This is a genomic window from Bradyrhizobium sp. Kon69 (assembly GCF_055807515.1).
This window is the reverse complement of record NZ_JBVVOS010000014.1, coordinates 56085-112199: the sequence shown is the minus strand read 5'-3', so window position 1 is coordinate 112199 and position 56115 is coordinate 56085. Positions and strand designations below refer to the sequence as shown.

The window sequence follows — 56115 nt, the reverse complement described above, 5'->3', positions numbered from 1 at the left end:
GGACGAAATCGCCGAGACCGCGGGCTTCATGGGGGGTGCCAAATACTTCCTGGTGAAGAACTTCATCAACGATACCCAGTTCTTCCAGTGGGATCAGGCGACCTACCAATCGTATTTCAACCGCATCAAGGACGCGACCGAGCTGACCATCCCCAAGCTCAACGAAATGGCCTATGAGCAGGTCGAGGTGTCCTCCGTCCCGTTCCTGAAATTCGTCGCCAACAAGGGCATCAACGACGAGGCAGCGAACTATTCGTTCGTGCTGCGCGGCTATGTCCGGCATTGGCTTGCGAACGTCTGGAGCGAATTCGACCGGATCCGGCTGACCGATATCGTCGGCTCGACGAAATCCGGGAGCCGCAACAGCGAAAAATAGTTGCGCAAGCCGGGCGGATACGGCTGGATTGGTCGCCAAGTTCGACTGATATAGCTATCGATGCCCGCGACGCCCCTCTACATCATTTGCTCGCCCCGCCCGCAGGTCGGCAAGACCCTGCTGGCGCGGCTTTTGAGCGAATTTTTGCTGCTCAAGAACGGCAACGTCGTGGCTTTCGACGTCAACCTGAAGGAGCCGTCGCTGCTCGACTATCTGCCGAAGATCACGGAGACCGCCGACGTGATCGACACCTATGGCAAGATGCAGCTGATGGATCGCGTCATCGTCGATGACGGGGTTGCCAAGGTGATCGACCTCGGCTTCCACGCCTTTGACGAGTTCTTCAAGATGACCGAGGAGATCGGCCTGTTGAAAGAGGCGGCGCGCCGCCACGTCGCGCCGATGATCCTGTTCGTCGCCGACACCGACCGCGTCTCGGCTCGCGCCCACGAGATGCTGCGCGAACAGATCCCGCGGATCAATCTGATCACGGTGGACAACGAGCACATCGTGCGCGGCGAGCTGCCGGAAGCCATGGCCGGCGGCCGGCTGCTGCGCCTGCCGGCGCTGCCCGGCTTCCTGAAGACCTATATCGGCCGCCTGAACTTCTCCTTCACTGGCTATCTGCGCCAGGAGAAGGATGCCTCGACCGAGCTGCACCAGTGGACCCGGCGCAATTATCTCGCCTTCCGCGAGCTCGAGCTCAGCCTGATCCTGCAACGGTCCTAGGCGAGAATTTACCCGGGCGATATTCCTCGGCGTCCTGGCTCAGTGCCCCTCGAACGTCATCAGCGTGCGCACCGGCACGTCCATCGCGCGCAGCTTGGCGGCGCCGCCGAGATCCGGCAGATCGATGATGAAGCAGGCGGCGACCACATTGGCGCCGATCTGGCGCAGCAATTTCACCGCGCCTTCCGCGGTGCCGCCGGTGGCGATGAGGTCGTCGACCAGGATCACGCGCTCGCCCGGCTGGATGGCGTCGACATGCATCTCCATCTCGTCGATGCCGTATTCGAGGGAGTAAGCGATCCGCACGGTGGTGTGCGGCAGCTTGCCTTTTTTCCGGATCGGCACGAAGCCGGCCGAAACCTGGTGCGCCACCGCGCCGCCGATGATGAAGCCGCGCGCTTCCATGCCAGCGACCTTGTCGATCTTGTTGCCGGCCCAGGGATTGACGAGCTCGTCGACCGCGCGGCGGAACGCACGCGCATCCGCGAGCAGCGTGGTGATGTCGCGGAACAAGATCCCGGGTTTCGGGTAGTCCGGGATGGTGCGGACGCTCGCCTTCAGATCGTGGTCAAAAGTCATGGTGCCTCTCAATCAGCGCGCGCATCCAGGCGGAACGCGTTCTCGACAATTCGTAAGCCCACCTCGCCGCTGAGCGACATCAGCGATTCCGGATGGAATTGCACGCCGGCGACCGGCAGGGTCTTGTGCTCGAGCGCCATGGCGACGCCGTCCTCGGTGCTGGCGGTGACGGATAGCACCTCCGGCATGCTGTCGCGCTCGACATAGAGCGAGTGATAGCGGCCGATCACGATCTCGTTCGGCAGATTGCGCATCAGCCGCCCGCCGCGCACTTGAACCCGCGAGGGCCGGCCGTGGGCGGGATGCGTGAGCTGCCCGAGCTCGCCGCCGAAATACTCGCCGATCGCCTGGACGCCGAGGCATACGCCGAACACCGGCAGCTTGTTCTCCAGCGCCGCGTCGATGGTCTTCTTGATGCCGAAATCCTCGGGCCTGCCGGGCCCGGGCGACAGCACGAGCAAATCCCACCGCTTCTGCTTGAGCATGTCGAGCGCATGCACATGGCGAACCACGGTGACATCGGCGCCGACCTGGCGAAAATAATCGGCCAGCATATGCACAAAGCTGTCGTCATGGTCGATCAGCAGCACCCGCTTGCCGCTTCCGGTGGCATCGGGCGCGAAGGCCGACAGCGGCTTTGGCGGATCGCCGCGCAGCGCCTGGAACAGGGCCGCGGCCTTGACCTGGCATTCGCGGTCCTCGGCGGCGGGATCGGAGTCGAACAAACAGGTGGCGCCGACGCGCACTTCCGCGAGGCCCTCCTTCATCCGTATGGTGCGGATGGTGAGGCCGGTGTTGATGCTGCCGTCGAAATTCACCGCTCCGATCGCGCCGGCATACCAGCGGCGCGGCGAGCGCTCGTGATCCTCGACGAACTGCATCGCCCAGAGTTTTGGTGCGCCGGTGACGGTGACGGCCCAGGCATGCGTGAGGAACGCGTCAAGCGCATCGAAGCCGGGCCGCAGCATGCCTTCGACATGGTCGACGGTGTGGAAGAGTTTTGAATAGGTCTCGATCTGCCGGCGTGCCAGCACCTTGATCGTGCCGGGGACGCAGACGCGCGCCTTGTCGTTGCGGTCGACGTCGGTGCACATGTTGAGCTCGAACTCGTCCTTCTCGGAGTTCAGGAGCTGGCGGATCTGCTCGGCATCGCCGATCGCATCGGTACCGCGCGCGATCGTCCCCGAGATCGGGCAGGTCTCGACCCGGCGTCCGTCCGAGCGCACGAACATTTCCGGAGAGGCCGAGACGAGAAATTCGCCCTCGCCGAGATTCATCAGCGCGCCGTAGGGCGACGGATTGATGACACAGAGCCGCTGGAACACTTCAGCCGGCGAGCGGTCGCAGGGCTCGGCGAAGAGCTGCCCCGGCACCGCCTCGAACAGATCGCCACGCGCAAAGGCGGCGCGCGCGGTCTCGACCGTGGCCTGATATTCGCCGGGGGCGTGATCGGCAACGCCCTGGCGCGGTGTCTTGAGGTATGGGCTCTCGGCGGTCTCGTGCGGCAGGCCCGCGGTGGACTTGCCCTTCCACACGAAATCGTAAGTGAGCACGACGCCGCGGCCGGTCGCGCGGTCATAGGCGAGCAGGCGGTCGGGCACGTAGAGCACGACGTCGCGCTGGTCGCTCTCGCGCGCGCGCTTCTGCACGAGGTCCTCGATCTGGAACACGAGGTCGTAGGCGAAGGCGCCGAACAGGCCGAGCACGCCGTCGTCGTTGGCGGAGAACGCGGCGACGAGATCGCGCACCAGCGACATCACGCTGGCGCGCCGCGTGCGCTGGTCTTCGTCGATCGGGGCTTCGCCGCGAATGATATGACCGGCAAGGCGCGTGGGCGTCGTCTCGGAGATCACGACGCAGGGCTCGCGCAAGACGTCGGCGAGGAAGGCGATCAGCACCTCCCCGCGCGCGTTCAGTGCTTGCAGCTTGAAATTGACGCCGGTGGTCTCGAGCTTGAGCGGCGGATCGGAGAAGCCGAGGTCAAAACTCTCGTAGCGGCCGGGCACGGTCGTACCCGACGACAGCACCACGCCGCGGCGGCGGTCGAGCAGGCTGACGAGATCGTCGAGCCGGTTGGCGCCGCCGGAAAACTGTTCCGCCACGCGCGTAATCGCAAGCCCTGCACGGGTCACGTAGTCGCTTCGAGCCGGAAGGGCAAAGACGGTCCTGTTCATGGGGTCCTCTTACGAAACTTGTCGAGGGAACGCCACACAGGACAAACGATCGGGCCGCCGCACTGCGTGGGCGACCTCAGACGATTTTGGGAGAATAAATCGCACCGGCCACCTCTCAGGAGGTGCGCCACCAAAGACGGGATGGGCGGACGGCGGTGCTCATAGGCGGATACTCATCATGGCGCGGGGATGGCGTCAAGAGCGGCTGGCACGCCTCGACCGGCAAAATGGCGCAAATGGCGAGGGTTATGGCCGGTCTTGCAGGCTGTCGCGCCCCACGGCCGCGTCTGCGGCATGACGCTCGATTTCGTCTCGCATGACCGTGAGCACGAGTTCGCGTTCAGATCCGATGACCTGGGCGCGGTCGCCAAAGGTTTCGACCAAGACGCTGGTCTCACCTGTGACCGCACACCAAGTGGCTCGATCGTCGCTCACGCTCAAGGCCGTGATCACCGCGGTGGGACCCAGACTTAACTTCCGCAACAGCAGGTCGATCGCTTCGGCCGCAAAGTTTTTCTCGGCAATTCTCAAGAAATTCTGGATCGTGTCAGTCCCCACAGTCGACAGCCGCGCGCCCACTATCGTAGGGGGCTTCGTAAGTTCATAAAGTCGCCCACCCGCCTCGTCAAAGACGCATAGCCGCGAGCCCTTGTTGGTCCTTACGCCGAACGCCGTGCATTGCTGCCCCTCCACATCCGTGTCGAATCCTGGAAGCACCATGACCTTGAGCTCCGGGTCAGGCCTCACCGCCCCACAGGCCGCCGCGACCGTGATCTGCAAGTCGTCAGTCATCTGAAAGCTGATGTGGCGAACGCTTTGCCAGATCCGGCGGTGGGACAGATGTGGGTTAAGCTGCGCAAGCCGCTCGATTTCGGAAGCATACTGCTCCTGCGCGACGGCGTGCAATTCGGGCCAGCTCGCGATCCATCGGGCCGCGAGTGGTATCATTGGTTGCTCTCGTTCTACCGCATAGAAGCGCTTATCAAGCGCGCTGAGCGCCGCGGCGCGGTTTTCGAATCCGGTCTGCAGCGCAGCCTCGTCGGGATGTGCCTTTACCCAGGCGATCATCTCCTGCAAGATCTGGTGTTGCGCGCTCGCTCCCATCGCCTCCAATCCAGCGAGTGCATCGCCGGACGTCGTTGGGAGCATCGCGAGCCCTATGTTGCCGATGAACTGGCTGTGACCGCCGTTGCAGACCTGAGCGAGATACAAGTCGGCATGATAGGCCTGTATGGCCACGGCCGGGAGTTCACCTCTCGTGTAGACGCCGAAGTGCTGAATTTGGCTGACATAGTCGACCACAGCGCCGGTTAGATAGTCGGCCTTCTCGGGGTCCCGGGCCGCTTCCAGCGCTTTGCGCGGCACCACAATCTTGGTCAAGCGGCCATCCACAATCATCGTACTCTCCAGCAGTCGCTTGGCGAATGCCATGCGACTGCAGCCTATGATTGTAGTGACCGATTTTCAATCGGGATGCGTTGATCGCGGCGCGCCGCCGCCCAGCCTACCCGAGATGCTTCCGGAAAAACTCCGTCGCCCTGCCCCAGGCGAGCTCGGCGGCTTCGCGGTCGTGGACGGCCTGGCGCTGCTCGTTGACGAAGGCGTGCTCGGCGTCATAGCGGAACAGCTCGAGCGACTTGCCGGCGGCCTTCATGGCGTTTTCGAAGCCGCTGACCAGCTCCGGCGTGCACCAATCGTCCTTGTTGGCGAAATGGGCCTGGAGCGGGATCTTGACGTCGGCGGGCTTGGCCGCCTGCTCCGGCGGAATGCCGTAGAACACGACGCCGGCCGCGAGCTCCGGCACATGCACCGCGCCGATGATGGTGACGGCACCGCCGAGGCAGAAGCCTGTCAGCCCGACCTTGGCGCCGTTGCGCGACAGATATTGCGTGGCGCCGCGCACGGTCTGCGTGGTGGCGTCCATGAAATCGAGCGAGTTCATTTCTTTGCCGGCGGCGTCGGTGTCGTGATACGGCACCACCTTGCCCTTGTAGAGATCGGGCGCCAGCGCATCGAAACCGGCCAGCGCGAAGCGATCGCACAGGCCCTTGATCTGGTCTGACAGGCCCCACCATTCCTGGATGACCACCACGCCCGGCGCGTTGCCGCGCGCGGCATTGGCGAGATAGCCCGATGCGTCCTTGCCGTCCGGGCGCTTGAAGGTGATGGCGGTTCCCATGGTGTCCTCCGACGAGTTTTTGAGTTCGCGGCATTTTGGCGTTTGAGCGCGCGATAGGCAATCGCGCCTGACAACACACTCTCGTGCCCAACAAAAAAGCCCCCTTGCGGGGGCCTCTTCATTCTCGCCTCGGGCCGCTCAGTGCGAGTCGGCCCAGACCTTCTTCTTGGTGAAGTACATCAGGCCGGCGAAGATGATCAGGAAGATGAAGACCTGGAAACCGAGGCGCTTGCGCGCTTCCATGTGCGGTTCGGCGGTCCACATCAGGAACGTGGTGACGTCCTTGGAATACTGCGCGATCGTGGTCGGCGAGCCGTCGTCATAGGTGACCTGGCCATCGCTGAGCGGCTTCGGCATCTTGATGGCGTGGCCCGGGAAATACTTGTTGTAGTAGGACCCCTCCGGGATCGTCACGCCTTCGGGCGCCTTGTCTTCAAAGCCCTGGAGCACCGCCGAGACGTAGTCCGGGCCCTGCTCCTGATATTGGGTGAAGAAGTCGACGATGAACCAAGGAAAGCCGCGGCCGTAGGAACGCGCCTTGGTAATCAGCGACAGATCCGGCGGCGCCGCGCCGCCGTTTGCCGCACGCGCGGCCTGCTCGTTCGGGAATGGCGAGGGGAAATAATCCGCCGGCCGGCCCGGGCGTTCGAACATGTCACCGGCGTCGTTCGGACCATCCTTGACCTTGTAGTCGGAGGCAAAGGCTGCAGCCTGCGCGACCGAATAGCCGGGACCACCGGCTTCCGCGAGGTTGCGGAAGGCGACGTAGGACAGGCCGTGGCAGTTGGCGCAGACTTCCTTGTAGACCTTCAGGCCGCGCTGGAGCGCACCGCGGTCGTACTTGCCGAACGGACCGGCGAACGACCATTTGTTGCCCGGCGGCTTGTCGCTGCCTTCGGAGGCACGCGCGCTGTCGGCTGAGCCCGCAAACAACGCGCCCGCCAGCGCAAGCACGATCGCGCTCGACACCATCGGCGTCGACCTGCTCCCGGTCTTGGCCAGGACGGCATCCGAGATCGAGTTCGGCACCGGCCGCGGCTTCTCGATCCGCGAGAGCAGCGGCAGCACGATCAGGAAGTAGGCGAAGTAGCAGAATGTCAGGACCCGGCCGGCGATCACGTAGATGCCTTCCGGCGGCTGCGCGCCGAGATAGCCGAGCAGGATGCAGACCGCGACGAAGATCCAGAAGAACTGCTTGGCCAGCGGACGGTACTTCGACGATTTGGTCTTGGCAGCATCAAGCCAGGGCAGGAAGCACAGGATGATGATCGCCGAGAACATCCCGATCACGCCCGCAAGCTTGTTCGGGATCGAGCGCAGGATTGCGTAGAACGGCAGGTAATACCATTCCGGCACGATGTGCGGCGGCGTCACGCCCGGGTTCGCCGGAATGTAATTGTCGGCGTCGCCGAGATAGTTCGGCATGTAGAAGATGAACCAGGCGTAGAGCAGCATGAAGCAGGACACGCCAAACATGTCCTTGATGGTCGCATGCGGCGTGAACGGAACCGTGTCCTTCTCCGTCTTGGGCTCGACGCCATCGGGGTTGTTCTGGCCGGAGACATGCAGCGCCCAGACGTGGAGCACGACGACGCCCGCGATCAGGAACGGCAGCAGATAGTGCAGCGAGAAGAAGCGGTTCAGCGTCGGGTTGCCGACCGAATAGCCGCCCCACAAGAGCGTCACGATGCTCTCGCCGACATAGGGGATGGCGGAGAACAGATTGGTAATGACGGTGGCGCCCCAGAAGCTCATCTGGCCCCACGGCAGCACGTAGCCCATGAAGCCGGTCGCCATCATCAGCAGGTAGATGATGACGCCGAGGATCCAGAGCACCTCGCGCGGCTCCTTGTAGGAGCCGTAATAAAGGCCGCGCAGCATGTGGACATAGACGGCGACGAAGAACATCGAGGCGCCGACGGCATGCATGTTGCGCAGCAGCCAGCCGTAATTGACGTCACGGACGAGCAGCTCGACCGACTTGAAGGCGAGGTCGGCATGCGGCGTGTAGTGCATCGCCAGGATCACGCCGGTCAGGATCTGGATCCCCAGCATGAACGAGAGGATGGCGCCGAAGGTCCACCAATAGTTCAGGTTGCGCGGGGTGGGATAGACCACGAAGGAGGAGTGCATGAGGCCGAGGATCGGCAGACGTCGCTCGATCCATTGCAGGGCCGGATTGCTCGGCTGGTAGTCGGATGGTCCGCTCATGATGCGATCCTGAGGAAATAGTACGACGAGACGGCGCGAAGCTTCGGACGAGGGCCCGAGGCTCAGCCGATCTGGATTTTGGTGTCGGAAACGAACTGGTACGGCGGCACCGGCAGGTTCGCGGGCGCGGGCCCCTGGCGGATGCGGCCGGACGAATCGTACTGCGAACCATGGCAGGGGCAGAAGAACCCGTCGTAATTGCCTTCATGGGCGATCGGGATGCAGCCGAGATGGGTGCAGATGCCGATCACGACCAGCCACTGCTCGTGGCCGGACTTGACCCGGGCCTCGTCGGACTGCGGATCGGGCAGGCTCGCCACGTTGACGGCGCGCGCCTCGTCGATCTGCTTCTTGGTGCGGTGGCTGATATAGATCGGCTTGCCGCGCCAGAACACCTTGATGTCCTGCCCCTCGGCGACCGGGCTGAGATCGACCTCGATCGGCGCACCGGCGGCGATGGTCGACGCATCAGGATTCATTTGGGAAATGAAGGGCCAGAGCGCGGCTGCGCCCCCTACTGCTGCAGCTGCCCCCGTTGCAACGAATAAGAAATCACGGCGTGTCGGATGGTCCGCCGAAGACGCTGTCGTCACGATTCCAACCCTTTCTTCTTATGCAGCCGGCGGAACCGCTCCAGGAGCCCCCAAGGTCCCCAGAACAGCCTGCCGGCGCCCGCGGCCCCCCGCGGCGGCAGAACTTCACGTGCCCCCACCAAAACAAGGCGAAAACAGCAGTCCAGAATCGTTCTATTGGCACCCTTGCCGGGCGAGCGCAAGCCCGCTATCGGCGCGGGAGCGTGCAATGCACGAATTCCGCGGCCAGCGATGTTTTATTGAGACATTTCCGGCCCGCACCGAACCGATACAGCCCATGCAGAGCCCATGCAGATAGCGCTTTTCCAACCCGACATCCCCCAGAACACCGGCGCGATTCTCAGGCTCTGCGCCTGTCTGGGCGTGGCCGCCCACATCATCGAACCCGCGGGCTTCCCCGTCTCCGACCGGCATTTCCGCCGGGCGGGAATGGACTACCTCGATCAGGTCAGCATCGTCAGGCACGACTCCTGGTCGAAATTCGAGCAATGGCGCGCGGCGCAGGGCGCCCGCCTGCTGCTGTTCACCACCAAGGGAGCGACCGACTACCGCGATTTCCGTTACCAGACGGCGGACATCCTGCTATTCGGGCGCGAGAGCGCCGGCGTCACCGAGGCCGTGGTCGAGGCGGCGGACGCGCGGCTGGTGATCCCGATCGCTCCGGGGCTGCGGTCGCTCAATGTCGCCATGACCGCGGCGATGGCCGCAGGCGAAGCGCTGCGGCAGCTCCGGAACCCGCAAGTTTGATAAAGTTGAGGAGAGACGGTTGAGTTACGCGGTCAAGGAAATCTTCCTGACCCTGCAAGGCGAAGGCGCCCATGCCGGGCGCGCGTCCGTGTTTTGCCGCTTTGCCGGCTGCAATCTCTGGAGCGGGCGCGAGGCCGACCGCAGCGAGGCCACCTGCAAATTCTGCGACACCGATTTCGTCGGCACCGACGGCACGCTCGGCGGGCGCTATGCTTCGGCTGCGGAACTCGCCGGCACCATCGCGGCGCAATGGACGGCGTCGGCCGACAACCGTTACGTGGTGCTCACCGGCGGCGAGCCGCTGCTCCAGGTCGATGCCGCGCTGGTCGACGCGCTTCATGCCCGCGGCTTCGAGATCGGGGTCGAAACCAACGGCACGATCGCCCCGCCCGAAGGGCTCGACTGGATCTGCGTCAGCCCGAAGGGCGGCAGCGATCTTGTGATCCGGCGCGGTCACGAGCTGAAGCTGGTCTATCCGCAGCCGCTCGCCATGCCCGAGGCCTTCGCGGATCTCGCCTTCGAGCGCTTCTCGCTGCAGCCGATGGACGGGCCCGAGGTCGCCCAAAACACCGCGGGCGCAATCGACTATTGCCTGAATCATCCGCAATGGCGGCTCAGCGTGCAGACGCATAAGTCGCTTGGTATCAGATAGGATTGGTTTTCGAACAGATGTGGGAATTGACGAAATCGTTTCGCTTCGAGGCGGCGCACTCATTGTCGGGAACGACGTTTGGCGCCGCCAGCGAAGAGATCCACGGCCACTCCTTCCGCGCCGAGGTGACGCTGCGCGGCACGCCCGATTCCAAAACCGGCATGGTGGTCGATCTCGGCCTGGTCCAGCGCGCCATCGAGGACGTGCGCATGACGCTTGACCACAAGTACCTCAACAAGATCGAGGCGCTGGGCACACCGACGCTGGAAAACCTCTCGCGCTTCGTCTGGGAGCGGCTGGCGCCTATCGGCAAGCTCGCCCGTGTCAGCATCCACCGCGACAGTTGCGGCGAGAGCTGCACCTATTACGGTCCGCAGGGTTGAGAGAATGACATCCACATTGGACCCGAGCTTGATCGAAGACCGCAAGACCCGCGCACGCGCCTGGTTCGAATCCCTGCGCGACGACATCTGCGCGAGCGTCGAGCGGCTGGAGGACGATGCCCCGCAAAGCCTCTATCCGGGCGAGCCCGGCCGCTTCAAGCGCACGCCGTGGCAGCGTACCGATCATACCGGCGCGGCCGGGGGCGGCGGCGTGATGTCGATGATGTCAGGCCGCCTGTTCGAGAAGGTCGGCGTGCACTGCTCCACCGTGCACGGCGAATTCGCGCCCGAGTTTCGCGCGCAGATTCCCGGTGCGGCGGACGACCCGAAGTTCTGGGCCTCCGGCATCTCGCTGATTGCGCATCTGCGTAATCCGCATGTACCGGCGGTGCACATGAACACGCGCTTCGTCGTCACCACCAAAGCCTGGTTCGGCGGCGGCGCCGATCTCACGCCGGTGCTCGACCGCCGGCGCACGCAGGACGATGCCGACAGCATCGCCTTCCACGCCGCAATGAAACAGGCCTGCACGCAGCCGAACGGCATCGCCGATTACGACAAGTACAAGAAGTGGTGCGACGAGTATTTCCACCTGCCGCACCGCAAAGAGGCGCGCGGCATCGGCGGCATCTTCTACGACTGGCACGACAGCGGCGACTGGGACGCCGACCTCGCCTTCACCCGGGATGTCGGCCGCGCTTTCCTAAAGATCTATCCCGACATCGTGCGGCGCAATTTCGCGACGAGCTGGACCGCGGAGGATCGCGAGGAGCAATTGATCCGGCGCGGGCGCTATGTCGAGTTCAACCTGCTCTACGACCGCGGCACCATCTTCGGTCTCAAGACCGGCGGCAATGTGGATTCGATCCTGTCGTCGCTGCCGCCGGAGGTGAAGTGGCCATGACGACGATGAAGCCCGCAATGAAGCCGCTGCCGCGCGCCATGCTGATCGACATGGACGACACCATCCTGTCGGCCTATGCGCGGCCCGAGATCGCCTGGAACACGATCACAGCGGAGTTCGCGGAGGAGCTCGCGCCGCTGCCGCCGCAACTGGTCGCAAGCACGGTACTCGCTTTCGCGAAAAACTTCTGGGCCAATGCGGACGCTTCGTGGCGGATGAAGCTCGCCGAGGCCCGGCATCTCACCGTCAAGGGCGGCTTCGCCGCGCTCGCGGCCGCCGGTCATCGCGCCTTGCCCGACGACCTCGCCATTCGTCTCGCCGACCGTTTCACCGCCTATCGCGAGGAGGAGATGTTCGTCTTCCCGGGCGCACATGACGCCATCGACAGGCTCAAGGCGCTCGGCATCAAGCTCGCGCTGGTGACCAACGGCGCCGCCGACACTCAGCGCGCCAAGGTGGAGCGCTTCGAGCTGGCGCATCGCTTCCATCACATCCAGATCGAGGGCGAGCACGGCTTCGGCAAGCCCGAGGAGCGCGCCTATCTGCACGCGATGGACGCGCTCGGCGTCACCGCCGAGGATACCTGGATGATCGGCGACAATCTGGAATGGGAAGTGGTGACTCCGCAGCGTCTCGGCATCTACTCGATCTGGATCGACGTGCATGGCGACGGCCTGCCCGAAGGCTCGATCGTCAAGCCCGACCGCATCATCCGCTCGCTGACAGAACTGGTGCCGGGCTGACTGCAATCAGGGTGCGCAAACAAAAACATCGAAAACAACCCCATGCACAGTAGACGGCCGCAGCAAAATCAAGGACTTGCGGCAAGCGTAAACTGCGGATCTGACAAAATCGTTTGCTCCGTCGGGCAAAACAGGCGCATGGTGTCATGGTCGCGACGCACGGGACGGAAGAGCCCTTGCGCCATCCATCGAACAGGCGCCATTGCCTCTCGTGATGGGATCGCTCCGGCCTAAAGCTCTCTGATCGACGTTTCAGCAGTCCGGCCGGCGGATGCGCGCTACCGCAACACATAAACCGACCGAGTAGCCCGTGATTGGCATGTCATGCCGGTTTGCTAGCTTCACCGTCAATCAACCCGAAAGGACCATCCATGGAACTAAAAGCCGGCGATATCGTCATGCTGAAATCCGGCGGGCAGCCGCTCACCGTCGCGGACGTGAAAGGCGACGACGTGATCTGTCTCTGGATGGGCGCGGAAGGCGATCTGTTTCGCGAGACGCTCCCGCTTGCGGTGCTCGAGCACCTGGAAGAGCTCGACGACGAAGACGAGGATGAAGACGACGAAGACGAGGAGTAAGCGCGGCTGAAGCCGCATCTAGTTTGATCGGAGCGCACAGCTCCGGCGCGCATGATGTCCGCTTCTTCGCCAACAATGGCGCGATAGCGGACATCGCTGCATGGCAGAACGGCCGACGAGGACGTTGTCCGGATTCGTCCTCTTGTCAGCATCCGTTACCTTGCTGACGGGATTCCTCGGCGGATACTTTCAGGATCATCGTGTCTCACGTAAGTGGTGCAGCCAGCACTGTCACGGCAATTCCCATTTGTCCCGTCGGCCGTAGGCCGAGATCAGCTTGTGTAAGCCTGAAGGCCCGCGCCGATATTTAGCGATCGGCTACACGGTTCGATGGCTTCTTCGTATTGGCGGAGCTGCAGGTGCGCAACACAGAGGAGCCGCACCGTGATATTCTTCTGCAAGATGGCTAGATCTGTCCGATCGCCGTCGAACCGGTCGGACCATACGTCGTGCGCAGTCTGAAGATCAGTCAGCGATACGCTGATCCGCACCTGATCTCCGCTGCGCTTCACCGCGCCGCGCACCGCCCAGCGGGTGCCGATATCCGTTCCAAGCTGCTTCAGATCGATCGACTTATTCTTGTAGGTGCGGGCGGCCTCGCGTCCGATGACGAAAGTGGCGGGCGCTCGCGCAAGATCGGTCGTCAAATCTGTCGTGATGGCATCGGCAAGGTGATCCTGCTCTGGATCGTTGTTGAGGTTGATGAAGGGCAACACGATGAGAGAGAGACGATGCGCGATCTCGGGCCTGACTATCGGTTCTCCTTGAAGCTCTCGAGCTTCCCGAAGTGGGTCAGTACGGAGCGTCTTCCAGACATTCCAATAACCGAGAAGGCCGCCGGCAATTGCACCGATCGCCGCAACCGACGCCAGCGTCCCGCCAACGAACTTCAGAGGGCCTCTGATGTGACGCACCCAGTTCTTGGATCGCCGTTTGCAAGCTACTTTTTCGGAGAACTCCGAGACCAAAACCGCGGCCTCCGCGGTTGCGCACGCAAGATTCGACGGTTCTGCGAGGGCGCCTGATATCCCCGCAGTTTCGGGACATCGCTCGTCATCGTGGACAGCGCCCACGAAACGAAAGCCCTTTCGCGGAAATGTCTTGATAAGACGTTGTTGCGCGCCGGAGTCGCCGATCGCACGTCGGACCGCGTTCAATCGGGTCGTCAGCGCCGCATCAGACACGATCCGACCGCTCCAAATCGCGTTTATAAGATCATCCTTGCTGACGACGCGATCCCTGCTGCGGATCAAATAGCCGAGCAGATCAAGTACCTGTGGCGTCGTAGGCACGGTATCGAGACCGCGCCGCAACTCGCGCCGTTCGGTATCCAACATACAGTCCTCGAAGAAATAGCGCATGGCACCATTCCCCAAGCTCGCCCTCTACTTCCGAGGCGCAGCAGCGATTGTCCGGCGAGGATAGGCCTTCGAAACGGAAAATGTAAGCCGAATATCAAGTGTGCACCGGCCGGAACGCAAAGAATAAGCCGCCGGTAAGAAAAATGTAAGCCCCTCGTCAAGCGCACCGGATCGAGCATTGGCACCTTAGCCCTCGGTGAGAAGCAAGCCAAAGGAGATTGCGATGAGCGCGATCTATGGCGCCGCGGGGATGCGACGGCCCTTCGGATCAACGCAGCGCGTTGTCAGCCTGGTCCGGCAATTCTTGAGCACATGGCGGGAGCGCCGCAGACGCCGGAGTGCACAAGCGACCCTGTGCAGCCTCAGCGACAGGGAACTCATGGACATCGGCACGACGCGTGGCGAGATCGACTACATCGCCTCGCACCGAAACATCGCGAGGCCGAATCGTTCGACAGACCGGGACAGCGGCGTCATTGCCCTGCTGCTCTGTGGCGCGCTTATCCTCGCTTTCGCAAGCGAGGCCAAAGCTCAATGCACCGCGCAGGACGTTCTGCGCAATCACCTGGACCTCAAGACCGCTCCTCCGGTGCCGCGATCGCAGACTCCCGTCAGTTCGGCCGCCGATGTTCGGCCCTGGAAGACGATTGCGATAGGGACGTTCAGGGACATGCGCGCCCTTCGCAAGGCGATGAGTGCAATGGGCTGCGACGTCGGAAGCGCCGCTGCTGAAGTCCTTGCGCGGCCGGCTTTTACTCTGAGTGGCAAGAAAACGGACGTGGAGCTCGTCCCTGTCTCGGCCGCTGAGCTCGGCTTCGAGGGCGAGACAGCATCGTTGACCGAAATCTATGCGCGCGCGCAACGGCTGGGTTTCGGACTTGCGCCCGCAGAAATCGCTCCGCAGCTGAGACTTCAGTACTTGGACCAGCCAATCGGTGAGTTTCTCATCATCGGCATGGAGCCGATCAGGACATGGGCGGGTGAACCGGTCATCCTGACGGTGGCCAATGGTGGAGCAGGCCTCATTCTCATCGGCCAGGGCACCCGCGAGAACGCGGAAATTCCAGTGAACTCCACCATTGTATTCGTGCGGCCAAGTACACCCGCCCTGGCGGAGACCGCGGCATTCAAGTAGCTCGGGTGATGCGTAAGTCCGCTTTAGGCCGAGAAGCGGCATTTATGGGTACTCGCCCTGGTCGCGTCGAGCCACGTTGAGAGTTTCAGCTTGGCGCTGTCGAACGGATTGTCCGCCCTGCTCTTGCGACTAGAGCTTGCGAGGCCAAGTTGGGTGCGGGCTTCCGGCTCAACCCATCCGGAACGTCAATCCAACGGGACGTTCAAGCTGGTACCTTTGGTGATGATGCCGCCGCGGTTGCCGATCTCAATCGAGCCATAGCGCTGCTTGAAGCAATCGGGCAACGGCCGGTCGCCTTCCATGCTCAGCCAAAGGCGCAATAAATGACGCTTCTGGCCTGCATCGGGCCAATCGCGGAATCCGGTCCGGTCATGCAGCAAGGCATGATTGTAAACGAACTGCATGTCGCCCGGCTGAAGCCGCATGCCGAAATGCAGAGTGGGATCATTTGCGAGCGCGTCGAAGAGATCGAGCGCCTCGACGTGAGCCGGCGTCAGTCTCGGCGCATCGGGAAAGCGCTGCGCACTATCGATATACTGGCGCTGATAGAACCCGGTCAGGAACCCCGCATGCCAATTCAGCACCGGGATTTCAAGATATGGCTTTTCGTTCTCCGGCACCTCGCCTCGCCGGTCTGTCGCGATCGGATCAAACAAGAGAGCGGCAAGGTCGGGACGCCTGTCAAACATCTCGTTGTAGATTGTCGTCGTACTGACCAGGAGAGAATCCCCTCCCTCCATCGCCTCGCGAATGCATAACAATCCAACCACGTCGGACGAATCCGTGTGGAATGTCTGCCGTTCCGAAGTTTGATAAATTCGGGTGTTCGGATCCTTTGCATCGGCGCCGGTGTCACGGACGTGACCGAGAATGTGACCCGCTGCATTCTGAGACCGCGCCGATCCAAGATGCGCGCCCACTCCGCAAAAGATCGTAGCGGCGAACTCCTGGTTATATTTTTCCACCGGCAAGCCACGGATCACTTCGAAGCCAAGGCCAGCCAGGAGCGTTGTCTTAAGCTCTTCCAGATGCGCGCCGAGGCGGGGAAGCGGAAAGCTTTCCTTCGTGATCTCGGCGATTCTTTTGTTTTTGCCAAGATACGTTTCAGCCGCGCCCTCGAGTTCCGCGATCTCGCCGGCCGCAAGCGATATCAACCATCGATCGGGATTGGCTTTCATCTCAGCGCCCCGCCAAGCGGACGGGATGTCGACCTTCCCTGGAGGGCGATGGATCCCGCCGGGCACTGAGACCACATTCATAGTGTTGGCTCCTGGGAGATCGGACGTCAGGCATGAGGGCGGAAGACATGGGGGCAGACAATCGACGATATTGTGCCGATCGCCTGTTTGCAACTTGGCCGAAGCGCAGCCGTGAGCCGAGTGCACTGTCGCCGCGACGAGGTCCGTTCCAGCGAGTCGCGTGTTAGGTGAGCCGCTTCCGCCAAAATCATTACAACATGCCCCCGTGCGACCAATCGAAGCCCGGGAAAAAATGGCATCAGCCGGAACGTTCGCGAAGCTGGTTGAGTTGAAAGTCATGCGCCTCGTGCTGCGGCCGTAGCCGCAGAGGCGGCCCCGATTAAGGCCCTGCAAGAGGCAAAAGCTACTCTGCGGCGTGCTGGCAGCACGGCCGCGCGAGGATCGCGATGTACACGACGGCGATATATGATGAGCTGAGCCAGATCGAGCGCGACGTCGTCGAAGGAGAACGGCGGCTCGCCGAGCAGGAGGCGCTGATCATTGAAATGAAGCGCCAGAACCAGGACACAACCAAAGCTGAAGGCGAACTCGACCGGATGCGGATGGAGCAGCGAAGTCGCGATCAGGATCGGCAACGTCTGCTCTCACGGCTGCAACCCTGAAACAATTCGCCTCATGAGGCTGATCCGCCGAAGGCGTCGCGTCGCGGAGACGCGAGACCAGACCAGGCCAGGCGCGCTCGGCGAGAAGTACGGCAGGGGTTTACGCCCTTAGTATCGCCGGATCGATGTCCGAGGGCCGGTAAGCCATGGAATTGCCAAGCACGCAAACCAGAGAGTCCCACATTCTTCGCTGTTCCATGTAGGATTCGCACGAATGCGGAAGATCGTCGGTGACACTGATACCTGCTTGCCGCAGCCGCCGTCGTGCATTGTCGAACCGGATCCGCCAGAGCTGCCGATCTCGGTCGTCGGCTTCAGCCGATGCTTTCTCGTGCAGGAAAACGTTGTTGAGGGTGGAAAGGAGTAGCAGCGCGGAGGACCATAGTTGGGTGACCGCGCCGGATTGCTTGAGCCAATCGGCGTCCTTCGGCAATACACTTCGGATCAGCGAGACGGCATCGAGCACGATGAGTGACGACCGGGAGACGGAGTAGAACGGTTCAGGAAAGCGGAAGTAGAACAGGACGGGATAGAAGTGGTGAGCTTCTTTGGTATCGGTGACCTCCGCGGCCAACTCGGACAGATTGTTGTAGCCCGCGCTCAGCTGGTTATTTGCGAACAGATGCGCGAGCAGGTCCGCTGCATCGCCGGTCTCACCGCAAAGCGCGTGAATCTTGAGGCAAAGCGAGTTCCTGCTCCTGAGCGCGCCGTAGATCTGCATCAGGTAAGTGATGGTGAGCGAAATGACTGACGTCCCGATCACCGAATTCAGGAGAAACAGGAGTTTCGCTCCGGCACTTTGCGGACCAAAGTTGCTGCCGCCTACGATCGACAGGCTGCTTCCGGCGACATAAAGCGCGGTCACGAAGTCAGTTGGGGTCTCCTGGTTGCTGCTGGTAATGCTGGTCCCGAGCTGAGGGTGCACAATCAGTGCAGCCCCAAGCGCGAGCAGAATAGACCAGGTGAACAGCAAGGCGACCAGGATCAACGGGCCGCAGAATGAAAGCAGATGGTTGCCGTTGCCGGCCGAGGAAAGCCGGCGCAGCGCGAGCCAAACCAGTCTGGCCAGGCGGTCGCTGATAATTCCGGTGCCGGCGCGTGCGTAGAGAACCGTGAGGAATACGTCGGCAAGGATCAGTGCCATCAGCAGCGCGCCGGCTAAAGGCTCAAGCCAGTAGGCCATCATTCCTCCTCGCCCTGCGGCGTTTCCGGAGCCTTGCGCTTACTGCCGGTTCGGGTCGCGGCTTGACCCGACGGTGTTCGCGTCGCCGGGCATGAACTTGAACAGCGTGAAGTTCTTGTCAGTCCACGCCATGTGGAACCAGGGCGAATCCTGGATATGCGACGCGGTGACATAGATTGCGCCATCAGGACCTTGCGAGAAGGTGTCCGGCCAGCGCAGGCGCGAATCCGTCAACAGCTGTCGCACGGTCCCATCGCTGGGGTTGAGGACCTTGACGGCATTGTTGGCGATCGAGCTCAGATAGATTTCGTCATGTTCGCCGGTCCAGAGCCCATCGACGGGCTCCGTCGTTGCTACTGTTTCCGGGCGAGCGTGAGCCGCCGCGTCCGCACTCTGGATACTGGACGTGGCGATCCGGTAGAGAGTCTTTCCGGTCAGGGCCTGCCAATAGAGGGTGTTGCCGTCCTTCGACAGCGCCAGACTGTCGGCATTGAACAAGGGCTGCCGTCCGTCCGGCCGCCGCAAGGGCTGGCCATCTGTCATTACGGTGACGCTCGGATCGAACTGGGTCGAAGGATCGTCGCTCAGCACACGCCAAGCCTGCCCGGACTCGATGTTGAGAACAACCAGGCCGCCGGGCGAACCGGAATCGGTCAGATACGCGAATTTTCCGTCGGGAGCGATACGGATGTCGTTGAGATAGCTGGCCGGACCAGCGACGTCCGCCGCGATCGGAAAGGTCCGCTTCACAGTGTTCGATTTCAGATCGACCTCGACGATCTTGGGTCCACCCTTCACCGTCTTCTCGGCATTGGGAGCCGCGGGATCGACGACCCAAAGCGAACCGCGCCGGTCCGCAACGACGCTTTGAACGCAGACGAAGTGATCCTTGGGCGATACTTCCGACATTCGCGCGTTGCGCCAGCCGTTCCATTCCTCGTTGGGATATGGCTTGGTCGAGCCATCCGGCATGAGTTCGGCCACCGAGACCGGCGTATCCTCCGTCCAGCGCGGGAAGTTCACGAAGATACGGCCGTCCGGGGCGACGGTGACGCCGGTTACCTGATGCTCGAAGGTTGCGACCGATTGCAGCCGGCTGTCGCGACTTTCGACAAGAGGCGCGACAAGCCGCTGGGCCTTGGACTTGATATCCTCTGTTGCGGATTGCGCGTGAACCGCGGACGAAATGGATAGCACGACTGCCAAGCAGGAGCTGAACGCGATTGCACGCATGAGAGGCCCTTTCCAAAAAGTTCAGGGCCCAATCCGGCTTTGCTTCGATCGTTCCTAGCGACTCCACATCTGCCAACGCGCGTTTGACGGCTAGTTCCATCAAGCGGTCCAGCGATGATAGTTGACGAGGCATATGGCAGGGCGAACGAGATCATCGCCCGTCGCGATCACAGTTCAAATCAGCAAATCATGATGCGCAGGTACAATGGCTTGATGCGCGCCGTTGTTGCCGTGATCGTCCGCGTGTCCGTTCAGCGCATGAGGGACGGGCTTGGCGAGGTCCTCCGCTTGACCATGCGGAACGTGCGGATCGAGCGGATTATTGAGCTGTTTCAGCTCAACTGTCGCGACGAGAGTAGAAGGAGTTGGTCCGCTATCGAAGCGGAACACCGGTCCTTGGTCCAGGCCGCCGATCCCCAACGCAGCTTTGGCAGGGTGCGCGTCTTCCGATGCGATTGCAGCAGATTGCGCAGGGTGCTGCGAGTTGCCGCGTCCGGCGTTGCCGCCGGCTGCGACGCTCGGCTCTATGACGTCGGCTGCTTGCGATGCGTTGGCAGAGGTTGAGTGCAACTCGTCCTCCGAGCTGCCGTGGTCCACCGTGGCTGGTTCTGTCGTCTTCACTGCCCCCGCAGCGTGCGAAGCCGAAGCGTGATGCTGGCCGCCATCGCCCGGTTTGCCCCCAGCTTCAGTCGATTCCGTGCTTGCCGCCTTTGCAGAGCCCGGCTCTGAAGCGTGCTGCGAGTTGCCGTGGCTTGTGCTGGCGGCCGTTGCGACGCCCGGATCGGTCTCAGCTGCGTCCGGTGCGTTTGCAGCGGTTGAGTGCCCGGACTTGCCGTGTTCCGCGGCACCTGGTTCTGCCGTCTTCGCTGGTCCGTGCGCAGCGTCAGAGGCCGAAGCGTTATGATGATCGGCGCCATGGGCGTTGCCCGGTTCGGAGCCAGCTTCAGTCGATTCGCTGGCCGCCGCCTTTGCAGACCCCGGCTGCGAAGCGTGCTGCGAGTTGCCGTGGCTTGCGCTGGCAGCCGCTGCGGCGCCCGGATCGATATCGGTTGCGTCCGGCGCCGTTGAGTGCCCGGATTTGCCGTGTTCCGCCCCCGCTGGCTCTTCCTTCTTCGCTGCCCCTCCCGCAGCCTCCGAGACCTTATCGTGATGCTCGGCGGCATTGCCGACGCCCTTGCCTGGTTTGGAGCCATCCTCAGTCGATGGCTCCGACGCATGCTTCGAGTTGCCGTGACCCGCGCTGGCAGCCGCTGCGGCGCCCGGATCGATATCGGCTGCGTCCGGTGCGGTGGAGTGCCCGGATTTGCCGTGTTCCGCGCCCGCTGGCTCTTCCTTCTTCGTTGACCCTCCCGCAGCCTCCGAGGCCTTATCGTGATGCTCGGCGGCATTGCCTACGCCCTTGCCCGGTTTGGAGCCAGCCTCAGTCGACGGCTCCGAAGAAGCGTGCTTTGAGTTGCCGTGCCCCGTGTTGGCGGCCGTTGCGACGTCCGGATCGGTCTCAGCTGCGTCCGGTGCTTTTGCGGCCTTTGATTGCCCGGATTTGCCGTGTTCCGCGCCGTCTGGTTCTGCCTTCTTCGCTGACCCTTCCGCAGCCTCCGGGCCCTTATCGTGATGCCCGGCGCCATTGCCGACGCCGTTGCCCGGCTTGGAGTCTGCTTCAGTCGACGGGTCCGAAGCGTGCTGCGAGTTGCCGTGCCCCGCGTTGTCGGCGGTTACGATATTGGGTTGGCCGATCTCGTTCGGTGCAGTCGACGAAACGCCGTTGCCCGTATTGGCCGGACCATTGTTCGATGTGACATTTGCGGCTGCCGGAGCCGTCGCGCTATGAGCAAGTTCGTTGGATGATCCGTGAGCCGAGACGGCAGACGCGCCATCACTCTCTTCCGTTGCATCCGCCGACGCGTCGGTGGAGCTTCCGAGCCTTGTCGACGTTCCTAAGCCGGTCCGGGTCTGCCCGAAATGGAAACCCGAGCCGTTGTTGGCCAGAAGGGCCCAGGCTCCAGACGTCCCGAGCGTGCTCTCGCTCCCCTCGATACTGGTTTGGACATGGTCCTTGCTCAAAACAGTCTCATCGGTTTCGGTCGCCGATGTCACCGCGGCTTCGAGCTGCTCCAAGGTGGTCGCGATAACGGCGCCATCGGGCTCGGAGCCGACGTCCGCCTCTGCAATGGATACAATCCCCTCCAGATGAATTTCCAGCAGGCCGCGATCGCCGACATCAAGGACACGATCGGTCGCATTCACATAGACGATCGTTTCGTTGCTTGCGGAGTCGTAGACCCAGGCGAGTGTATGTGGCGGTATAGACTTGGTTGCCGCCGTCATGTGCAGCCAGGCAAGCGCTCCGAAAGCCGCAAGATTGATCCTGCCCGGCCCCGATGCGAAATCGAACACAGTGTCGGAAGCGGTCGATTTCGAATCAGTCGAGGAACGATAAACAGCGTTTTCAACGTTGCCGCCTACGCCGATACCGGCATCGCGACCAAGGTCCGCGCCAACAGGTGTATGGAGATTGTCACCCGCATCGCCCGGCCCATTTGGACCCAGAGCGCCTTCTGGAGCGGCATTGTCGTGTCCAGCGGTCACTACGGCGGAAGACAGGTGGACATCGTGCGAAAGAAAACTTGGGGCTGAATGGTCGTCAGGATTGGCGGCAGCATGGGTGACCGCGGCCAGTTTCGTGGTCGCACTCTCTTCAGTGACGGCCAGGATGCTGTCGATCGAGGCGTCACGGAGGTCATGCGCGTGGGCGGCGAGATGAGGGTCCTGCAGTGCGTAGATCAACGCACCGGTGAGAATAGCAAAGTTGCCATACCCTCCGTGCATCGACATCACATTGGAAAGAAGCCGCGGGAATTGATGTTCTGGAGCCGGGTCGTCACCGATTTGTATGTCGATTGCTTCGCGCAGTAAGCGCGCAGGCAGATCGGGCGCGCCAGATCCAGCTGGACCGTGGTGCGTCCATGGTTTCGCGCCTTCGGAGTGCTCGGCCGCGCGCAGCGCTTCCATTGCCGCCGCGGGGTTGGTGATTTGGACCGCCTTGGCGAACAGATCTCTCTGGGCTTGCGTCGGCGTCTCGCCGGATTCCCAGACAACGAGGTGCCGGAGAATTCCTTTTTTCCAGGGCTCGTACGCGGCGTGCTCGTCCGCGTGGCCGTTGCCGTTCTGATCCGGAAAGATGTCGTTCGCTTCCGACGCCTTGAGCTCGTCCGCAATAGCGAACGCCAGAAACGCCAGCGAGAGCGCGGCCAGGCCGGAGGGGCGTTGCAGCAATGCGATGGTCGCGAGCACAGTCCTGTTGGTGATCTCAAGCTTCTGGAAAATATTGTAGAGGTGGACTTTGACCGTCCCGTCGGACACGTTGAGCTGACGCGCGATCTCCTTGTTCGACAGTCCTTCCGCCACGAGTCGTGCGATTTGACGTTCCCGTTGCGTCAGCAACTCCAGCATCTTTTCGACTTTGCCGTCGCCGTCCGCTTCCTTGCCGGCTGCCGAGAGATCGGACTTCGCCAGTGCCACGCCGCTCTTGGTCATCAGCCGCAGTGATCGCAGCATCGTGGCGGGAGAGGCATATTTCGAAATTGCGCTGCAGGCGCCGGCTGCGATGGCGGAAGTCAGATCGTGGTCGGTGTCGGACTCGGTAAAGAACACCAGGCGCGTGGAGAGCTTCTCAGCCTTCACGATCGCGAGGATCTCGGCGACCGTCAGATCCGGCACCTTGTCGGCAAGAAGCGCGACGTCAGGTGTCAGCTTCCGGATTGCTTGGAGGCAGCTTGTCCGATCGCTGGACGCTGCGACAACGTCGAAATCCGGCTGCGTCCCGAGGACCGACCTCAGTCCCTGCAAAACGATCGGCTGTGGATCGACGAGCAAAAGCCGGATGGGCTTGAGTATCCCCTGCCTCGCGGACGCGTCCAACATCGATCTTGCCCTCGGCCCGGTCCTCTATGTCCTTCGGCATATGGCCGTGGCCGGGTGGGATATTAAAATCATAGGAGGCTTGGTGGTTCCCCGGCCTGAACCAGATTTGGACGCATGTGAGTGAAAAATATGTCCTTTGACCCCATGGCCGTTGCAGTCGACTGGCTTGATGCCTATCGCGCGGGCGATATCGAAGCGATTTTGGAACTTCATGCCGAGGACGCCGTGGTCCATTGCGGCTGCGCCGGCGGCCAAACCATCACCGGCCGCGAGGCACTTCGTGCCTATTGGGTCGATCACCTCCGAAAATATCCGGCAGGCACGTTGGATGATCTCAATCCCTGGCGCAACGACGGCACCATTATCTCTTACCTCACCAGTGCCGGCGTCATGAGTGCACTTTTGGCGTTTGACGCCGCCGGCAGGATCAAGGAACTGGACTGCAGTCCCTCACGCTAGACTTGCGGCGTGGTCCCGCAGCGGGACGCGTGCCACATCCGACTTGATTAGATCAGCTGCCTCGCCGCCGCCGAGATCATCACCAGCCCGCCGGTGATGACCGCGACGTCGAGGATCGCGGTGTGGATGTGCACCGGCATCCGCTCGACGAAGGCTTTTGCCAGGAACGCGCCAGGGATCGCGATCGCGCCGATCAGAAGCAAAGGCGAGCACCTGCAAGCGTGCCCGAAGCTTTGATAGGGATGGAAACGCTACTGCGCCCTTCGGGCTTCCGCAACGCGCAGCATGACGTAGATCAGAACACCGAACGCTGCCCCGCCGATCAGGCTGATACCCAGCACCGCAGCGATCATCAGTGCCATTTGGGCGGGACGCCCCATCGCGTCGAGAACCATGCCGGCACTGAACATCATGCCCATGGGAATGCCCCACACTAGAACGCCGGCCACGACTTGCCGGCCCAAATTGGCATCGAACGACCGCGGGTAAATTCGCCGTCCTGCCCGCCGGCGAAGGGTCAGGATCAACTGCGACACGGCGATGAAGACGACGATAAAGGCCGTGGTTTGCATCGACTCCTTCAGTTGCATCGCGACAAGAAGGGCAGCAGCCGACGCTAGCGCATAGGCTGCGTAGACCAGCGGTAGTGCGGAGCGAAGTTCGGACCAGAAATGCCCCTGCGGCGGCGCCTCGTCGACGATAACCGGCTGCTTCTTCGAGAGTCCGGCAAACAAGGCCCTGGCTCCGGCCAGTATCGACGCCGCCGCGACCGCAACAGCCGTGGCGATCGGTCCGCCGTAGCTTTCGCCGAGACGGTCAAGCGGATCGATGACGAGCAACAGGCCAAGCAGTGTCATCGCCAGCATGGCTGTTGTCGCCAGTGCATTCAGCCAAGGCGTGTGCGTGGTTTCGGCCATGAGCCGCTGGAGGCGTTCGGCCTTGGTGACCCATTCGCCCCCATGCCGGGCGCCCCATTCGCTGCTCACGCGCGTCATGACCACGCCGATGAGCACAATCGCGGCGAGCCCGTAGAATATGACATAGCTGTCGCCGAGCAGCGCACGCAAGATCGGCCCAGCCAGAAGGGCTACGAGCGGAAAGATAAGCATTTCTGCCAGACGCTGGTTGCGCGACTTGAGAAGAACAAGTTGATCGGTCGACATTCCCAACTCTCCAGGAAAGGCACGCGCTCGCGACATCAGGGGCGGATGGTCTTGCAACCAAGGCCGCACCGCGCCATCACTGCAATTCCATTCGACAAGCATTGAATTTCTTGTTTCTTACTCAAATCGGTGAAGTAGATTCCCTTCAAGCCCGCCTGCCGGCAGGCGTCCTTCAGCAACCAGCGTTGTCACCCGCAGCACCGCAATTCCCCCTGAACGTCAGCGGTTTGGTTTTGGGCATCGGTCCCAACGGCCATCGCGACGACGAGCATGAGAAGGCATGTCAGTCGTGATCCGATCATTGCCGGCCCCACAGCTTGTGATTGAAAAATGATCAAATGTCAGACGAAGTCAAGCTTGCGGTGATTGGGCCGGCGGCATCTACCCGATCAGCTGCCTCGCCGCCGCCGAGATCATCACCAGCCCACCGGTGATCACGGCGACGTCGAGGATCGCGGTGTGGATGTGCACCGGCATCCGCTCGGCGAAGGCTTTTGCCAGGAACGCGCCAGGGATCGCGATTGCTCCGATCAGCAATGCAAAGGCGAGCACCTGCGCGGTGACGGCACCGGCGAGGCCGAACACCGAGATCTTGATCAGGCCGGTGCCGAGCGAGATCATGGCATCGGTCGCGATGACGGCGGCGCCTTCGAGGCCCGCGGCCATCAGCAGCGACAGCAGGATCACGCCGGAGCCGGAGGTGCCGCCGACCAGCACGCCATAGCCGACCGAGCCTGCCGCGAGACCGGTGTCGCCGATCTTGACCTGGCGGCGGCGGAGCACCCGGCGCAGCGGCACGCTCAGGATCAGCATGGAGCCGATCACGAGCGCCGCGCCCGCATTGGTGAGGCGCGTATAGCCGTAGGCGCCGAGCGCCGTCGTCAGCGCCGCACAGGCCAACACGATCAGCGCGCGGCGGCGATCGGCATAGCGGAGATAGGCGAGCGCGCGACTGGAATTGGTGAAGATCGCGGAGATCGCGATGATCGGCACCACCGGCTCGGCGCCGACCAGCGGCACCAGCACCAGCGGCATCAAGGCGCCGGTGCCGTAGCCGGCGAGACCACCGATGATCGAAGCAAACAACGCCATCAACGCGACCAGCAGGAGCTGAAAGATCGAGATGTCGGCGAAGCCTGAGACGATGGTCACGTTCTCTCGTCGCGGCTGATACGTGCCGCAGCTTGATCGGCGATGGAAGCGAGTGCGGCTTCCTCTAGGGGAAAATCCGCCGCAAGCCAAGCGTCCTCGGCGAGCGTCAAGACATGTCCGAGGGCGGGTCCTTCCGCCATGCCGCGCGCGATGAAGTCGGCGGCGCGAAGCGGAAATTTCGGCGCGGTCCAGCGCTGCGGCAGCTCGGCGAGCGCACGCCATCGCGACACGCCGACGTCATCGCCGGCTCTCGCCCAGCCCAGCAATACGCGATCGTGATAGCGCTCCGCACCGAGACGGTAGAGCAATCGCCGCGCATCGGCTTCGCCCTTGGTGGCCAGGCGCCACCAGCGGTGCCCCATCGAATCCAGCGCCTTGGTTTCCGCATTGGAGAGCCTCAGGCGCGTGGCGACGCGCTTGGCGTCTTCGGTCACGGCCACCGTCAGCGCGGCGAGCCGTCGCGTGCTGCTTGCGGCAAGGCCAAGCTCGCGCTCGATCGCGATCATCGCCGAGAGCGGCCCGGTGTAGACCACGCCGCCGGTCAGCGCCTGCAGCAATCCGCCATCGGCCATGGCGAGCGCGGCGGCAGAGGCGCCGCCAGCGACCAGCAGCTTCAGCATCTCCATGCGCAGCCGCTCGGCCGACAGGCTGGCAAGTCCGGCGCGTCCCCGGATGCAGGCGAGATAGCCGTCGCGGTCGGGATCGCCGGCGCCAAAGGCGGCGTGGATGCGGAAGAAGCGCAGGATGCGCAGGAAATCCTCGGCGATGCGCTGGTCGGGATCACCGATGAAGCGCACGCGCCGCGCCGCCGCATCCACGATGCCTCCGACATGATCGTGGACGACGCCGTCAGCATCGACCGAGAGCCCGTTCATGGTGAAGTCGCGGCGCTCGGCGTCCCTCACCCAGTCGCGGCCGAACGCGACCTTGGCCTTGCGGCCGAAGGTCTCGGTATCCTCGCGCAGCGTCGTGACTTCGTAAGGCTGGCTGTCGATGACGAGGGTGACGGTGCCGTGGTCGATGCCGGTCGGCACGGCCTTGATGCCGGCGCTCTTGGCCCGCCGCATCACCTCATGCGGGAGCGCCGTGGTCGCGATGTCGATGTCACCGGGCACGAGGCCGAGCAGCGCGTTGCGCACGGCGCCGCCGACAACCCGCGCCTCCTCGCCATCCGCGTTGAGCAATTGCAGGACGCGCGCGGTCCCGCCCGAAATCAGCCAGGGCGCATCGGCGAGCATGGGCACCGCGCTCATCGGCCGGCCCTATCTTTCCACGCCCGGCACGAGCTTGCCGTTCTCGACATGGGCGGGGACATAGGTCGAATCCGGCGCGGCGCCGGAGTAATGCGCAAAGCCGATCAGCCCCGCGATCACCAGCACGAGCGCCGCCAGCATGAGACGCGCGACGATGGTGGTCGGCCAGGACGATTGCACGAACAGGCCGGAGCGTGTGGCGGCCAGGAACAGCGCATAGACGGCAAAGGGAACGAGGAAGATTCCGATCTCGGTCAGGATCGGCCGGATCATGACGAATAGATCCGCTCGTAGAGCACACGCAGCATGCCCGCCGTCGCGCCCCAGATGTAGCGTTCGGCAAACGGCATCGCGTAGTAGGACCGCTCCATGCCGCGGAATTCCTTGCTGTGCACCTGGTGGTTGGCCGGGTTCATCAGGAAGGATAGCGGCACTTCGAACGCGTCATCAACCTCGGAATGGTTGATCGTCAGCTCAAACCCGGGTCGCACCCTGGCAACCGTCGGCAGGATGCGGAAGCCGAAGCCGGTGCCGTAGAGATCGAGATAGCCGATCGGCTCGACGAAGTCTCTGGACAGCCCGACCTCCTCCTCGGCCTCGCGCAGCGCCGCATCAAGCGGCGAGCGGTCGGTCGCGTCGATCTTGCCGCCGGGAAAGGCGATCTGGCCGGCGTGGTCGTTCAGATGCGCCGAACGCTGCGTCAGGAGGATGGTCGGCTCGGGATGATCGACCACCGCGATCAAGACCGCCGCCGGCCGCACCGGCTGCTCGCGCGCGATGATCTCGAGCATCTTGTCGGTGCCGGGATCGCCCGAGGCCGGAATGATGTTGGGATCGTAGAGGCCGGGCGGAACGTCGAAGTCGAGCCGCGCGGCGGAGCGGGCGAAGAAATCAGCCGCACCGATCACGGCGGGATCGTTCCTGGAGATAGGCTTGTTCAAAGCGCGGCCCTCACCTGCTCCGCATCGGCCATGGCGAAGAACTCGCCGGCCGATTCGACACCGAACATCGGCTGGCCATCGACCATCCGCTCCTCACCCATGTCAACCAGATCGTAATAGAGCGCGCGGGTGACCTTGGCCCATAGCTCGGCGCGGACATGCAGATAGGGCGTCAGCCCGCCGTCCTTGGCCTGTTCGAAGCGTAGCCGGTGCGCCGCATCGCAGGTGACCCAGTCGTCGACATTGGTGCGGAAGCGGAGCACGCGGTGGTTGTCCTCGCCGTCCGTCTGCATCTCGACCGCCATGAACGGCGCATCGTCGACGCGAATGCCGACCTTCTCCACCGGCGTAACGAGGAAATGCTTGTCGCCTTCACGCTTGAGGATGGTCGAGAACAGGCGGACCAAAGCATGACGGCCGATTGGCGTCCCCAAATAGAACCAAGTACCATCGGACGCGATTCGCATGTCGAGATCGCCGCAAAACGGCGGATTCCACAAATGCACCGGAGGCAGGCCCTTTTTGGCGCCTTCGGCATCGGCAGCAGTTTTGGCAGCGGCAGTCAGCCCCTCGAGACCGCGATCGGCGCTCTGCCCTTGGTTCGCCATGGTTTGCCCTGACTTTGTCATTTGGCACGATCGGTCATTTGGCACGATTGGTGCAGGTTTACGTTGTATCCGGGTGCTCGGTTCCACCCCGCATTCATCCGGTGTGGAGGTCGCCACTTCGTGATGCCCTACATATCCCTAAGCCGATAAGGTGGGGATAGGTTAATTCAACGAATACATGGCCTTCCTGCAAGTCTAGCATAGGGCCCACGTCTTGAGTTGAGGACGTGACGACATGACGACGCAAGCGAGCTGCATGGCAGGCTGAAGGAGCTAACGGATGGCTGAGAGTGTCGAGAAGCTCGAAGACGGAATAGTCCGTTCAGCCGAGCAGGTGTCGAGCCAGATTCGCGCGGCAAAGGATGCGATCGCGTCCGTCATCTTCGGCCAGGACCGCGTGATCGAGAACACGCTGGTCACCATTCTCTCCGGCGGCCATGCGTTGTTGATCGGCGTCCCCGGCCTCGCCAAGACCAAGCTGGTCGAGACACTCGGCATCACGCTCGGCCTCGATGCCAAGCGGATCCAGTTCACGCCCGACCTGATGCCGTCGGACATTCTCGGCGCCGAAGTGCTCGACGAGAGCACCTCCGGCAAGCGCGCCTTCCGCTTCATCTCCGGCCCCGTATTCGCGCAACTGCTGATGGCCGACGAGATCAACCGCGCCAGCCCGCGCACGCAATCGGCGCTGCTGCAGGCGATGCAGGAGCAGCACATCACCGTTGCCGGCGCGCGTCACGATCTGCCGAAGCCGTTCCACGTGCTCGCCACGCAAAACCCCCTGGAGCAGGAAGGCACCTATCCGCTGCCTGAAGCCCAGCTCGACCGTTTCCTGATGGAGATCGACGTCGACTATCCCGACCGCGACGCCGAGCGCCGCATCCTGTTCGAAACCACCGGCGCCGACGAGACCCTGGCGAAGGGCGCGATGACACCTGATGCACTCATTACCGCGCAGCGACTGATCCGGCGCCTGCCGGTCGGCGATTCCGTGGTCGAGGCGATCCTGTCGCTGGTGCGCTCGGCCCGTCCCGGTCCGGACGGCGGCGATACCAGCAAGTTCATCGCCTGGGGACCGGGGCCGCGCGCCAGCCAATCGCTGATGCTCGCGGTGCGCGCACGCGCGCTGATCGACGGCCGCCTCGCGCCCTCGATCGACGACGTGCTCGACCTCGCCGAGCCCGTGCTGAAGCACCGCATGGCGCTGACGTTCCAGGCGCGCGCCGAAGGCCGCACGATTCCGGACGTGATCCGGCAATTGAAGACACGGATCGGTTGATGGCGGCGGAGAACGGGCACGCAGCAAAGGAGATCATCGCGATCCGACGTGCCGATGGCGAAAGCCGCACGCTCGCAGCTTCCTTGCCGCGCCTGGTGCTCGAGGCCCGCCGTATCGCCGCCAACGTCATTCACGGCCTGCACGGCCGCCGTCGCGCCGGCTCCGGCGAAAATTTCTGGCAGTACCGCCGCTTCGTCTCCGGCGAGCCGTCGCAGAACGTCGACTGGCGGCGTTCGGCGCGCGACGATCTTCTCTATGTCCGCGAGCTCGAATGGGAAGCCTCGCACACGGTCTGGATCTGGCCCGACCGCTCGCCCTCGATGGCCTTCGCTTCAAAACAGGCGCGCGAATCCAAGCTCGAGCGGACGCTGATCGTCGCCTTCGCGCTGGCGGAGCTGCTTGTCTCCGGCGGCGAACGCGTCGGCATCCCCGGTTTGATGGCACCGACCGCGAGCCGCAGCGTCATCGACAAGATGGCGCAGGCGATGCTGCATGACGATGCCGACCGCTTGAGCCTGCCGCCGTCCTTCGTGCCAGCGGCGCTGGCCGAGACGATCGTGCTGTCGGACTTCTGGTCGCCGATCTCCGAGATCAGAACCACGCTCGCCGGGCTGTCCGGCTCCGGAGCACATGGCACGCTGGTGCAAATCGTCGATCCCGCCGAGGAATCATTCCCGTATTCCGGCCGCGTCGAGTTCGTCGAGCCGGAAGGGTTCGGCGTGATCACCGCCGGCCGCGCCGAGAGCTGGGCGCAGGATTACACCGCGCGGCTCGCGCTGCACCGCGACCAGATCCGCGCCGAGACCAACAAGCTCGACTGGCTGTTCACGACGCATGCGACCGACCGCTCGGCCGCCGAACTGCTGCTGTTCCTGCATGCCGGCATGCAGGTGAGCAAGTCGGGCGCCCGCACCACCACGATCAAGGCGGGGCCGGCAGCATGATGGGACTGCCGCTCGCCTTCACCGAACCGCTGCTCCTGATCGGCCTCGTCAGCCTGCCGGTGCTGTGGTGGCTGCTGCGCGTGATGCCGCCGCGGCCGCGCCGCATCGAGTTTCCGCCGACGCGCCTGCTGTTCGACATCGCGCCGCGCGAAGAGACCCCGTCGCGGACGCCGTGGTGGCTGACCGCATTGCGGCTGCTGGCTGCGGCGCTGGTTATTTTCGCCGCCGCCGGTCCGATCTGGAATCCGCAAACGGGCGCGGCCGCGAGCAAGGCGCCACTGATGATCATGTTCGACGACGGCTGGAGCGCGGCATCGAACTGGGACATCCGGATCAGGGCCGCCGACGAGTTGATCGCAAGTGCCGAGAACGACCGCCGTGCGATTGCGCTGGTGCCGCTGTCCGAGCCGAACCGCGATATCACATTGATGCCGGCGGGCGCCGCGCGCGTCGCGCTGCGGCAGCTGACGCCAAAGCCGTATTCGATCGAGCGCGTCGAGACCCTGACCGCAATCGATCGCTTCCTGAAAGCGACCGGCGATTGCGAGATCGCCTGGCTCTCCGACAGCGTCGACACCGGTCGCGGTGAGGAGTTCGTTGCTGGCCTCGGCAAGACTGTCGGCGATCGCAGCCTGACCGTGTTCGAAGGCGGCACCTCCTCGGCTCTGGCCCTGGTCGCGGCCGAGAACGCCGCCGCCAGGATGACGGTGAAGGTGCTGCGCACCGACAGCGGCATCGCCATCGGCACCGTGCGCGCGCTGGACCAGAAGGCCTCGCCGATCGGCGAAGCGCGTTACTCGTTCGGCCCGCAGGACAAGGAAACCGAAGCGTCGTTCGATCTGCCGGTCGAGCTGCGCAACGACATCACGCGGCTTGAAATTGCCGGTGAGCGCTCCGCAGGCGCGGTGCAACTGCTCGACAAGCGCTGGCGCCGCCGCGCCATCGGCATCGTCTCGGGCTCGACCAGCGAGACCGCGCAGCCGCTGCTGGCGCCGACCTTCTATCTCACCCGGGCGCTGGCGCCGTTCGCCGACGTGCGGCTCGCCGACAAGGGCTCGCCGCAGCAGGGCATCACGCAGTTCCTCGACCAGAAGCTGCCGATGATCATCCTCGCCGATGTCGGCACCATCGCCCCCGAGATCCGCGAGCGTCTCAATGCCTGGATCGACCAGGGCGGCGTGCTGGTGCGGTTCGCCGGCCCGCGGCTGGCGCAGGCCGAGGACGATCTCGTCCCGGTCAAGCTGCGCAAGGGCGGCCGGACGCTCGGCGGCAGCCTGACCTGGGAAAAGCCGCAACACCTGGCCTCCTTTGCCGCCGACGGTCCGTTTGCCGGCGTCGTGGTCCCCAAGGACGTCACCATCAGCCGCCAGGTGCTGGCCGAGCCCGACGCCGTGCTCGCCACCAAGAGCTGGGCGTCGCTGGAAGACGGCACGCCGCTGGTAACAGGCGAGCATCGCGGCAAGGGCGTCGTCAGCCTGTTCCACGTCAGCGCCGATATGCGCTGGTCGGATCTGCCGATGTCGGGCACCTTCGTCGAAATCCTGCGGCGCGTCGTCGACATGTCCGGCTATACCGCCAAGCCGGGCGCAGGCGTTGCCACTGAAGGGACCGCCGAGACGGTGGCGCCGTTGCACATCCTCGACGGCTTCGGCGCTTTCGGTCCGCCGCCGGCCGCCGCAAAGCCGCTGCCCGCGGATTATCGCGACCGCGCCACACCCGATCATCCGCCGGGCTTTTATGGTCCGGCAGAAGGACCGCTCGCCGTGAACACGCTTGCCAGCGCCGACCGTATCGCAGCCCTAAACACCGCGAGCCTGCGCGCCCGGCGCGCCACCTACACCAACGCCGAGCCGCAGGACTTGCGCGGCTGGCTGCTGTCGACGGCGCTCGCGCTGTTCCTGATCGACGCCGTTATCGTCGCGGTGCTCGGCGGTGGCCTGGCCGCGCTGCTGCGCCGCCGCGCTGCGCCCGCGATGATCGTCTTCGGGCTGGTGCTCGCAGGCCTCGCCGCGTTCGCGCCGACGCCGTCGCACGCGGACAGCGCGTCCGACGAGTTCGCGATGAAGGCGGTGTCGCAGACCCGCCTCGCCTATGTCGTGACCGGCAATGCCGACGTCGATTCCATCGTCAGGGCCGGGCTATCGGGACTGACGCTGTTCCTGGCGCAGCGCACCGCGCTCGAGGCCGGCGATCCCGTCGGCATCGATCCGGCGCGCGACGAGCTCGCCTTCTTCCCGCTGATCTACTGGCCGATCGTGCCGGGCGCGCCCAAGCCGTCGCGGGACGCCATCAACAAGATCGACGCCTACATGAAGCAGGGCGGCACCGTGCTGTTCGACACCCGCGACGCGGTCGAAGCGCCGCCCGGCGCGAACGGCGCCGCGCAGACCCCCGCCATGCAGACGCTCCGCGAGATCCTGTCCTCGCTCGACGTGCCCGAGCTGGAGCCGGTGCCGCGCGAGCACGTGCTGACCAAGACCTTCTTTCTCCTGCGCGACTTTCCCGGCCGCTTCACGACCGGCCAGACCTGGGTCGAGACCTTGCCGCGCGAAGACGACGAGGACGGCGCGCAGCGGCCGGCACGCGGCGGCGACGGCGTCTCGCCGATCATCATCACCTCGAACGACCTTGCCGGCGCCTGGGCCGTGCGGCCCGACGGCCAGTCCATGCTGCCGGTGACCGGCGGCGACCCCCGCCAGCGCGAATTCGCCTACCGCGCCGGCGCCAACATCGTGATGTACACGCTGACCGGCAACTACAAGGCCGACCAGGTGCACGCACCGGCGTTGATCGAACGGCTGGGGCAATGATGCGGGCTTTGAAGCTGAATGCCCGCCAAAATGAAGCCGTCATGGCCGGGCTTGTCCCGGCCATCCACGCCTTGCCGCACGGCATGAAGAACGTGGATGCCCGGGACAAGCCCGGGCATGACGATGCCGAGAGAATGACGCCATGAATTACGGCATCGCATTCACGCCGCTGGTTCCCGCGATCGTCCTGTGGCTCGCGCTGGCCGCGATCGTCGTCATCGCGCTCGTGCTGCTGCTGACGCGTGCGCGCGGCGCTGCCGTGCGCGTGGCCGCGCTGGCGCTGTTCCTGCTGGCGCTCGCCAATCCCTCCTTCACCCGCGAGGACCGCGATCCCCTCACCTCTGTTGCCGCAATCGTCGTCGACAAGAGCCCGAGCCAGAATTTCGGCAATCGCAATCGCGAGGCAGCTCAGGCGCAGGAAGCGCTGGTCGACAGCCTGAAGAAGATCAAGGGGCTCGAGGTCCGCGTCGTCGATGCCGGACAGGCCGACGGCGAGACCGACGGCACCAAGCTGTTCGGGGCGCTGGCCTCGGCCTTGTCAGACGTGCCGGTCGACCGGGTCGCCGGTGCGTTCATGATCACCGACGGCCGCGTCCACGACATTCCGGCCAACGCCGCCGGGCTCGGCTTCCAGGCGCCGGTGCACGCGCTGATCACCGGGCAGAAGGACGAGCGCGACCGCCGTATCGCCGTCATCGCCGCGCCGCGTTTCGGCATCGTCGGGCAGCCCCAGACCATCACCTACCGCCTCGACGACCAGGGCGTCAGCGGCGAGCGCGCCAAGGTCACGGTCCGCAGGGACGGCGAGGTGATCAACGAGCGCACGCTTTCGAGCGGCCAGGCGGCAAGCGTCGAGGTCGACATCAAGCATTCCGGGCCGAACATCGTCGAGATCGACGCCTCGCCGCTCGAGCGGGAATTGACGCCGGTGAACAACCGCGCCGTCGTCGCCATCGACGGTGTGCGCGACAAGCTGCGCGTGCTGCTGGTCTCGGGCGAGCCGCATTCCGGCGAGCGCACCTGGCGCAACCTGCTCAAGTCCGATGCCAGCGTCGATCTCGTCCACTTCACCATTCTGCGGCCGCCGGAGAAGCAGGACGGCACGCCGATCAACGAATTGTCGCTGATCGCGTTTCCGACCCGCGAGCTGTTCCAGCAGAAGATCAACGAATTCCAGCTGATCATCTTCGACCGCTATGCCCGCCAGGGCGTATTGCCGATCGCTTATTTCGACAACATTGCGCGCTACGTGCGTTCCGGCGGCGCGGTGCTGGTCTCGGCCGGCCCGGACTACGCGTCCAACACCAGCATCTGGCGCACGCCGCTGGATTCGGTGTTGCCGGCCGAGCCGGTCGGGGTGACGGAAAAACCGTTCTACGCGCATCTGTCCGACGTCGGCAAACGCCATCCCGTCACGCGTGGCCTCGAGGGCTCGGCCTCCGAGCCGCCGCGCTGGAGCCGGTTCTTCCGCACCGTCGAGACCCGCAACTCGGTCAACCCGCCGGTCATGACGGGCGTCGACGGCAAGCCGCTGCTGTTCCTGTCGCGCTTCGGCGAGGGCCGCGTGGCGCTGCTGCTCTCCGACCACATCTGGCTCTGGGCGCGCGGTTATGAAGGCGGTGGTCCGCATCTCGATCTGTTGCGGCGAATGTCGCACTGGCTGATGAAGCAGCCCGATCTGGACGAGGAAGCGTTGCGCCTGCAGGTGCAGGGCAAGAATCTCGTGGTGGTGCGCCAGACCATGGCGGACAGCGTTCAGCCGGTGAGCGTGACCTCGCCGTCGGGCGTGTCACGTGACCTGACGCTCGCAGCCGGCGATCCCGGCGAATGGCGCGCCAGCCTGCCGGCGAGCGAGCTCGGCCTGTGGCAAGCCACCGACGGCACGCTGAAGGCGCTGATCAATGTCGGCCCGACCAATCCGAAGGAGTTTTCGGAAGTCACCTCCACCGTTGACACGTTGAAGCCGCTGACCCAGGCGACCGGCGGTGATGCCGTGCGGGTGGTCGACGGCGCCAGCGTCGAGCTGCCGCGCATCCTGCCGGTCCGCTCGGCGAGCGTCTTCCATGGTGACGGCTGGATGGGCGTGCGGATGCGCGACGCCAGCGTCGTGAAGGGCGTCGGCGTGCTGCCGATCTTCGCCGGCCTGATCGGGCTGTTGCTGCTGCTCGGCGCGTTTGCCGCGACGTGGGTTCGCGAAGGGCGCTGATCTCCTCTCAGGGCGTGATTGGACGAGACCCACCCAGCGACGCCACGGCCGATGCGCTCCCTCCCCTTGCTTAGAGGATTGCCTCGATGCCTTTACGGCGGATCACGTTGAGGAGCACCAGGGCGGGACCAGTAGGATGTTTGTCGCCACGTTCGATTTGCGACACGTAGCCGGCCGTTACATTGAGGTAGCGGGCGAAAACTGCTTGGCTCAGTTTTGCCTCCTCGCGGATCGCCTTTATGTCAGCGCCCGAAATTTTTGCCGTGATAGCAGCCGGGATATCTGAGGCTCCGAGATGCCGGATTGTAATCTTGCCGCGTGCTGCCTTCGTCAACAGACCGCTTTTCTGCAGATCATCCGCCGTTTCCAGCAACTCCTTCGTGAGTCGACTGGTCTTTGCCTTAACCTTTGTCGTTGCCATCGTGCACCTCCATTAAAGTTCCGTCGCCTAGCGCTCGGTCGATGCTCTTGTCCGCGTCCAGAAACGAGGCTGCGATTTCACGTAGCGTGAGCAGCTCACCGTTGCTGATGCTCTCGCGCTCGTTTTTGGCGAAGGCAAAGAGCTAGACGGCGCGATCGGAGCCAAATCCGATCAGCATCCGGAATCCCCCTCTCCTGCCCTGCCCCGGACGAGCGACCCGCTGCTTGATAACCTTGCCGCCGAGACCAGCGTCGATCAGGCCACGCTTGGCACGGTCAACGGCTCGACAAGGGCCGCATCGCTGATGCCATTCTGCCGCGTAAACTTCGCGAGTGTTCTGGTTTTGAAAATACGTACCATGGCCTCTATAGTTCTATAAACTATAGTTTTTAGTGCGATATTTCAAGGCGACTATGCGCGAGAATCGAACGCTTTGGGCAACGCCATCGAGGCGGGCGTCGATCGGGCGACCTAGCCATCATTGGCGCATCGGCGGGAAGTTGCCTCCGCGTTCGGCCAGTGACTTGGTGCACGCCAGCGGCAGTGTTTTCCAAGCAATCGGGAACGAACGAGGCAAAGTAAGTGCATCACTCGCGTTTGCGGCGACGTGGGCGCGCGAAGGGCGCTAGTTGCCCGAACGACACATCGAACTACGGCCTGCGGCCGCGGGCCTGCCCGCGGTTGACATCCGCTCACCGATCGCGCGATGTTACATTATAACATGGCCGGAAGCCGAGGGGGATCGGCGCCTCGCGATGTGGGGTGGCGTTTCAAGATGAAGTGGTTCCGGTCAAATATCAGGCACGGCGCCCGGCTCGCGATCTTCGCGATGCTGGTGCAGTTCGCGCTGACGTTCGGCCACAGCCATTGGTTCGCCCAGGCCGCTCCCCTCGCCCAGCCCTCGCTGCAGCAGACCGACAGCAACCAAGGTCTCGCTGCGATCGACCGCGCGGCGGTCGAGAGGCAATCGCCGTTGGCTCCCGACCGGGAGCACCCGGGCGAGGACAATTGCGCGATCTGCGCATTGGTCGCGATGGCCGGCACCGTCTTGTTCGCGGCGCCGCCTGTGTTGCTGCTGCCGCAGGCGGTCGACCTGCTCTACCGCACCACCGACGCCGAATTTGTCCATTTGAAATCGGCCGGTACGGCATTCCAGCCGCGCGCCCCTCCCGCGTCCTGACTTCCACATCGCTTGATCATGCTCGGGCTCGCCGCTTTCAGGCGCATGCCCGGGAGAAGTTGAAGTCGAATTCCGTCGCGCAGCGACGGCAGGCCGCCTCCGATCAGCAGACCATCATGCGGACGGCGCCTGACTGGAATCAAGACCATGTCATTTGAATTGCGGCGCGCGCAGCGCCTTGGCGGAGCAAGCCTGCTCCTGCTCGGCGCCGCCACCTCGGCGCTGGCCGAGGATAAATCATCGACCGAGATCCCCGCCGTCACCGTGACGGCTCCGAGCCCCATCGTGCGCAGGGCGGTGGTGCCGACCCGCAACCCGGGCCGCCCCACGCGAACCGCGCGGGCACGCAGCCACGAACGCACGGCGGACGCCACGCCGGCAGCCTCCACGCCGGCGGCACCTCAGCAGGGCGTGCTGCCTGTTGTCACCAACCAGTTCGCGACCGTCACGGTGGTGCCGAACGAGGAGATCCGCCGCGAGGGCGGCGGACAGCTCGGCGACCTCCTGTTCTCCAAGCCGGGCATCACCGGCTCGAGCTTCGCGCCCGGCGCTTCCAGCCGGCCGATCATCCGGGGGCTCGACGTCAACCGCGTCGGCATCGTCGAGAACGGCACCAATGCCGGCGGCGCCTCGGACCTTGGCGAGGATCACTTCGTCCCGATCGATCCGCTCGCGACCAATCAGGTCGAGGTGGTGCGCGGACCGGCCGCGCTGCGCTACGGCTCGACCTCGATCGGCGGCGTCGTCAGCGCCACCAACAACCGGATTCCGGATGCGCTGCCGAACTGCGGTGCCCAGCCGTTCCAGAGCTTCGGCCTGCCGGCCAAGGCGCCGCTCGCGAGCGCCGCGACTTCGCCTTGCGTCAGCGCCGAGACGCGCAGCGCGTTCAGCTCGGTCGACCGCGGCGTCGAGAGCGGCGTGCTGCTCGACACCGGCGGCGGCAATTTTGCCTTTCATGCCGACGTCTACGGGCGCAACACCACCGATTACAGCATCCCGAGCTACCCGTATCTGAATGACCAGACCCGGCTCGTCGCCAACGGACGCCAGCCCAATTCGGCGACACGCTCGGACGGCGCCTCGATCGGCGGCTCCTACTTCTTCCAGGGCGGCTATATCGGTGCGGCGATCACCCAGAACGACGCGCTCTACCACATCCCCGGCATCGACGGCGCCGACCACAACACGCGGATCGACGGCCACCAGACCAAGATCAACGTCAAGGGCGAGTACCATCCCGACGCTACGGCGATCGATGTCGTTCGCTTCTGGGCCGGCGCGACCGACTACCGACACAACGAGATCGGGCTTGCCGATCCCGCCGATCCCAACAGCGACGGCGTGCGACAGACTTTCACCAACAAGGAGCAGGAGATCCGCACCGAGGTGCAACTGATGCCGTTCAACGCGCGCTTCGCCGAGGTGACGACGGCGCTGGGCTTTCAGGTCGGCCATCAGGAATTGAGCGCGCCGAGCCCGGACAATCCGGGCACGCTGTTCAACGGCCTGTGGGACCCCAACAACAGCACGCGCGTTGCCGGTTACGCCTTCAACGAGTTCAAGTTCACGGACGCGACGCGGGCGCAGATCGCCGGGCGCATCGAGCATGTCGAGCTGCACGGCACGACGCCGGATTTTCCCGCGGACTTCCTGCCCGACGGCACGCCGCAGGCGGGTATCGGCCGCAATCCGTCCTTCACGCCGAAGAGCGGCAGCATCGGCCTGTTGCAGGACCTGCCGGGCGGCATGGTCGGCAGCATCACCGCGCAATATGTCGAGCGTGCGCCGAAAGCGGCGGAGCTGTTCTCGCGCGGCGCACATGATGCGACCGCGACCTTCGACATCGGCAATCCCAACCTCGGCATCGAGACGGCAAAATCCGTCGAGGTCGGCCTGCGCAAGGCGACGGGACCGTTCCGGTTCGAGGCGACCGTCTACTACACGCACTTCAACAACTTCATCTATCGCCGTCTCACCGGCGTGATGTGCGACGAAGATTTTGCCTCGTGCGGCACGCCGGGCGCCGAGGTGAACCAGGCGGTCTATTCGCAGCGGGACGCGAACTTCCGCGGCGGCGAATTCCAGTCGCAGCTCGATGTCGGAGCATTACAGGGTGGCATCTGGGGCATCGAGAATCAGTTCGACGTGGTCCGTGCCACCTTCACCGACGGCACCAACGTGCCGCGCATTCCGCCGGTGAGACTGGGCGGCGGCGTGTTCTGGCGCGACGACAATTGGCTGATGCGCGTCAATCTGTTGCACGCCTTCGCTCACAACGACGTCGCGGTGATCGCGGAGACGCCGACACCGGGCTACAATTTGCTGAAGGCCGAGGTCAGCTACAAGACCAAGCTCAACCCGAATGCATTCGGCGCGCGCGAGATGCTGCTCGGCCTCGTCGGGAACAATCTGTTGAACGAAAACATCCGCAACTCGGTGTCCTACACCAAGGACGAGGTGTTGATGCCCGGCATCGGGGTGCGGGCGTTCGCGAACTTCAAGTTCTGAAAACGCGATTGCTAGCCGACTTCGTCACGCTTTGGCTAAAGCGGCTGTTTCAGGGGCGTCATCTGCCGCCTCCTGAAACAGCACAGCGAATAGCAGGCTCCACAATGTCAGGAGAGAGATGGGGATCGTGTAGTATGGCGTCGCGATCGGATAGGTGAAGAAGAAGGAGAGGTTGAGCGCCAGATTGACCAACGTGAGCAGCGCAACGCGGCGAATGCCGTTCGCCTGCCGCAACAGCCAGATCGAGCCTGCAATTCCGGTGACGATCAGCAACGTCTGCAGCGGGTCCGCGAGGTAATCCCGGACGACCGCGAACGAGAAATCCAGCGGCCTGACATCGGGGTTGTTGCCGTAAGTCGATACGAATGGACTGCCGGCGTTGACGACGTGAAAGACGATGGTCGGGATCACGCCGGCCAGCAACGCGACGCCGAACACGACCCCCTGCAAGAACCGGGACAACGTCCGCTCCGCAAGGAACGCGACGAGGAGAAACACGCCATAGCCGGACGCCAGGAAGAGATTGGCCAACCGGAAATCGACGGTCAACCCGAGCAGGAAACCGATGGGCGCCAGCAGCCAGATATTAGGTTGAGATCGCGGGCCCGCCAGCCATCGCGCCGTGAGACATCCTGCGAGCGCGCACACGACGACGGTCGGGGCCATCGAATAGCTCGCCTTGACCGGATTGACCATCAGGTAGATCGCAAGACAGCCGAACGCCCCGACCATCAGGACCGACCTCATGCTGCGCGCGAGAGAAAGCGCAAACAGCGCAAGGCCGAGGACGACAAGGGTCGCCAGCATGTACATGGGCACGACCTGGTGACCCGGCGGGAACAACGCCAACACGAGGCCGACACCCGGCGGGTATTGAATGACGACCTTCCCGGTGGCCGGCATCAGATTGTGACAGGGCGCAGCGGTCGTATCGTTCCAGTCCGGGTAGCCGATCTCCTTCAGCTTTGCTTTCTGATAGCCATCATCGTCGCGGGTGAGGCTGGTGTCGAAGCCCTCCACCAGCCCGAACCTCTGGAACAGATGCGCCTGCCTGAGGTAGCAGACGTCGTCATAGACGCCGCGCGCCTCGCTCCATCGCATCATGGTCCAGAAATGCCCGACCAGCACCGCGAGAAACAACACGGCGAAGACGGCTTTGCTGATGCGGATTTTCTTCATCGGGATCATGATGTGACGGGAGGCGGCGCTGCTTTAGCGGAATGCGAGATAGAGATTGGACGATAGCGGGCCGAGCGACAAACCGGTGTAGCCCACGGCCGCGGACTTGGGGGTGGAGGACTTGGCACCCGCAGATTTGGCAACCAGCGCGGCGAGCCCCAGCAGCCGTTTTCGCGTCATCAGGATCAGGTTCTGCTCGTCGGTCCATTCCGACTTGCCGGCGATCCTGCAGGCGATCCTGAAGGTGCCGTCGAGATAATGCGCCAGCGGGATGGCGGTGTGGTGCTCGACCGGAAAGAACCTGTTGGGCACGGTGATGAACACCCGCCGCGCGACACGGCAAAGCTCCTGGACCAGGAGCACCTGGTTTCCATGGCTTCCGGCGTGCTCGAGCACGGCATTGGATGTCGCGACATCGAACGCATTGTCGTCGAACGGTAGCCGTTTATTCGGTTCGATCTGCACGTAACGGCAAAGTGGAAAAGCCGCCTTGAATCCTAATCCTTCGCCGAGCCCGCAGGCCGTGATCTTGTGCTGATGCGGGTAGCTCCGCTCCAGCACGTTGGCGCCATCGTTGATGACGTCGGACACGCCGACATCCAGGATCTGGTCCGCGGCGCACGGCTGCATCCGGGCGATGAAATCCTGAAAGATGCGGTCGCGCGCCGCGATCAGCAGCTTTTCCGCCGTGCTCCCGGACGCCACTTCCCGGTAATATTGCTGATCGACCGGCACTGCCCTACTTTCATGTGAGCTTCGAAGCGATGCGCGTCAGGTTCGCGTCTTGCTCCAGTCGGGACCGACCGGCCCCGATACGCCTTCGAACGCGCCCTCGACGAGCTCGATGACGAGGAGCCGGCTGTAATCGACCGGGCCGGGCATGGTGACGCGTCCCTTGGGGACTTGCTTGAAGCCGACGCGGCTGTAATAGGGCTCGTCGCCGACCAGCAGCACCAGCCGATGGCCCTGCGCCTTCGCATCCTTCAGCGCGCGCTCGAGCAGCAGCCGGCCGACGCCGCGGCTGCGGAACGGAGGCTCGACCGTCAGGGGCCCGAGCAGCAGTGCCGGCGTGTCGCCGACGCAGATCGGCAATTGCCGGACGGATCCGATCAGCAACGTACCGACGCGGGCGGTGAAGGAGAGATCGAGCACATGATCCACATGCTCGCGGATGCGGTACGCGCTGAGCACGAAGCGGCCGGGTCCGAAGGTGCGTTCGTGCAGCCGCTCGATGGCCTGAGCATCGCCGGCGGCTTCCGACCGGATGGTGAGGGAGAGATCGTTCATCGCGTCGGCGGAATATCACCTTGGAGGGCAGCGGTCCATGGGATTGCGCCCGGCCCCGGGGGCAATTTCAGGGCCTCCCGAGCGGCGGCTGGGACAGGTAGGCGAGCATCTTCATTTCCCGCCGTCCGCGCGTCACGGTGTCGAGCACGAGCCCCGACGAAGCCGAAAGCAGCGCCATGATCATCAACCCCATGGAGAGCACGGCGGTCGGCAGGCGCGGGACGAGACCGGTCTCGAGGAAGGTGATCACCACGGGCAATCCGAAAGCGATCGACAGCAGCGCGAGGACGATGCCGATCGCCGAAAAGAAGCGTAGCGGCCGCTCCGACCGGTTGAGCTTCAGCATCGTGTTGAAGATGCGCAAGCCGTCCTGCCAGGTGTTGAGCTTGGAGAAGGAGCCTTCCGGGCGCGAGTAATAGGGCGTCTCGACCTCGGCGACCGGCAGCGACAATTCCAGCGCATAGACCGCGAACTCGGTCTCGATCTCGAAACCGCCGGACAGGACCGGGAAGGATTTGACGAAGCGGCGCGAGAACACGCGGTAACCGGACAGGATGTCCTTGAAGGCGTGACCGAAGGTCGATGCCAGGAAACCGGTGAAGAGCCGGTTGCCGATGCGATGACCGCGCCGATAGGCCGCTTGCGATTGATCGACGCGCAGACCCACAACCATATCCAGATGCTCATCGAGGAGCTGGTCGATCATGCGCGACGCGCTCGGCGCGTCGTAGGTCGCATCGCCATCGACGAGCACGTAGATGTCGGCCTCGATGTCCGCGAACATGCGGCGCACGACGTGGCCTTTGCCCTGGCGCCGTTCGCTGCGCACGATCGCGCCCGCCTCGCGCGCGACCGCCGTGGTGCGATCGGTCGAGTTGTTGTCGTACACGTAGACCTCGGCCGCAGGCAGCGCCTTGCGGAAATCGGCGACGACCGTCGCGACGGCGGCTTCCTCGTTGTAGCAGGGCACCAGCACGGCGACCCGAAATGGCCATGACCTCGTCGATTCAGACAATGCTTATCCCTCGTCCATGTGCCGACGCCGCAGGCGCGGCGATTTACTAGCACAGGCAGCCATCATCGCCACGTCGCAATCCGCGGCCTGTCGTGCAGGACTTCCGCGATCCGCAGCCGCGTGCCCGGCGTGGTCCCCTCGGGCAGCGCGGTGACCGCGAAGAATCCGCACTCGGCGATCTCGCGATTGGGCGCGGGCAGGCGATCCTGCTTGAACTGCCTGACGACGTAGACCGCAACATGGTCGCGGCGGGAGACGTGGCTGTTGAGAAAGATGCCGTGCAGCACGGCCTCGCCGGTGAGATCGATATCGCCCTCCTCCTTGAGCTCGCGCCGCAGCGCCTGCTCCATGGTCTCGCCGAGATCGACGCCGCCTCCCGGCAGATACCAGCCGGTGACGTAGCTGTGCCTGACCAGGAACACCCGGGTGTCGGCATCCAGCACCACGGCGCGGACGCCGAGCGTCATGCCGCGGACCAGCAGGAAATAGGCGTGGAAGATTCGCCGCAGCAGCGGCTCGAATCTCCGTCGGACGCTGTTCAGACGTTCTCCCATCGGGCTCCCTCGATGCCCCGCTTGCACGGAGCCTGCGACCTTGCCATTACAGCGGGCGAATAGCGAGGCAATCGCCCACAATGGCCCCCTTCACGCTCGCCCATCTGTCCGACCCGCATCTGCCGCCGCTGCCGAAGCCGCGGTTGATCGAGCTCGCCGGCAAGCGCGCGTTCGGCTATGTCAACTGGACGCGCAACCGTCACAAGTACCAGCGCCGCGAGGTGCTCGACGCACTCGTCGCCGATGTGAGGGCGCAAGCTCCCGACCACATCGCGGTCACCGGCGATCTCGTCAATCTGGCGCTCGAGGCGGAGTTCGCGCCGGCGCGCGCCTGGCTCGACGACGTCGGTCCGCCCGACCGCGTCACCACCATTCCCGGCAATCACGACGCTTATGTTCGCGCCACCTTTCATCGCTTCGGCGAAACCTTCGCGCCCTATCTTGCGGGCGACGATGGCCGTATCGGCTTTCCGAGCCTGCGCCGACGCGGGCCGCTCGCGCTGATCAGCCTGTCCACGGCGGTGCCCACCTTGCCGTTGATGGCGACAGGCACGCTCGGGCGCGATCAGCTCGCGTCGCTCGAAGAGGTGCTCCAACAGCTCGCGGCCGAGGACGTCTTTCGCGTGCTGCTGGTGCATCATCCACTGAAGTCCGGCGCGCGCCACAAGCGGATGACTGACTCCGCCGGGCTGCTGACGCTTTTGAAACGCCACGGCGTCGAGCTGATCCTGCACGGACACGACCACATTCATTCGACGATGTGGTTCGAGGGACCCAACGGCAACATTCCCGCAATCGGCGTGCCCTCGGCCTCCGCGCTCGCGCACGGGCGCACCCCGGCTGCGGCCTACAATCTGTTCACGATCGAGAAGGACAACACCGGCTGGCGTTGCGAGCAGACGGTGCGGAGCCTGGGGGCTGGATTTCAGATCGGGCAGATCAAGCATATAAGATTGATCTGAGGTCGTCGCCGTCATTGCGGAATGATCCGTAGCCCGGATGGAGCGCAGCGTAATCCGGGGCGGTGCATCTGTAGCGATAAGTTTCCCGGATTGCGCTTCGCTCCATCCAGGCTACGAGACGCGTCGTCACCAGCTCCGCAGGGCCGCGAGCACGGCAACGCCGAACAGCGCGGCGGCGCCGAGCACAAATCCGAACACGAATGGCCAGAGGCGTGAGCGGCGCCGCGGCGGCGCGGCCTCGGGCTTCGGCTCGGGCGGGATCACCATCGCATGCTCGCGCTCGATCATGCGGCGGGCGACATAGTCTGTGACGGCCTCGACGATCACAGCGGTGTCGTGCGATTCGGCGAGCACGATGCGGCCGAAGCGGGTGTCCTGCACGAAGCGGTACATCCGCTTGTCGCGCCCCATCAAGATGTGCGCGACGACGTCGATCCAGAGCCTCGGCGTATCGCCCTGGCTGATGCCGCGGTCGAACAGGTCGATCTTGTCCGGCACCTGCGCGAACAGGGGATCGAGCGAATCGTTGAGGATCTCGAGCCGCGCCACCTCGGCATCGCGCAAATCGACGACGACGCCGGTCCGGTCGGCGGCCTCGATCCGCGCGCGCAACAGCGCATCGCGCAGCCGCACCGGGCGCGGCTGGCTGGGATGGATCCCGCTGGTCTCGGGCTCTGACATTGGCGGCCTCGTCCTCACTTGGCCGGATTAACCTATCAGCAACCAAAGTGTCCGCAAAGGCCCTACAATTCCAGTTACTTACGGTGCCCACAGGTCGTTCACCTGTGCCAAAAACAGACGATCCCACCCGGCTTGCGCCGGATGGGACCCTCCGTCCTTGGACGTCTTCTTATTCAGATTGTCATGTCAGTTCAGATTGTCAGGCCGAGACCCGCGACGGCTCTTCCACGATCGAGAAGCGGACGCCGGCCTTGTGGCGGTTCTCTTCCGAGACCGAGCGCCAGGCGTCCTCGGCCTCCTTGCGGGTCTTGAACGGACCCTGCACCTGGGCCGAGCCTTCCACCAGCTTGTGGAAGTTCATCGAACCGAACTCGCCGCCGATCACCCAGAAATTGCTATTGGTCATTGTCAGTCTCCTGTCGATTAGCGTGATGCGTTAGCCGAACTGGTTCATCGTGTTGTGGGCACCGCCCGCCTTCAGGGCAGCCTCGCCGGCGAAGTATTCCTTGTGGTCGTCGCCGATGTCGGAGCCGGCCATGTTCTGATGCTTGGCGCAGGCGATACCCTGACGGATCTCGGCGCGCTGGACGTTCTTGACGTAGCCGAGCATGCCCTGGTCGCCGAAATATTCCTTCGCCAGATTGTCGGTCGAGAGCGCCGCCGTGTGGTAGGTCGGCAACGTGATCAGGTGGTGGAAGATGCCGGCACGCTTGGCCGAATCCGCCTGGAAGGTACGGATGCGCTCGTCGGCTTCCTTCGCCAGCGGCGTATCGTCGTATTCTACCTTCATCAGCTCGGCGCGATTGTACTTGCTGACGTCCTTACCCGCTTCCTTCATCGCGTCGTAGACCTGCCAACGGAAGTTGAGGGTCCAGTTGAACGAGGGCGAGTTGTTATAGGCCAGCTTCGCGTTCGGAACCACCTTGCGGATCCGGTCGACCATCTTGGCAATCTGCTCGATATGCGGCTTCTCGGTTTCGATCCAGAGCAGGTCGGCGCCGTTCTGCAGCGAGGTGATGCAGTCCAGCACGCAGCGGTCTTCGCCGGTGCCCGGGCGGAACTGATACAGATTGGAGGGCAGCCGCTTCGGACGCATCATCTTGCCGTTGCGGTTGATGATGACGTCGCCGTTGCGGGCGTTCTCCGCCGTCACTTCCTCGCAATCCAGGAAGCTGTTGTAGAGGTCACCGAGGTCGCCGGGCTTGTGGCTGACCGCGATCTGCTGGGTCAGGCCGGCACCGAGCGAGTCGGTGCGGGTCACGACGATGCCGTCCTCGACGCCGAGTTCGAGGAAGGCGTGGCGGCAGGCCCGGATCTTGGCCAGGAACACCTCGTGCGGCACCGTGACCTTGCCGTCCTGGTGGCCACACTGCTTCTCGTCCGAGACCTGGTTCTCGATCTGGAGCGCGCAGGCACCCGCCTCGATCATCTTCTTGGCGAGCAGATAGGTCGCCTCCGCATTGCCGAAGCCGGCGTCGATGTCGGCGATGACGGGCACGACATGGGTCTGGAAGTTGTCGATCTTCTCGATCAACTCCTTCTCTCGGGTCTTGTCGCCTTCCTTGCGGGCCTTATCGAGGTTGCGGAAGATATCGTTCAGCTCGCGCGAGTCGGCCTGACGCAGGAAGGTGTAGAGCTCTTCGATCAGCGCCGGCACTGAGGTCTTCTCGTGCATCGACTGGTCCGGCAGCGGGCCGAACTCGGAGCGCAGCGCAGCGATCATCCAGCCGGACAGGTACAAATAGGTGCGATCGGTCTTGCCAAAGTGCTTCTTGACCGAAATCAGCTTCTGCTGGGCGATGAAGCCGTGCCAGCAGCCCAGCGACTGCGTGTACTTGGTGGGATCGCCGTCATAAGCGGCCATGTCGGCCCGCATCAGCGCCGCGGTGTAGCGGGCGACGTCGAGGCCGGTCTTGAAGCGATTCTGCAGGCGCATGCGGGCGACGGCCTCGGCCGACACCCCGTTCCAGGTCGGCTGGGTCTCCAGGAGCGACCGGGCCGCCTCGACCTCATTCTGATACGAGGCGGGGGCCTGGAGGGTGCTGATGCCACGGGGCTGGTAATTCATGTGCCTGATCCTTTCAACGACGATGGCCACCAGCCATCGACATTCTTGACAATGCATTGCGAGATGCGTGTCAGAAGCTAAACGCGAGAAAGCTCAGCTCGTACAGTAGGCTTGTATTTGAATGGTGATGTCATGTAACATCGGTACTTGTAATAGATGTCACTTTGTAAATCTTGTAAATTAATTTAGGTCAGCAAAGCTGCCCTTGATGCCCCCTCCGGAGACCTGAGAATGCCCGCCGGTTCCAGCAAGAAGCTCTTCGTCGGCCCGCGCTTCCGGCGGATCCGGCAGCAATTGGGGCTGTCGCAGACCCAGATCGCCGAGGGGCTCGGGATCTCGCCGAGCTATGTCAATTTGATCGAGCGTAACCAGCGTCCGGTGACCGCGCAGATCCTGCTGCGGCTCGCCGAAACCTACGACCTCGACCTGCGCGACCTCGCGACCGCCGACGAGGACCGCTTCTTCGCCGAACTCAACGAGATCTTCTCCGACCCGCTGTTCCGCCAGATCGACGTTCCCAAGCAGGAACTACGCGATCTCGCCGAGCTTTGCCCCGGCGTCACCCATGCGCTGCAACGGCTCTATGCCGCCTATACCGAGGCCCGCCAGGGTGAGACGCTGGCCGCGGCACAAATGGCCGACCGCGACGTCGGCACCCGCTATGAGGCCAATCCGGTCGAGCGCGTCCGCGAGCTGATCGAGGCCAACCGCAACTACTTTCCGGAACTCGAGCAGGCTGCGGAGACCCTGCGCGACGAGCTGAACGTGCCGGCCGAAGAGCTTTATGCGGCGCTCGCGGCACGGCTGCGCGAAAAGCATTCGATCCAGACCCGCATCATGCCGGTGGACGTGATGCGCGAGACGCTCCGGCGCTTCGACCGCCACCGGCGCCAGCTCCTGATTTCCGAGCTGGTCGACCCGCCCGGCCGCGCGTTCCAGCTCGCATTCCAGCTCGGCCTCGTTGAATGCACGCAGCATCTGGAGACCATCATCGGCCGCGCCGGCCCGCTGGACGACACACCGCGCCGCCTGTTCCGCATCACGCTCGGCAACTATTTTGCAGCCGCCGTGATGATGCCCTACCCGGCTTTCCTTGCCGCGGCGGAAGCGTTGAACTACGACATCCATCTGCTGGCGCAGCGCTTCAATTCCGGCTTCGAGCAGGTCTGCCACCGGCTCACCACCCTGCAGCGGCCGAACGCGCGCGGCATCCCGTTCTTCCTGCTTCGTGTCGACAATGCCGGCAACGTCTCGAAGCGATTTTCATCGGGCACGTTCCCGTTCTCGAAATTCGGCGGCACTTGTCCGTTGTGGAACGTGCACTCGACCTTCGACACGCCTGATCGCCTGCTGAAGCAGGTGATCGAGCTCTCCGACGGCACGCGCTATTTCTCGATCGCGCAGATGGTGCGCCGCCCCGTCGCGCCGCACCCGCTGCCGCAGCCGCGCTTCGCCATCGGCCTCGGCTGCGAGATCCGTCACGCCGCGCGCCTCGTCTACGCTGCCGGCATCGATCTGGAGAAAACGGAGGGCACGCCGATCGGCGTCAACTGCCGCCTCTGCGAGCGCGAAAACTGCGCCCAGCGCGCCGAGCCGCCGATCACGCGCACGCTGATCCTGGACGAGACGACGCGGCGGGTGTCGAGCTTTGCGTTCTCGAATGCACGGGAGTTGTGAGAGGGCACATCTACCTCCTCGTCATTGCGAGCGAAGCGAAGCAATCCAGACTGTCTCCGCAGTGACAGCCTGGATTGCTTCGTCGCTTCGCTCCTCGCAATGACAAGGGACCTACGCCAGCGTATGCACGATCACCGGCCCCGCGGCGGCGCGGGCGTCGCCGGCAAGCAACGCACCCAGATCCTTCTCGATCCAAGCGATCGCACGCCTGTTCGCCTCCTCCGCCTGCTCGAACTTGTCGAAGATCGAAATCGCCGTGACGGTGTCGTCGCCGGCATAGACGACGTAATAGGCGCGGAAGCCATCGACGTCGCTGATGATCGGAACGGCGCCTTCCTTGATACGGCGCGCCAGCTCTTCGGCGCTCCCGCTTTTTGCCTTGGCCTGACGGATGGCGGCATACATGGCATCCTCCCTTCCGGCTATCTGGTTCGAGGGCTCGGTGCCCGGACCGCATGCTACGCCGAAGCGCGCGGGCAATCCACGCTTGGTTAACCCGGCGCTAATTCAGTTCCGCGATCCCCAACGATCGATTAAGCACGCCTCAAGATCGCTGCCTTAGTCTCGCCCCACTCACTTTTCGCAAACAACGGCGGCTTATCCTGCCGCGTGAAGTGACATCAGGGGGTTCATCATGCGCATTGCGTTGCTGCTGACCGCGACCATTGTCGGCGCGCTCTTTGCCAATCCGTCCCATGCCGGTCCGCTTGATGCGTCCGCCGGCGCAGCGCAGGCGTTGCCGCCGGGCTTCCAGAGCTACCGCGGCTACATGTTCGACCTGTCGGAGAATTCCGACCGCAAGGATGTCGACAAGCTCACCGACAATGTGAAGAGCCAGATCGACGTGGTCGAGGCTGCCGGCCTCTCGCCGCGCGTGCTGCGCTTCTTCCGCACCGTCCCGATCATCGCCAGCGAGCTGGCCTGCCTCGACGAAGGCGCCGCGACCGCCTGCTACGGCCGGGTCGCTCCGAACGTCGAGCGCCACGTGCCGCGGACGCTCACTGTTTGGGACCATGCCACCCAGCGCTGGACCAATCCCAATGCCGTCGACCTCGCGGTCGATTCGGGCCTCGGTGTGATCATGCTACGGCCGGACATGATGCGTTACGAAAAGGAAGCCGTGCTGCTGCACGAGTTGCTGCACGCCTACCACGCGCGGCTGTTGCCGGACGGCTACGCCAACAAGGGCGTGATCGGCTATTACGCCTACGCCAAGTCCAAGGATCTCCTGCCCAAGGAATCCTACGCGCTGAAGAATCACATGGAATTCTTTGCGGTGACCGCCAGCATCTTCCTGGCCGGCAAGAGCGAATTCCACGACCCGAAGTCGCGCGAGGCGCTCAAGGAGAAGCTGCCGGACTATTACAAATATCTGGTCGGCGTGTTCGGCTTCGACCCCGATCCGGCAGCGTCGAGCGGCCCAGTCGCCTCCCTGAAGTAAGACAGAAAGCGCAAAACCAAGGCAGAGAGCCGCGCGCGCAGCGCGGCTTTTTTGTTTTGATCACCGGAAGCTGCGGATGACGCGTGGCCGGGAATTGCCAAGGCGGGGCCCGATCTGCATAGTCCGCCCGCATCGATATTGTTTTCGAAGAGGATAGAACAACATGGCGGACGCCGACCTGGATGTCGTGATCCGGCAACTGGCCAGACAGCTGCATACGGGCCTGATGACCCGCGCCAAGGAGCGGCGGGATCGATTCAACGGCCTTGCGGCCAAGGCCAAGGGCAAGGAGACCGGCGACCGCTTCAAGATGATGGCCAAGGCCACCATGGAGCAGGCCGTTGCCGCCGCCAAGCGCCTGCAGATGTCCGCCGACAACGTCGCCGACAGCTACGCGCGGTCGATGCGGATCGCCGCCAGCACACCGGTCGCGGTGAAGGTGGAGAAGAAGGCCGCCAAGGAAAAGCCGGTGAAGAAGGCCAAGAAGGCCAAAGCCAAGAAGGCGAAGTAGGCGCTCACCTTCTTCCTTCTCCCCTTGTGGGAGAAGGTGGCGCGAAGCGCCGGATGAGGGGTTGTTTCCGCGAATTCAACTGCAGCAGGCTCACGCGCGGAGAGATACCCCTCACCCGTCTCGCCGCTTCGCGGCGAGCCACCCTCTCCCGCAAGGGGAGAGGGTTGCAGCGGCGCACGCAGCTCTAGATATCTCTACCTTCCTGGCGCGGCGAGCCGGGTTGGCTCGGCGCTCGCGAGTTCGGCGAGCTTTGCGCGTGCCGCGTCGCGGGTACGGGCGTCCTTGCCGGCGGGCAGCGCCAGCGCGGCCTCGAAATCGGCGCGCGCCTCATTCGGTTGGCCTCGGGCGAGGAAGGCGAGGCCGCGGTCAAGCCGAGGCTGCGCATCCGAGGGGTCGAGGCGGACCGCGGTGTTGTAGCTCAGGATCGCGCGATCGAGATCGCCGGCGGCCGCAAGCGCGAGACCGCGCTGGTGATAGGGCGCGGCGTGCCTGGGATCATGCGCGATCGCCTCGTCGTAATCCTCGATGGCAAGTTCGAGATCGCCATTCTGCCGGCGCGCCAGCGCCCGATCGCGATAGAGCGAGGCGCGATTGGGATTGAGGTGGATGGCCTCGTCGAAATCCGCGATCGCCCGCCGCCAGTCGCCATGGCGCAACGCGATCCGTCCACGCCCCTCATAGGCGAACGCGATCAGCGAGCCGCGCAGCGGCGAGAAGCCGATCACCGCCGAACAGATGTCGGGCTCGTCCTCGTCTCCGCAATTCACGACGGTGTGCGTGGACAGGCCAATCAGCACGCCGAGGGCGATCAACAATGGTACTGCAGCTTTGGTCATCTTCGACGGTGGCAGGCAGAGGGCCGGCCACGCATCCCCTTTCGCAGGAACTGTCACGGCAGGGTGTTAACACCGGCCGGGACCGTCCTGTGTGCGACAGGTCACAAAGCGCGCAAATTAGAGCCGCTGCTGCGTCAGCCCCACGGCCCGCGCGACGACGAGCGACCCCACGGGCTCCGCGGCGGATAGTTCTCATTGGCGCCGACCGACGGCGACGCCTGCGCGCCGAGCTCGGCTGCGAGCTGCTGAAGCGCCGCGATGCGATTCTGCGTCGAGGGATGGGTGGCGAACAGATTGTCGACGCCGTGGCCCGACAGCGGATTGATGATGAACATGTGCGCGGTGGCGGGATTTCGTTCCGCCTCGAAATTCGGGACCTGATGCGCCGCGCCTTCGATCTTCACCAGCGCCGATGCCAGCCACATCGGCTGACCGGCGATGCGTGCGCCGAGATTGTCCGCGGCGTATTCGCGCGTACGACTGATCGCCATCTGCACCAGCATGGCGCCGATCGGGGCGAGGATCATCATCAGGATCGAACCGACGATGCCCGGACCATTGTTGTCGCGGTTGCCTCCGAAGAACATGCCGAACTGCGCCAGCATCGAGATCGCACCCGCGATGGTCGCGGTCACGGTCATCAGCAGCGTGTCGTGATGCTTGATATGAGCGAGCTCGTGCGCGATCACGCCGGCGAGCTCCTCGCGGCTGAGCTGGCGCATCAACCCGGTGGTGACCGCGACCGCGGCATTCTCCGGATTGCGCCCGGTGGCAAAGGCGTTGGGCTGCGGCTCGTCCATCAGGAACACGCGCGGCATCGGCAAGCGGGCGCGGCCCGCAAGCTCGGCCACGAGCCCGACCAGCTCCGGCGCGCTGCTGCGGTCGACCTCATGGGCGCCATACATGGACAGCACCATCCGGTCGGAGTTCCAGTAGGTGAAGAGATTGGTCGCCGCGGCAATGACGAGCGCAATCATGGCGCCGCCGGCACCGCCGATCAGATAGCCGACGCCCATGAACAGGGCGGTGAGGCCTGCAAGCAGCATTGCGGTACGAAGATAGTTCATGGCCGTCTCCCGAGGCCGGCCGTGGCCGCTGGAGGGATTGCGGGCCGGCAAGCATGAGGTAGGGATGACCCCCGTCCGCGTGCAAGGTTTCAAGGTGCGTCGCGGAGCCGCGGCACTTGACCAACATTGCTTTTCCGTCATGCCCGGGCTTGTCCCGGGCATCCACGGTCTCCCTCCACGCAAGGCCGAAAGGCGTGGATGGCCGGGACAAGCCCGGCCATGACGAAGGGATGGTTTGAGGCGCTCAATTCCCTTAAGCTTTGGCGAGATTCCCCACGCGCCCTCCCCCCGGAAACCTCATGCTCCAGACCCGATTTGCGATCGTGGCCGTCACTCTTGTCGCGCTGTCTGCAACCGCCTCCGCCCAGTTCGCGCCGCCGGCCGCAAAGCCGGCGATCCCCCGGGCCACCGCGCCCTCCCCGCGCGCGGCGTCGTGCCACAACGGGGCGAACTTCGATCGCTTCCTGGCCGACGTGAAACAGCAGGCCGTTGCCGCCGGCGTGTCGCAGCGGACGATCGCGGCGGCCTCGCCTTACCTCGTCTACGACCAGGGCATCGTCAATCGCGACCGCGGCCAGCGCGTGTTCGGCCAGCTCTTCACCGAATTCGCCGGCCGCATGGCCGCGCCTTACCGCATGCAGAACGGCCAGCAGCACATCAAGCAGCATGCGGCCGCGTTCGCGCGCGCGGAGAAAGAATACGGCGTGCCGCCGGCGGTGATCGCCGCGTTCTGGGGACTGGAGAGCGACTTCGGCGTCAACATGGGCAATTTGCCGACGCTGAAGTCGCTGGTGTCGCTGGCCTATGATTGCCGTCGCTCCGAGATGTTCGTGAACGAGACTATCGCCGCGCTGAAGATCATCGACCGCGGTGATTTGCATCCCGACGAGATGGTCGGCTCCTGGGCCGGCGAACTCGGACAGACCCAGTTCCTGCCCGTGCATTACGTCAACTATGCCGTCGACTACGACGGCGACGGACGTCGCGATCTCCTCCGCAGCGAGGACGACGTGATCGGCTCGACCGCGAACTACATCGCCAACGGATTGAAGTGGCGGCGCGGCGAGCCGTGGCTGGAGGAGATCAAGGTGCCGCAAAACCTGCCGTGGGATCAGACCGACCTTGCGGTGCAGCTGCCGCGCTCGAAATGGGCGCAGCTCGGGGTGACCTATCCCGACGGGAGGCCGCTGCCGAACGACAATCTTGCCGCGTCGGTGCTGCTGCCGATGGGTCGGAACGGGCCGGCCTTCATGGCGTACCCGAATTTCGCGGCCTACACCGAGTGGAATAACTCGCTGATCTATTCGACCACCGCGGGTTATCTCGCCACCCGCATCGCGGGCGCGGCCCCGATGCGAAAGCCATCCACACCGGTCGCGCAGCTGCCGTTCAACGAGCTCAAGCAATTGCAGCAGCTTCTGGTCCAGGCCGGCTTCAACGTCGGCAAGGTCGACGGTGTGCTGGGCCAGCAGAGCCGCGCCGCGGTGAAGGCGATGCAGATCAAATACGGTCTCCCGGCCGATTCCTGGCCCACCGCCGAGCTTTTGGCCCGGATGCGCGGTGGCACGGCGCAGGCACAGCCGGCGGCGACGATCCGATAGAATTTTCGCACTGCACAAGCCGCTGCCGCGATTGTATTTTTCCATGAGGTTCCCATGTGAGTGGCTCAGGTTTCTCCTGAGATTTCCCACCACAGAGCGAGCATCACATGTCCTTCTACGACGCCGTCGTTCCCGCCTATTTGCAAATGCTGAACAGCCTGACCGGCCTGCTCACGAAAGCCGAGGCGCATTGTGCGGCCAAGAAGGTCGACCCCAGCGTCCTGCTCGGCTCCCGCCTGTTTCCGGACATGCTGCCGCTGTCGAAGCAGATCCAGCTGGTCAGCGATTTCGCAGCCAAAGGCTGCGCCCGGCTGACCCATAGCGACGTGCCGTCCACACCGGACACCGAGACCAGCTTTGCCGAGTTGAAGCAGCGCCTGGCAAAGACCATCGATTACGTGAAATCGTTCAAGCCCGATCAGTTCGAGGGCGCCGACACTAGGGACGTCACCTTCCCGGCCGGCCCCGACAAGTCCATCACCATGAAGGGCCAGCAATTCCTGAGCGCGTTCTCGCTGCCGAACTTCTATTTCCACGCCGCGACCGCCCACGGCCTTCTGCGCCACGCCGGCGTCGAGATCGGCAAGCGCGATTTCCTCGGCGCGAACTGATACGCGATTATTCAAGCAGCCGCGGCGGGAGATCGAATCTACTGCCGCGGCTGAAATTGCACATGATTTATGCTCCGCGGCTCCGCTGCGCAGCTCGCCTGCAGTTTCCGTATGGCTCCTCCCTTGCGTTGATTGCCGCGATGCACAAATGTTCCGGAC

General features: G+C 64.0%; 53 protein-coding genes and 2 pseudogenes (1 of these 55 cut by a window edge). 24 read left to right on the top strand and 31 right to left on the bottom strand.

The features are described from left to right. Together AC0L3U_RS19755 and AC0L3U_RS19750 are read left to right on the top strand one after the other, a co-directional pair. Positions 1-376 carry the end of a P-loop NTPase family protein gene (locus tag AC0L3U_RS19755; protein WP_027516412.1) on the top strand. It extends 380 nt beyond the left edge of the window, so the window shows 376 of its 756 coding nt (coding positions 381-756); its start codon lies off the left edge, out of view; it ends in the stop codon at positions 374-376. 60 nt (positions 377-436) lie between these two features. Beyond that, complete coding sequence (locus AC0L3U_RS19750) at positions 437-1105, top strand: hypothetical protein (RefSeq protein ID WP_247399875.1); 669 nt, start codon at positions 437-439, stop codon at positions 1103-1105. 39 nt (positions 1106-1144) lie between these two features. On the opposite strand, the gene AC0L3U_RS19745 is transcribed toward AC0L3U_RS19750, so the two are convergent. The 6 genes from AC0L3U_RS19745 to petA form a co-directional block, all read right to left on the bottom strand. After that, the gene (locus AC0L3U_RS19745) at positions 1145-1684 is read right to left on the bottom strand and encodes an adenine phosphoribosyltransferase (protein ID WP_007595035.1); all 540 of its coding nucleotides are present in this window, start codon (positions 1682-1684) and stop codon (positions 1145-1147) included. 8 nt (positions 1685-1692) lie between these two features. Then, positions 1693-3858 (bottom strand): anthranilate synthase component I, encoded by a 2166-nt coding sequence (locus tag AC0L3U_RS19740; RefSeq protein ID WP_473362874.1) that lies wholly within the window; start codon positions 3856-3858, stop codon positions 1693-1695. A gap of 246 nt (positions 3859-4104) precedes the next feature. Further along, positions 4105-5289 (bottom strand): DMP19 family protein, encoded by a 1185-nt coding sequence (locus AC0L3U_RS19735; protein WP_473362873.1) that lies wholly within the window; start codon positions 5287-5289, stop codon positions 4105-4107. A 73-nt stretch (positions 5290-5362) separates the two neighbouring features. Next, the gene (locus AC0L3U_RS19730) at positions 5363-6037 is read right to left on the bottom strand and encodes a dienelactone hydrolase family protein (protein ID WP_473362872.1); all 675 of its coding nucleotides are present in this window, start codon (positions 6035-6037) and stop codon (positions 5363-5365) included. 138 nt (positions 6038-6175) lie between these two features. Then, positions 6176-8248 carry a cytochrome b/c1 gene (gene fbcH, locus AC0L3U_RS19725; protein WP_473362871.1) on the bottom strand — a complete coding sequence of 691 codons (2073 nt, stop codon included), beginning with the start codon at positions 8246-8248 and terminating at the stop codon, positions 6176-6178. A gap of 62 nt (positions 8249-8310) precedes the next feature. Beyond that, complete coding sequence (gene petA / locus AC0L3U_RS19720; protein WP_026232845.1) at positions 8311-8841, bottom strand: ubiquinol-cytochrome c reductase iron-sulfur subunit; 531 nt, start codon at positions 8839-8841, stop codon at positions 8311-8313. A gap of 288 nt (positions 8842-9129) precedes the next feature. Here petA and AC0L3U_RS19715 point away from each other — a divergent pair, with 288 nt between their 5' ends. The 6 genes from AC0L3U_RS19715 to AC0L3U_RS19690 all read left to right on the top strand — a co-directional run bounded on the left by AC0L3U_RS19715 (position 9130) and on the right by AC0L3U_RS19690 (position 12848). After that, on the top strand, positions 9130-9588 hold the full coding sequence (locus AC0L3U_RS19715; RefSeq protein ID WP_473362870.1) for a tRNA (cytidine(34)-2'-O)-methyltransferase: 459 nt from the start codon (positions 9130-9132) through the stop codon (positions 9586-9588). A 19-nt stretch (positions 9589-9607) separates the two neighbouring features. After that, on the top strand, positions 9608-10240 hold the full coding sequence (gene queE / locus AC0L3U_RS19710) for a 7-carboxy-7-deazaguanine synthase (protein ID WP_473362869.1): 633 nt from the start codon (positions 9608-9610) through the stop codon (positions 10238-10240). 17 nt (positions 10241-10257) lie between these two features. Beyond that, positions 10258-10623: a 6-pyruvoyl trahydropterin synthase family protein gene (locus tag AC0L3U_RS19705; RefSeq protein ID WP_473362935.1), complete on the top strand. Its 366-nt coding sequence runs from the start codon at positions 10258-10260 to the stop codon at positions 10621-10623. 4 nt (positions 10624-10627) lie between these two features. Continuing rightward, a complete protein-coding gene (gene hemF, locus AC0L3U_RS19700) occupies positions 10628-11527 on the top strand; it encodes an oxygen-dependent coproporphyrinogen oxidase (protein ID WP_473362868.1) in 900 nt (299 codons plus the stop codon). Further along, complete coding sequence (locus AC0L3U_RS19695) at positions 11524-12270, top strand: HAD family hydrolase (protein WP_473362867.1); 747 nt, start codon at positions 11524-11526, stop codon at positions 12268-12270. Before hemF ends, AC0L3U_RS19695 begins: the two co-directional genes overlap by 4 nt. Before the next feature lie 371 nt (positions 12271-12641). Continuing rightward, entirely contained in the window at positions 12642-12848 is a 207-nt protein-coding gene (locus AC0L3U_RS19690; RefSeq protein ID WP_018454945.1) for a YodC family protein, read from the top strand. Between the two features lie 563 nt (positions 12849-13411). On the opposite strand, the pseudogene AC0L3U_RS19685 reads toward AC0L3U_RS19690, so the two are convergent. Further along, positions 13412-14209 (bottom strand): annotated as a pseudogene (locus AC0L3U_RS19685) (winged helix-turn-helix domain-containing protein); the annotation flags it as partial. Positions 14210-14432: 223 nt separating this feature from the next. On the opposite strand from AC0L3U_RS19685, the gene AC0L3U_RS19680 reads away from it, so the two are divergent. Further along, positions 14433-15344, top strand: coding sequence for a DUF1127 domain-containing protein (locus tag AC0L3U_RS19680; protein ID WP_473362866.1), 912 nt, complete (start codon positions 14433-14435; stop codon positions 15342-15344). A gap of 185 nt (positions 15345-15529) precedes the next feature. On the opposite strand, the gene AC0L3U_RS19675 is transcribed toward AC0L3U_RS19680, so the two are convergent. Beyond that, positions 15530-16603 (bottom strand): TauD/TfdA family dioxygenase, encoded by a 1074-nt coding sequence (locus AC0L3U_RS19675; RefSeq protein WP_473362865.1) that lies wholly within the window; start codon positions 16601-16603, stop codon positions 15530-15532. Positions 16604-16989: 386 nt separating this feature from the next. On the opposite strand from AC0L3U_RS19675, the gene AC0L3U_RS19670 reads away from it, so the two are divergent. Beyond that, positions 16990-17205, top strand: coding sequence for a hypothetical protein (locus tag AC0L3U_RS19670; protein ID WP_473362864.1), 216 nt, complete (start codon positions 16990-16992; stop codon positions 17203-17205). A 100-nt stretch (positions 17206-17305) separates the two neighbouring features. On the opposite strand, the gene AC0L3U_RS19665 is transcribed toward AC0L3U_RS19670, so the two are convergent. From AC0L3U_RS19665 to AC0L3U_RS19655, 3 genes are all read right to left on the bottom strand, one after another. Continuing rightward, positions 17306-18391 carry a two pore domain potassium channel family protein gene (locus AC0L3U_RS19665; RefSeq protein WP_473362863.1) on the bottom strand — a complete coding sequence of 362 codons (1086 nt, stop codon included), beginning with the start codon at positions 18389-18391 and terminating at the stop codon, positions 17306-17308. Between the two features lie 36 nt (positions 18392-18427). Then, on the bottom strand, positions 18428-19621 hold the full coding sequence (locus AC0L3U_RS19660; protein WP_473362862.1) for an L-dopachrome tautomerase-related protein: 1194 nt from the start codon (positions 19619-19621) through the stop codon (positions 18428-18430). 174 nt (positions 19622-19795) lie between these two features. Then, the gene (locus AC0L3U_RS19655; RefSeq protein WP_473362861.1) at positions 19796-23542 is read right to left on the bottom strand and encodes a LuxR C-terminal-related transcriptional regulator; all 3747 of its coding nucleotides are present in this window, start codon (positions 23540-23542) and stop codon (positions 19796-19798) included. Between the two features lie 129 nt (positions 23543-23671). On the opposite strand from AC0L3U_RS19655, the gene AC0L3U_RS19650 reads away from it, so the two are divergent. Next, entirely contained in the window at positions 23672-24001 is a 330-nt protein-coding gene (locus AC0L3U_RS19650; protein ID WP_473362934.1) for a nuclear transport factor 2 family protein, read from the top strand. A 47-nt stretch (positions 24002-24048) separates the two neighbouring features. On the opposite strand, the pseudogene AC0L3U_RS19645 reads toward AC0L3U_RS19650, so the two are convergent. From AC0L3U_RS19645 to AC0L3U_RS19615, 7 genes and pseudogenes are all read right to left on the bottom strand, one after another. Further along, positions 24049-24201: pseudogene (locus AC0L3U_RS19645) on the bottom strand (sulfite exporter TauE/SafE family protein); the annotation flags it as partial. A 51-nt stretch (positions 24202-24252) separates the two neighbouring features. Further along, entirely contained in the window at positions 24253-25164 is a 912-nt protein-coding gene (locus AC0L3U_RS19640; RefSeq protein ID WP_473362860.1) for a hypothetical protein, read from the bottom strand. 381 nt (positions 25165-25545) lie between these two features. Beyond that, entirely contained in the window at positions 25546-26316 is a 771-nt protein-coding gene (locus tag AC0L3U_RS19635; protein WP_473362859.1) for a sulfite exporter TauE/SafE family protein, read from the bottom strand. Beyond that, a complete protein-coding gene (locus tag AC0L3U_RS19630; RefSeq protein ID WP_473362858.1) occupies positions 26313-27569 on the bottom strand; it encodes a CCA tRNA nucleotidyltransferase in 1257 nt (418 codons plus the stop codon). The genes AC0L3U_RS19635 and AC0L3U_RS19630 overlap by 4 nt, the downstream gene beginning before the upstream one ends. Positions 27570-27578: 9 nt before the next feature. After that, positions 27579-27842 (bottom strand): DUF6111 family protein, encoded by a 264-nt coding sequence (locus AC0L3U_RS19625; protein ID WP_007595079.1) that lies wholly within the window; start codon positions 27840-27842, stop codon positions 27579-27581. Beyond that, positions 27839-28510 (bottom strand): CoA pyrophosphatase, encoded by a 672-nt coding sequence (locus tag AC0L3U_RS19620; RefSeq protein ID WP_473362857.1) that lies wholly within the window; start codon positions 28508-28510, stop codon positions 27839-27841. Before AC0L3U_RS19620 ends, AC0L3U_RS19625 begins: the two co-directional genes overlap by 4 nt. Next, entirely contained in the window at positions 28507-29118 is a 612-nt protein-coding gene (locus AC0L3U_RS19615; RefSeq protein ID WP_027568564.1) for a DUF1285 domain-containing protein, read from the bottom strand. Before AC0L3U_RS19615 ends, AC0L3U_RS19620 begins: the two co-directional genes overlap by 4 nt. A gap of 280 nt (positions 29119-29398) precedes the next feature. Between AC0L3U_RS19615 and AC0L3U_RS19610 the strand changes: the two genes are divergently transcribed. The 5 genes from AC0L3U_RS19610 to AC0L3U_RS19590 are packed head-to-tail and all read left to right on the top strand — an operon-like array spanning position 29399 to position 36357. Then, entirely contained in the window at positions 29399-30397 is a 999-nt protein-coding gene (locus AC0L3U_RS19610; RefSeq protein WP_456765613.1) for an AAA family ATPase, read from the top strand. Beyond that, on the top strand, positions 30397-31341 hold the full coding sequence (locus tag AC0L3U_RS19605; protein ID WP_473262824.1) for a DUF58 domain-containing protein: 945 nt from the start codon (positions 30397-30399) through the stop codon (positions 31339-31341). Before AC0L3U_RS19610 ends, AC0L3U_RS19605 begins: the two co-directional genes overlap by 1 nt. Continuing rightward, complete coding sequence (locus AC0L3U_RS19600) at positions 31338-34151, top strand: DUF4159 domain-containing protein (RefSeq protein ID WP_473362856.1); 2814 nt, start codon at positions 31338-31340, stop codon at positions 34149-34151. Before AC0L3U_RS19605 ends, AC0L3U_RS19600 begins: the two co-directional genes overlap by 4 nt. 8 nt (positions 34152-34159) lie before the next feature. After that, the gene (locus AC0L3U_RS19595) at positions 34160-34297 is read left to right on the top strand and encodes a hypothetical protein (protein ID WP_473362855.1); all 138 of its coding nucleotides are present in this window, start codon (positions 34160-34162) and stop codon (positions 34295-34297) included. Then, positions 34294-36357, top strand: a complete 2064-nt coding sequence (locus tag AC0L3U_RS19590) for a hypothetical protein (protein WP_473362854.1) — start codon at positions 34294-34296, stop codon at positions 36355-36357. The genes AC0L3U_RS19595 and AC0L3U_RS19590 overlap by 4 nt, the downstream gene beginning before the upstream one ends. A 70-nt stretch (positions 36358-36427) precedes the next feature. On the opposite strand, the gene AC0L3U_RS19585 is transcribed toward AC0L3U_RS19590, so the two are convergent. Next, positions 36428-36778, bottom strand: a complete 351-nt coding sequence (locus AC0L3U_RS19585) for a helix-turn-helix domain-containing protein (RefSeq protein ID WP_473362853.1) — start codon at positions 36776-36778, stop codon at positions 36428-36430. A 142-nt stretch (positions 36779-36920) separates the two neighbouring features. Continuing rightward, the gene (locus AC0L3U_RS19580) at positions 36921-37007 is read right to left on the bottom strand and encodes a hypothetical protein (RefSeq protein ID WP_473362933.1); all 87 of its coding nucleotides are present in this window, start codon (positions 37005-37007) and stop codon (positions 36921-36923) included. A 546-nt stretch (positions 37008-37553) separates the two neighbouring features. Between AC0L3U_RS19580 and AC0L3U_RS19575 the strand changes: the two genes are divergently transcribed. Continuing rightward, entirely contained in the window at positions 37554-37958 is a 405-nt protein-coding gene (locus AC0L3U_RS19575) for a DUF2946 family protein (protein WP_473362852.1), read from the top strand. Between the two features lie 147 nt (positions 37959-38105). Beyond that, positions 38106-40466: a TonB-dependent receptor gene (locus tag AC0L3U_RS19570; protein ID WP_473362851.1), complete on the top strand. Its 2361-nt coding sequence runs from the start codon at positions 38106-38108 to the stop codon at positions 40464-40466. A gap of 24 nt (positions 40467-40490) precedes the next feature. Here AC0L3U_RS19570 and AC0L3U_RS19565 read toward each other — a convergent pair whose 3' ends face one another. From AC0L3U_RS19565 to AC0L3U_RS19545, 5 genes are all read right to left on the bottom strand, one after another. Next, positions 40491-41645, bottom strand: a complete 1155-nt coding sequence (locus AC0L3U_RS19565; RefSeq protein ID WP_473362850.1) for a hypothetical protein — start codon at positions 41643-41645, stop codon at positions 40491-40493. A 33-nt stretch (positions 41646-41678) separates the two neighbouring features. Next, a complete protein-coding gene (locus tag AC0L3U_RS19560; RefSeq protein WP_473362849.1) occupies positions 41679-42380 on the bottom strand; it encodes a methyltransferase domain-containing protein in 702 nt (233 codons plus the stop codon). Between the two features lie 36 nt (positions 42381-42416). Further along, on the bottom strand, positions 42417-42932 hold the full coding sequence (locus AC0L3U_RS19555) for a GNAT family N-acetyltransferase (protein ID WP_473362848.1): 516 nt from the start codon (positions 42930-42932) through the stop codon (positions 42417-42419). A gap of 67 nt (positions 42933-42999) precedes the next feature. Further along, positions 43000-43947, bottom strand: a complete 948-nt coding sequence (locus AC0L3U_RS19550; protein WP_473362847.1) for a glycosyltransferase family 2 protein — start codon at positions 43945-43947, stop codon at positions 43000-43002. A gap of 62 nt (positions 43948-44009) precedes the next feature. Further along, positions 44010-44501, bottom strand: a complete 492-nt coding sequence (locus AC0L3U_RS19545) for an NUDIX domain-containing protein (RefSeq protein WP_456765625.1) — start codon at positions 44499-44501, stop codon at positions 44010-44012. An 80-nt stretch (positions 44502-44581) separates the two neighbouring features. On the opposite strand from AC0L3U_RS19545, the gene AC0L3U_RS19540 reads away from it, so the two are divergent. Further along, a complete protein-coding gene (locus tag AC0L3U_RS19540) occupies positions 44582-45463 on the top strand; it encodes a metallophosphoesterase family protein (protein ID WP_473362846.1) in 882 nt (293 codons plus the stop codon). A 126-nt stretch (positions 45464-45589) separates the two neighbouring features. Here AC0L3U_RS19540 and AC0L3U_RS19535 read toward each other — a convergent pair whose 3' ends face one another. From AC0L3U_RS19535 to AC0L3U_RS19525, 3 genes are all read right to left on the bottom strand, one after another. Then, complete coding sequence (locus tag AC0L3U_RS19535) at positions 45590-46144, bottom strand: hypothetical protein (protein WP_473362845.1); 555 nt, start codon at positions 46142-46144, stop codon at positions 45590-45592. A gap of 199 nt (positions 46145-46343) precedes the next feature. Further along, positions 46344-46550 carry a DUF4170 domain-containing protein gene (locus AC0L3U_RS19530; protein WP_007595122.1) on the bottom strand — a complete coding sequence of 69 codons (207 nt, stop codon included), beginning with the start codon at positions 46548-46550 and terminating at the stop codon, positions 46344-46346. A gap of 30 nt (positions 46551-46580) precedes the next feature. After that, a complete protein-coding gene (locus AC0L3U_RS19525) occupies positions 46581-48212 on the bottom strand; it encodes an isocitrate lyase (protein WP_473362844.1) in 1632 nt (543 codons plus the stop codon). A 231-nt stretch (positions 48213-48443) separates the two neighbouring features. On the opposite strand from AC0L3U_RS19525, the gene AC0L3U_RS19520 reads away from it, so the two are divergent. Then, positions 48444-49889, top strand: coding sequence for a helix-turn-helix domain-containing protein (locus AC0L3U_RS19520; RefSeq protein ID WP_456765629.1), 1446 nt, complete (start codon positions 48444-48446; stop codon positions 49887-49889). Positions 49890-50000: 111 nt separating this feature from the next. On the opposite strand, the gene AC0L3U_RS19515 is transcribed toward AC0L3U_RS19520, so the two are convergent. After that, the gene (locus tag AC0L3U_RS19515; RefSeq protein ID WP_007607017.1) at positions 50001-50294 is read right to left on the bottom strand and encodes an antibiotic biosynthesis monooxygenase; all 294 of its coding nucleotides are present in this window, start codon (positions 50292-50294) and stop codon (positions 50001-50003) included. Between the two features lie 229 nt (positions 50295-50523). On the opposite strand from AC0L3U_RS19515, the gene AC0L3U_RS19510 reads away from it, so the two are divergent. Continuing rightward, positions 50524-51330 carry a hypothetical protein gene (locus AC0L3U_RS19510; RefSeq protein WP_456765631.1) on the top strand — a complete coding sequence of 269 codons (807 nt, stop codon included), beginning with the start codon at positions 50524-50526 and terminating at the stop codon, positions 51328-51330. A 163-nt stretch (positions 51331-51493) separates the two neighbouring features. Next, complete coding sequence (locus AC0L3U_RS19505; protein WP_473362843.1) at positions 51494-51841, top strand: hypothetical protein; 348 nt, start codon at positions 51494-51496, stop codon at positions 51839-51841. A 194-nt stretch (positions 51842-52035) separates the two neighbouring features. On the opposite strand, the gene AC0L3U_RS19500 is transcribed toward AC0L3U_RS19505, so the two are convergent. After that, the gene (locus AC0L3U_RS19500; protein WP_473348060.1) at positions 52036-52677 is read right to left on the bottom strand and encodes a tetratricopeptide repeat protein; all 642 of its coding nucleotides are present in this window, start codon (positions 52675-52677) and stop codon (positions 52036-52038) included. Between the two features lie 134 nt (positions 52678-52811). Further along, positions 52812-53744, bottom strand: coding sequence for a zinc metalloprotease HtpX (gene htpX / locus AC0L3U_RS19495; protein ID WP_473295075.1), 933 nt, complete (start codon positions 53742-53744; stop codon positions 52812-52814). A 299-nt stretch (positions 53745-54043) separates the two neighbouring features. On the opposite strand from htpX, the gene AC0L3U_RS19490 reads away from it, so the two are divergent. Both AC0L3U_RS19490 and AC0L3U_RS19485 read left to right on the top strand, forming a co-directional pair. Beyond that, the gene (locus tag AC0L3U_RS19490) at positions 54044-55345 is read left to right on the top strand and encodes a lytic murein transglycosylase (RefSeq protein ID WP_473362842.1); all 1302 of its coding nucleotides are present in this window, start codon (positions 54044-54046) and stop codon (positions 55343-55345) included. Positions 55346-55452: 107 nt separating this feature from the next. Next, a complete protein-coding gene (locus AC0L3U_RS19485; RefSeq protein WP_473362841.1) occupies positions 55453-55956 on the top strand; it encodes a DUF1993 domain-containing protein in 504 nt (167 codons plus the stop codon). Positions 55957-56115 lie beyond the last annotated feature (159 nt).

Coding starts and splice junctions, on each gene's coding strand:
- AC0L3U_RS19750 (WP_247399875.1), top strand. CDS start 437: ATGCCCGCGACGCCCCTCTACATCATTTGCTCGCCCCGCCCGCAGGTC.
- AC0L3U_RS19745 (WP_007595035.1), bottom strand. CDS start 1,684: ATGACTTTTGACCACGATCTGAAGGCGAGCGTCCGCACCATCCCGGAC.
- AC0L3U_RS19740 (WP_473362874.1), bottom strand. CDS start 3,858: ATGAACAGGACCGTCTTTGCCCTTCCGGCTCGAAGCGACTACGTGACC.
- AC0L3U_RS19735 (WP_473362873.1), bottom strand. CDS start 5,289: ATGGCATTCGCCAAGCGACTGCTGGAGAGTACGATGATTGTGGATGGC.
- AC0L3U_RS19730 (WP_473362872.1), bottom strand. CDS start 6,037: ATGGGAACCGCCATCACCTTCAAGCGCCCGGACGGCAAGGACGCATCG.
- fbcH (WP_473362871.1), bottom strand. CDS start 8,248: ATGAGCGGACCATCCGACTACCAGCCGAGCAATCCGGCCCTGCAATGG.
- AC0L3U_RS19715 (WP_473362870.1), top strand. CDS start 9,130: ATGCAGATAGCGCTTTTCCAACCCGACATCCCCCAGAACACCGGCGCG.
- AC0L3U_RS19705 (WP_473362935.1), top strand. CDS start 10,258: ATGTGGGAATTGACGAAATCGTTTCGCTTCGAGGCGGCGCACTCATTG.
- hemF (WP_473362868.1), top strand. CDS start 10,628: ATGACATCCACATTGGACCCGAGCTTGATCGAAGACCGCAAGACCCGC.
- AC0L3U_RS19695 (WP_473362867.1), top strand. CDS start 11,524: ATGACGACGATGAAGCCCGCAATGAAGCCGCTGCCGCGCGCCATGCTG.
- AC0L3U_RS19690 (WP_018454945.1), top strand. CDS start 12,642: ATGGAACTAAAAGCCGGCGATATCGTCATGCTGAAATCCGGCGGGCAG.
- AC0L3U_RS19680 (WP_473362866.1), top strand. CDS start 14,433: ATGAGCGCGATCTATGGCGCCGCGGGGATGCGACGGCCCTTCGGATCA.
- AC0L3U_RS19675 (WP_473362865.1), bottom strand. CDS start 16,603: ATGAATGTGGTCTCAGTGCCCGGCGGGATCCATCGCCCTCCAGGGAAG.
- AC0L3U_RS19670 (WP_473362864.1), top strand. CDS start 16,990: ATGTACACGACGGCGATATATGATGAGCTGAGCCAGATCGAGCGCGAC.
- AC0L3U_RS19665 (WP_473362863.1), bottom strand. CDS start 18,391: ATGATGGCCTACTGGCTTGAGCCTTTAGCCGGCGCGCTGCTGATGGCA.
- AC0L3U_RS19660 (WP_473362862.1), bottom strand. CDS start 19,621: ATGCGTGCAATCGCGTTCAGCTCCTGCTTGGCAGTCGTGCTATCCATT.
- AC0L3U_RS19655 (WP_473362861.1), bottom strand. CDS start 23,542: ATGTTGGACGCGTCCGCGAGGCAGGGGATACTCAAGCCCATCCGGCTT.
- AC0L3U_RS19650 (WP_473362934.1), top strand. CDS start 23,672: ATGTCCTTTGACCCCATGGCCGTTGCAGTCGACTGGCTTGATGCCTAT.
- AC0L3U_RS19640 (WP_473362860.1), bottom strand. CDS start 25,164: ATGTCGACCGATCAACTTGTTCTTCTCAAGTCGCGCAACCAGCGTCTG.
- AC0L3U_RS19630 (WP_473362858.1), bottom strand. CDS start 27,569: ATGAGCGCGGTGCCCATGCTCGCCGATGCGCCCTGGCTGATTTCGGGC.
- AC0L3U_RS19625 (WP_007595079.1), bottom strand. CDS start 27,842: ATGATCCGGCCGATCCTGACCGAGATCGGAATCTTCCTCGTTCCCTTT.
- AC0L3U_RS19615 (WP_027568564.1), bottom strand. CDS start 29,118: ATGGCGAACCAAGGGCAGAGCGCCGATCGCGGTCTCGAGGGGCTGACT.
- AC0L3U_RS19610 (WP_456765613.1), top strand. CDS start 29,399: ATGGCTGAGAGTGTCGAGAAGCTCGAAGACGGAATAGTCCGTTCAGCC.
- AC0L3U_RS19605 (WP_473262824.1), top strand. CDS start 30,397: ATGGCGGCGGAGAACGGGCACGCAGCAAAGGAGATCATCGCGATCCGA.
- AC0L3U_RS19600 (WP_473362856.1), top strand. CDS start 31,338: ATGATGGGACTGCCGCTCGCCTTCACCGAACCGCTGCTCCTGATCGGC.
- AC0L3U_RS19590 (WP_473362854.1), top strand. CDS start 34,294: ATGAATTACGGCATCGCATTCACGCCGCTGGTTCCCGCGATCGTCCTG.
- AC0L3U_RS19585 (WP_473362853.1), bottom strand. CDS start 36,778: ATGGCAACGACAAAGGTTAAGGCAAAGACCAGTCGACTCACGAAGGAG.
- AC0L3U_RS19575 (WP_473362852.1), top strand. CDS start 37,554: ATGAAGTGGTTCCGGTCAAATATCAGGCACGGCGCCCGGCTCGCGATC.
- AC0L3U_RS19570 (WP_473362851.1), top strand. CDS start 38,106: ATGTCATTTGAATTGCGGCGCGCGCAGCGCCTTGGCGGAGCAAGCCTG.
- AC0L3U_RS19565 (WP_473362850.1), bottom strand. CDS start 41,645: ATGAAGAAAATCCGCATCAGCAAAGCCGTCTTCGCCGTGTTGTTTCTC.
- AC0L3U_RS19555 (WP_473362848.1), bottom strand. CDS start 42,932: ATGAACGATCTCTCCCTCACCATCCGGTCGGAAGCCGCCGGCGATGCT.
- AC0L3U_RS19545 (WP_456765625.1), bottom strand. CDS start 44,501: ATGGGAGAACGTCTGAACAGCGTCCGACGGAGATTCGAGCCGCTGCTG.
- AC0L3U_RS19540 (WP_473362846.1), top strand. CDS start 44,582: ATGGCCCCCTTCACGCTCGCCCATCTGTCCGACCCGCATCTGCCGCCG.
- AC0L3U_RS19535 (WP_473362845.1), bottom strand. CDS start 46,144: ATGTCAGAGCCCGAGACCAGCGGGATCCATCCCAGCCAGCCGCGCCCG.
- AC0L3U_RS19530 (WP_007595122.1), bottom strand. CDS start 46,550: ATGACCAATAGCAATTTCTGGGTGATCGGCGGCGAGTTCGGTTCGATG.
- AC0L3U_RS19525 (WP_473362844.1), bottom strand. CDS start 48,212: ATGAATTACCAGCCCCGTGGCATCAGCACCCTCCAGGCCCCCGCCTCG.
- AC0L3U_RS19520 (WP_456765629.1), top strand. CDS start 48,444: ATGCCCGCCGGTTCCAGCAAGAAGCTCTTCGTCGGCCCGCGCTTCCGG.
- AC0L3U_RS19515 (WP_007607017.1), bottom strand. CDS start 50,294: ATGTATGCCGCCATCCGTCAGGCCAAGGCAAAAAGCGGGAGCGCCGAA.
- AC0L3U_RS19510 (WP_456765631.1), top strand. CDS start 50,524: ATGCGCATTGCGTTGCTGCTGACCGCGACCATTGTCGGCGCGCTCTTT.
- AC0L3U_RS19505 (WP_473362843.1), top strand. CDS start 51,494: ATGGCGGACGCCGACCTGGATGTCGTGATCCGGCAACTGGCCAGACAG.
- AC0L3U_RS19500 (WP_473348060.1), bottom strand. CDS start 52,677: ATGACCAAAGCTGCAGTACCATTGTTGATCGCCCTCGGCGTGCTGATT.
- htpX (WP_473295075.1), bottom strand. CDS start 53,744: ATGAACTATCTTCGTACCGCAATGCTGCTTGCAGGCCTCACCGCCCTG.
- AC0L3U_RS19490 (WP_473362842.1), top strand. CDS start 54,044: ATGCTCCAGACCCGATTTGCGATCGTGGCCGTCACTCTTGTCGCGCTG.
- AC0L3U_RS19485 (WP_473362841.1), top strand. CDS start 55,453: ATGTCCTTCTACGACGCCGTCGTTCCCGCCTATTTGCAAATGCTGAAC.